At 60.6% G+C, this 55,842-nt stretch carries 52 protein-coding genes (1 of these 52 only partly in view); 24 read left to right on the top strand and 28 right to left on the bottom strand.

Going from position 1 to position 55,842, the window contains the following annotated elements:
• Together PMI26_RS21360 and PMI26_RS21365 are read left to right on the top strand one after the other, a co-directional pair.
• Positions 1-699, top strand: the 3' portion of a protein-coding gene (locus PMI26_RS21360; protein WP_033047631.1) for a mechanosensitive ion channel family protein. 597 nt of this gene lie to the left of the window's left edge; only the last 699 of its 1,296 coding nucleotides appear in the window; its start codon lies off the left edge, out of view; its stop codon occupies positions 697-699.
• Between the two features lie 98 nt (positions 700-797).
• Positions 798-1,823 (top strand): acyltransferase family protein, encoded by a 1,026-nt coding sequence (locus tag PMI26_RS21365; RefSeq protein ID WP_007972487.1) that lies wholly within the window; start codon positions 798-800, stop codon positions 1,821-1,823.
• A gap of 55 nt (positions 1,824-1,878) precedes the next feature.
• On the opposite strand, the gene PMI26_RS21370 is transcribed toward PMI26_RS21365, so the two are convergent.
• The 3 genes from PMI26_RS21370 to PMI26_RS21380 form a co-directional block, all read right to left on the bottom strand.
• Complete coding sequence (locus PMI26_RS21370) at positions 1,879-2,763, bottom strand: carboxylate/amino acid/amine transporter (protein WP_007972485.1); 885 nt, start codon at positions 2,761-2,763, stop codon at positions 1,879-1,881.
• A gap of 345 nt (positions 2,764-3,108) precedes the next feature.
• Positions 3,109-3,708 carry an FMN-dependent NADH-azoreductase gene (locus PMI26_RS21375; protein WP_007972483.1) on the bottom strand — a complete coding sequence of 200 codons (600 nt, stop codon included), beginning with the start codon at positions 3,706-3,708 and terminating at the stop codon, positions 3,109-3,111.
• A 229-nt stretch (positions 3,709-3,937) separates the two neighbouring features.
• A complete protein-coding gene (locus PMI26_RS21380) occupies positions 3,938-4,252 on the bottom strand; it encodes a hypothetical protein (protein ID WP_007972481.1) in 315 nt (104 codons plus the stop codon).
• Positions 4,253-4,301: 49 nt separating this feature from the next.
• Between PMI26_RS21380 and PMI26_RS21385 the strand changes: the two genes are divergently transcribed.
• The 5 genes from PMI26_RS21385 (at position 4,302) to aqpZ (ending at position 9,527) form a co-directional block, all read left to right on the top strand.
• Positions 4,302-5,225: a LysR family transcriptional regulator gene (locus PMI26_RS21385; protein ID WP_007972479.1), complete on the top strand. Its 924-nt coding sequence runs from the start codon at positions 4,302-4,304 to the stop codon at positions 5,223-5,225.
• A gap of 14 nt (positions 5,226-5,239) precedes the next feature.
• Entirely contained in the window at positions 5,240-6,043 is an 804-nt protein-coding gene (locus PMI26_RS21390; RefSeq protein ID WP_007972476.1) for an alpha/beta fold hydrolase, read from the top strand.
• 3 nt (positions 6,044-6,046) lie between these two features.
• Positions 6,047-6,604 carry a peptidylprolyl isomerase A gene (locus PMI26_RS21395; protein ID WP_007972474.1) on the top strand — a complete coding sequence of 186 codons (558 nt, stop codon included), beginning with the start codon at positions 6,047-6,049 and terminating at the stop codon, positions 6,602-6,604.
• Positions 6,605-6,698: 94 nt separating this feature from the next.
• The gene (locus PMI26_RS21400; protein WP_007972472.1) at positions 6,699-8,531 is read left to right on the top strand and encodes an ABC transporter ATP-binding protein; all 1,833 of its coding nucleotides are present in this window, start codon (positions 6,699-6,701) and stop codon (positions 8,529-8,531) included.
• A 297-nt stretch (positions 8,532-8,828) separates the two neighbouring features.
• Entirely contained in the window at positions 8,829-9,527 is a 699-nt protein-coding gene (gene aqpZ, locus PMI26_RS21405; RefSeq protein WP_007972470.1) for an aquaporin Z, read from the top strand.
• Between the two features lie 18 nt (positions 9,528-9,545).
• Here the strand turns inward: aqpZ and PMI26_RS21410 are convergent, their stop codons facing one another.
• Positions 9,546-10,670, bottom strand: coding sequence for a GNAT family N-acetyltransferase (locus PMI26_RS21410; RefSeq protein WP_007972468.1), 1,125 nt, complete (start codon positions 10,668-10,670; stop codon positions 9,546-9,548).
• A 280-nt stretch (positions 10,671-10,950) separates the two neighbouring features.
• Between PMI26_RS21410 and PMI26_RS21415 the strand changes: the two genes are divergently transcribed.
• Positions 10,951-12,282 carry a putative porin gene (locus tag PMI26_RS21415; protein WP_007972467.1) on the top strand — a complete coding sequence of 444 codons (1,332 nt, stop codon included), beginning with the start codon at positions 10,951-10,953 and terminating at the stop codon, positions 12,280-12,282.
• 249 nt (positions 12,283-12,531) lie between these two features.
• On the opposite strand, the gene PMI26_RS21420 is transcribed toward PMI26_RS21415, so the two are convergent.
• From PMI26_RS21420 to aceK, 3 genes are all read right to left on the bottom strand, one after another.
• A complete protein-coding gene (locus tag PMI26_RS21420) occupies positions 12,532-13,653 on the bottom strand; it encodes a beta-ketoacyl-ACP synthase III (RefSeq protein WP_007972465.1) in 1,122 nt (373 codons plus the stop codon).
• A 337-nt stretch (positions 13,654-13,990) separates the two neighbouring features.
• Entirely contained in the window at positions 13,991-17,902 is a 3,912-nt protein-coding gene (hrpA, locus tag PMI26_RS21425) for an ATP-dependent RNA helicase HrpA (protein WP_007972463.1), read from the bottom strand.
• A 188-nt stretch (positions 17,903-18,090) separates the two neighbouring features.
• A complete protein-coding gene (aceK, locus tag PMI26_RS21430) occupies positions 18,091-19,809 on the bottom strand; it encodes a bifunctional isocitrate dehydrogenase kinase/phosphatase (RefSeq protein WP_007972462.1) in 1,719 nt (572 codons plus the stop codon).
• A 181-nt stretch (positions 19,810-19,990) separates the two neighbouring features.
• Between aceK and PMI26_RS21435 the strand changes: the two genes are divergently transcribed.
• Complete coding sequence (locus PMI26_RS21435; RefSeq protein ID WP_007972461.1) at positions 19,991-20,899, top strand: DMT family transporter; 909 nt, start codon at positions 19,991-19,993, stop codon at positions 20,897-20,899.
• 111 nt (positions 20,900-21,010) lie between these two features.
• Here PMI26_RS21435 and PMI26_RS21440 read toward each other — a convergent pair whose 3' ends face one another.
• From PMI26_RS21440 to PMI26_RS21465, 6 genes are all read right to left on the bottom strand, one after another.
• Positions 21,011-22,591, bottom strand: coding sequence for an aldehyde dehydrogenase (NADP(+)) (locus PMI26_RS21440; protein ID WP_007972460.1), 1,581 nt, complete (start codon positions 22,589-22,591; stop codon positions 21,011-21,013).
• 34 nt (positions 22,592-22,625) lie between these two features.
• Positions 22,626-23,621 carry an AraD1 family protein gene (araD1, locus tag PMI26_RS21445; protein ID WP_007972459.1) on the bottom strand — a complete coding sequence of 332 codons (996 nt, stop codon included), beginning with the start codon at positions 23,619-23,621 and terminating at the stop codon, positions 22,626-22,628.
• A 53-nt stretch (positions 23,622-23,674) separates the two neighbouring features.
• Complete coding sequence (locus PMI26_RS21450; RefSeq protein ID WP_007972458.1) at positions 23,675-24,850, bottom strand: L-rhamnonate dehydratase; 1,176 nt, start codon at positions 24,848-24,850, stop codon at positions 23,675-23,677.
• A gap of 329 nt (positions 24,851-25,179) precedes the next feature.
• A complete protein-coding gene (locus tag PMI26_RS21455) occupies positions 25,180-26,184 on the bottom strand; it encodes a 4-hydroxythreonine-4-phosphate dehydrogenase PdxA (RefSeq protein WP_007972457.1) in 1,005 nt (334 codons plus the stop codon).
• Positions 26,181-27,140 carry an amidohydrolase family protein gene (locus PMI26_RS21460; protein WP_007972455.1) on the bottom strand — a complete coding sequence of 320 codons (960 nt, stop codon included), beginning with the start codon at positions 27,138-27,140 and terminating at the stop codon, positions 26,181-26,183. Before PMI26_RS21460 ends, PMI26_RS21455 begins: the two co-directional genes overlap by 4 nt.
• Positions 27,133-28,473, bottom strand: a complete 1,341-nt coding sequence (locus tag PMI26_RS21465) for an MFS transporter (RefSeq protein WP_007972453.1) — start codon at positions 28,471-28,473, stop codon at positions 27,133-27,135. The genes PMI26_RS21460 and PMI26_RS21465 overlap by 8 nt, the downstream gene beginning before the upstream one ends.
• A 435-nt stretch (positions 28,474-28,908) precedes the next feature.
• Here PMI26_RS21465 and PMI26_RS21470 point away from each other — a divergent pair, with 435 nt between their 5' ends.
• The 4 genes from PMI26_RS21470 to PMI26_RS21485 all read left to right on the top strand — a co-directional run bounded on the left by PMI26_RS21470 (position 28,909) and on the right by PMI26_RS21485 (position 33,050).
• Positions 28,909-29,925, top strand: coding sequence for a Bug family tripartite tricarboxylate transporter substrate binding protein (locus tag PMI26_RS21470; protein WP_007972451.1), 1,017 nt, complete (start codon positions 28,909-28,911; stop codon positions 29,923-29,925).
• Between the two features lie 53 nt (positions 29,926-29,978).
• Entirely contained in the window at positions 29,979-30,512 is a 534-nt protein-coding gene (locus tag PMI26_RS21475; protein ID WP_007972449.1) for a tripartite tricarboxylate transporter TctB family protein, read from the top strand.
• Complete coding sequence (locus PMI26_RS21480) at positions 30,509-32,038, top strand: tripartite tricarboxylate transporter permease (RefSeq protein ID WP_007972447.1); 1,530 nt, start codon at positions 30,509-30,511, stop codon at positions 32,036-32,038. Before PMI26_RS21475 ends, PMI26_RS21480 begins: the two co-directional genes overlap by 4 nt.
• Positions 32,039-32,108: 70 nt before the next feature.
• The gene (locus PMI26_RS21485) at positions 32,109-33,050 is read left to right on the top strand and encodes a LysR family transcriptional regulator (protein WP_007972445.1); all 942 of its coding nucleotides are present in this window, start codon (positions 32,109-32,111) and stop codon (positions 33,048-33,050) included.
• A gap of 70 nt (positions 33,051-33,120) precedes the next feature.
• Here PMI26_RS21485 and PMI26_RS21490 read toward each other — a convergent pair whose 3' ends face one another.
• From PMI26_RS21490 to cysK, 3 genes are all read right to left on the bottom strand, one after another.
• Positions 33,121-33,984, bottom strand: coding sequence for a DMT family transporter (locus PMI26_RS21490; RefSeq protein WP_007972443.1), 864 nt, complete (start codon positions 33,982-33,984; stop codon positions 33,121-33,123).
• 374 nt (positions 33,985-34,358) lie between these two features.
• Complete coding sequence (locus PMI26_RS21495) at positions 34,359-35,297, bottom strand: aspartyl/asparaginyl beta-hydroxylase domain-containing protein (protein ID WP_007972441.1); 939 nt, start codon at positions 35,295-35,297, stop codon at positions 34,359-34,361.
• A 220-nt stretch (positions 35,298-35,517) separates the two neighbouring features.
• A complete protein-coding gene (gene cysK / locus PMI26_RS21500) occupies positions 35,518-36,492 on the bottom strand; it encodes a cysteine synthase A (protein WP_007972439.1) in 975 nt (324 codons plus the stop codon).
• Between the two features lie 130 nt (positions 36,493-36,622).
• Here cysK and PMI26_RS21505 point away from each other — a divergent pair, with 130 nt between their 5' ends.
• Positions 36,623-37,696 carry a DUF748 domain-containing protein gene (locus tag PMI26_RS21505; protein WP_007972438.1) on the top strand — a complete coding sequence of 358 codons (1,074 nt, stop codon included), beginning with the start codon at positions 36,623-36,625 and terminating at the stop codon, positions 37,694-37,696.
• Here the strand turns inward: PMI26_RS21505 and PMI26_RS21510 are convergent.
• Complete coding sequence (locus tag PMI26_RS21510) at positions 37,693-38,193, bottom strand: DUF2442 domain-containing protein (RefSeq protein WP_007972435.1); 501 nt, start codon at positions 38,191-38,193, stop codon at positions 37,693-37,695. The genes PMI26_RS21505 and PMI26_RS21510 overlap by 4 nt on opposite strands.
• Positions 38,181-38,411 (bottom strand): DUF4160 domain-containing protein, encoded by a 231-nt coding sequence (locus PMI26_RS21515; protein ID WP_033047627.1) that lies wholly within the window; start codon positions 38,409-38,411, stop codon positions 38,181-38,183. Before PMI26_RS21515 ends, PMI26_RS21510 begins: the two co-directional genes overlap by 13 nt.
• A 207-nt stretch (positions 38,412-38,618) precedes the next feature.
• Between PMI26_RS21515 and PMI26_RS21520 the strand changes: the two genes are divergently transcribed.
• Together PMI26_RS21520 and PMI26_RS21525 are read left to right on the top strand one after the other, a co-directional pair.
• Positions 38,619-39,464, top strand: coding sequence for an AAA family ATPase (locus PMI26_RS21520; protein WP_007972431.1), 846 nt, complete (start codon positions 38,619-38,621; stop codon positions 39,462-39,464).
• Positions 39,465-39,476: 12 nt separating this feature from the next.
• Complete coding sequence (locus PMI26_RS21525; RefSeq protein WP_007972429.1) at positions 39,477-40,655, top strand: vWA domain-containing protein; 1,179 nt, start codon at positions 39,477-39,479, stop codon at positions 40,653-40,655.
• A 117-nt stretch (positions 40,656-40,772) separates the two neighbouring features.
• Here the strand turns inward: PMI26_RS21525 and PMI26_RS21530 are convergent, their stop codons facing one another.
• The 4 genes from PMI26_RS21530 to PMI26_RS21545 form a co-directional block, all read right to left on the bottom strand.
• The gene (locus tag PMI26_RS21530) at positions 40,773-41,699 is read right to left on the bottom strand and encodes a biotin-dependent carboxyltransferase family protein (protein WP_007972427.1); all 927 of its coding nucleotides are present in this window, start codon (positions 41,697-41,699) and stop codon (positions 40,773-40,775) included.
• Positions 41,696-42,400 (bottom strand): 5-oxoprolinase subunit B family protein, encoded by a 705-nt coding sequence (locus PMI26_RS21535; protein ID WP_007972425.1) that lies wholly within the window; start codon positions 42,398-42,400, stop codon positions 41,696-41,698. The genes PMI26_RS21530 and PMI26_RS21535 overlap by 4 nt, the downstream gene beginning before the upstream one ends.
• Entirely contained in the window at positions 42,397-43,149 is a 753-nt protein-coding gene (locus tag PMI26_RS21540) for a 5-oxoprolinase subunit PxpA (protein ID WP_007972424.1), read from the bottom strand. Before PMI26_RS21540 ends, PMI26_RS21535 begins: the two co-directional genes overlap by 4 nt.
• A gap of 72 nt (positions 43,150-43,221) precedes the next feature.
• Positions 43,222-44,508 carry an MFS transporter gene (locus PMI26_RS21545; RefSeq protein WP_007972423.1) on the bottom strand — a complete coding sequence of 429 codons (1,287 nt, stop codon included), beginning with the start codon at positions 44,506-44,508 and terminating at the stop codon, positions 43,222-43,224.
• A gap of 146 nt (positions 44,509-44,654) precedes the next feature.
• On the opposite strand from PMI26_RS21545, the gene PMI26_RS21550 reads away from it, so the two are divergent.
• Entirely contained in the window at positions 44,655-45,569 is a 915-nt protein-coding gene (locus tag PMI26_RS21550; protein ID WP_007972422.1) for a LysR family transcriptional regulator, read from the top strand.
• A 155-nt stretch (positions 45,570-45,724) separates the two neighbouring features.
• Here PMI26_RS21550 and PMI26_RS21555 read toward each other — a convergent pair whose 3' ends face one another.
• From PMI26_RS21555 to PMI26_RS21565, 3 genes are read right to left on the bottom strand one after another with little or no spacing between them, the layout of a single operon-like run.
• The gene (locus tag PMI26_RS21555; RefSeq protein WP_007972421.1) at positions 45,725-46,267 is read right to left on the bottom strand and encodes a DUF2937 family protein; all 543 of its coding nucleotides are present in this window, start codon (positions 46,265-46,267) and stop codon (positions 45,725-45,727) included.
• Positions 46,268-46,278: 11 nt separating this feature from the next.
• Positions 46,279-47,055 carry a class II glutamine amidotransferase gene (locus PMI26_RS21560; RefSeq protein ID WP_007972420.1) on the bottom strand — a complete coding sequence of 259 codons (777 nt, stop codon included), beginning with the start codon at positions 47,053-47,055 and terminating at the stop codon, positions 46,279-46,281.
• A 32-nt stretch (positions 47,056-47,087) separates the two neighbouring features.
• Entirely contained in the window at positions 47,088-47,585 is a 498-nt protein-coding gene (locus PMI26_RS21565) for a hypothetical protein (protein ID WP_007972419.1), read from the bottom strand.
• A 214-nt stretch (positions 47,586-47,799) separates the two neighbouring features.
• Between PMI26_RS21565 and PMI26_RS21570 the strand changes: the two genes are divergently transcribed.
• Positions 47,800-49,854 carry a S9 family peptidase gene (locus tag PMI26_RS21570; RefSeq protein WP_007972418.1) on the top strand — a complete coding sequence of 685 codons (2,055 nt, stop codon included), beginning with the start codon at positions 47,800-47,802 and terminating at the stop codon, positions 49,852-49,854.
• 214 nt (positions 49,855-50,068) lie between these two features.
• Positions 50,069-50,542, top strand: coding sequence for a cyclic nucleotide-binding domain-containing protein (locus PMI26_RS21575; RefSeq protein WP_007972417.1), 474 nt, complete (start codon positions 50,069-50,071; stop codon positions 50,540-50,542).
• Here the strand turns inward: PMI26_RS21575 and PMI26_RS21580 are convergent.
• Positions 50,539-50,829: a hypothetical protein gene (locus PMI26_RS21580; RefSeq protein WP_007972415.1), complete on the bottom strand. Its 291-nt coding sequence runs from the start codon at positions 50,827-50,829 to the stop codon at positions 50,539-50,541. The two genes, PMI26_RS21575 and PMI26_RS21580, sit on opposite strands and share 4 nt — an antisense overlap.
• 95 nt (positions 50,830-50,924) lie before the next feature.
• Between PMI26_RS21580 and PMI26_RS21585 the strand changes: the two genes are divergently transcribed.
• From PMI26_RS21585 to PMI26_RS21600, 4 genes are all read left to right on the top strand, one after another.
• Positions 50,925-51,611 carry a spermidine synthase gene (locus PMI26_RS21585; protein WP_007972413.1) on the top strand — a complete coding sequence of 229 codons (687 nt, stop codon included), beginning with the start codon at positions 50,925-50,927 and terminating at the stop codon, positions 51,609-51,611.
• Between the two features lie 50 nt (positions 51,612-51,661).
• Positions 51,662-52,033: a YajD family HNH nuclease gene (locus PMI26_RS21590; protein ID WP_007898702.1), complete on the top strand. Its 372-nt coding sequence runs from the start codon at positions 51,662-51,664 to the stop codon at positions 52,031-52,033.
• Between the two features lie 192 nt (positions 52,034-52,225).
• Positions 52,226-52,696 (top strand): RNA methyltransferase, encoded by a 471-nt coding sequence (locus PMI26_RS21595; protein WP_007993783.1) that lies wholly within the window; start codon positions 52,226-52,228, stop codon positions 52,694-52,696.
• Positions 52,697-52,776: 80 nt separating this feature from the next.
• Complete coding sequence (locus tag PMI26_RS21600) at positions 52,777-53,154, top strand: YgaP family membrane protein (protein ID WP_007972408.1); 378 nt, start codon at positions 52,777-52,779, stop codon at positions 53,152-53,154.
• A 128-nt stretch (positions 53,155-53,282) separates the two neighbouring features.
• Here the strand turns inward: PMI26_RS21600 and PMI26_RS21605 are convergent, their stop codons facing one another.
• Together PMI26_RS21605 and PMI26_RS21610 are read right to left on the bottom strand one after the other, a co-directional pair.
• Positions 53,283-54,512 carry a hypothetical protein gene (locus PMI26_RS21605; RefSeq protein WP_007972406.1) on the bottom strand — a complete coding sequence of 410 codons (1,230 nt, stop codon included), beginning with the start codon at positions 54,510-54,512 and terminating at the stop codon, positions 53,283-53,285.
• A 35-nt stretch (positions 54,513-54,547) separates the two neighbouring features.
• A complete protein-coding gene (locus PMI26_RS21610) occupies positions 54,548-54,997 on the bottom strand; it encodes a YcgN family cysteine cluster protein (protein ID WP_007972404.1) in 450 nt (149 codons plus the stop codon).
• Positions 54,998-55,161: 164 nt separating this feature from the next.
• Between PMI26_RS21610 and PMI26_RS21615 the strand changes: the two genes are divergently transcribed.
• Positions 55,162-55,755: a nitroreductase family protein gene (locus PMI26_RS21615; protein WP_007972403.1), complete on the top strand. Its 594-nt coding sequence runs from the start codon at positions 55,162-55,164 to the stop codon at positions 55,753-55,755.
• Positions 55,756-55,842 lie beyond the last annotated feature (87 nt).

Genomic DNA, 55,842 nt, shown 5'->3' with positions numbered 1-55,842 from the left:
ACCAGCAACGACATGCTGCGGGTCGGCGACTGGATCGAAATGCCCCAGGTGGGCGCCGACGGCGATGTGGTGGACATCACCTTGCACACGGTCAAGGTGCAGAACTTCGACAAGACCATCGTCTCGATTCCGACCTGGCGCCTGATGTCCGAGTCGTTCAAGAACTGGCGCGGCATGCAGGCTTCCGGTGGCCGCCGGATCAAGCGCAGCCTGTTCATCGACGCCAGCGGCGTGCGCTTCCTGCGCGACGACGAGGAGCAGAAGCTGTCCCAGGTGCACTTGCTCACCGACTACATGAGCCGCAAGCAGGCCGAACTCAAGGCCTGGAACGAGGCCCAGGGCAACGTCGCGGCCATGTCGGCCAACCGCCGGCGGATGACCAACATCGGCACTTTGCGCGCCTATGCGCTGGCCTACCTGAAGAGTCATCCGGGGATCCAGCCGAACATGACCTGCATGGTCCGCCAGATGCAGACCACCGCCCAGGGCATTCCACTGGAAATCTACTGCTTTACCCGCACCACGGCGTGGGCCGACTACGAGCGGATCCAGGGGGATATTTTCGACTACCTGCTGGCAGTGCTGCCGGAGTTCGGGCTGAGCCTGTATCAGCAGCCGAGCGGGACGGATTTGCGTGCAGGGATATTGCCGGCAGTGCTGGGCGCGAGCCATCTACCCGAACTGAAAAAGACCCTATGAAATGCTGCACCCGCCACGCGCAACCTGCCCATCAGCAAACGTAGGCGACACCAAGGCTAAATCGGTATAGTTGATCCCTTTGGTAGATGCATCGAACAATGCTCAATTCCATTCAAACATTACGCGCGCTCGCTGCATGGATAGTGGTCTTCCACCATTACATGCAGTTAGTCCATAACTTTCAACTAACCGATACAGTGTCCGTTTCGATGCAACGGTATGGAGCCATCGGCGTCGATTTGTTTTTTGTCATCAGTGGCTTTGTGATTTACCTTTCCGCCACCGGCAAAAAAATCTCCCCTGCAACATTCATCCGCCATCGATTAGCAAGAATTGCCCCCGCATATTGGATGTTTACCTGTATCACTGCAGTGACATTGATTTTTTTACCCGGCTCGATACCTCTGACACTCTATGAGCCTGTATTCCTGCTGAAAAGCCTGTTTTTTATCCCCGCACAGAACCCATCCGGAATCGGTTTTTATCCACTGATGACGGTTGGCTGGACACTCAACTATGAGATGGTGTTTTACGCCGTCTTTCTGGCCAGCCTGTTTTCCCCTGAGAAGTTCAGAGTACCCACGATCATTCTTGGCATTTTCCTGCTATACAAGGCGTTGCCGAGCCTTGGCGGCGGCTTTGTTTTCTACCACAACCCCATTGTGTTTGAATTTACATTCGGAATAATCATTGCGTACGCGTACCAAATAAAACTTGTACAACGTATCCCCTTGGCTCCAGCACTGATAATGGCTATAGCCGCCCTCGGAGTTATTATCCACTATGGTCAGACGGTTCACTCACCATGGAAATCGGGACTACCTTGCGCTGCCATTTTACTTGCTGCGCTATCTCAAGAACGCTTTTTCTCTAGAATCGAACTAATCAATAAACTGGGCGATTGGTCATACTCGACCTACCTGTGTCATGTACTGGTAATGTCCTACATGATAAAAATCCAACAAGCTCTAAACCTCAGCCACCTCACCACGCTGGCAATGATTCTTGGGCTGATTGCTGCAATATCTGCATTGAGTTTCAACCTCATTGAAAAACCGATATCCAGACGGGTCAAGATACGCGAGAAACGCGCATGCGCTGTTCCAACAAGCCCCCCCCAATAAAATGACAACACCTGAAGCGCTGATTGACCTTCAGGTGTTGACCCTCCGGAAGCGGTCAGTGCATCTCGGTATCCTTGCGCAGTAACATAGCAGGTCGCACGCCCAACCGACTGATCCACACCGCCAGCAAAATCACCGAACCGCCGAGCAACAATCGCCCCAGTTCTTCATGCTGGTTCCAGATCAGCAGATTGATCAGCAAACCCACGGGCACATGCAGGTTGTTCATCACTGCCAGGGTCCCGCCATTCACCATGCACGCGCCCTTGTTCCACCAATACAACCCCAGCGCAGTGGAGACCAGGCCGAGGAACAGCAGCACGCCCCATTGCAACGGTGCTTCGGGCAGGAAGTTCTGTTTGCCAAACAGCAGGAACGCCGGCAACGCCACCGCCAGTGCGCCGAGGTAGAAGTAGCCGAAGCGTCGGTAATGCGGCAGATCGCTCGGGTGGCGGGCGACCAGGTGTTTGTAGAGCACCTGCCCGGCGGCGTAGGTGAAGTTGGCCAGTTGCAGCAGCAGGAAACCCATGAAGAAATCCGGGTTGATCCGGTCAAAGCGAATCACCGCCGCCCCCGCTACCGCCACCAGTGCCGCGACCAGGGCCCAGGGATTGAAGCGACGATTGAGTGCATCTTCGATCAGGGTCACGTGCAGCGGCGTGAGGATGGTGAACAGCAGCACTTCCGGCACCGTCAGTACGCGAAAGCTCAGGTACAGACAGACGTAGGTCACGCCGAACTGCAAGGCGCCGATCAGCAGCATGCCGCGCATGAACGCCGGCTCCACCGAGCGCCAGCGGGTCAGCGGGATGAACACCAGCCCTGCCAGGAGCACACGCACCAGCACCGCGAAGTAACTGTCGACATGACCGGCCAGGTATTCGCCGATCAAACTGAAGGAAAACGCCTGGATCAGCGTGACAAAAAGTAGATAGCCCATGCTCGCCTCGTTTTGAATGGCGGCGACGATAGCGGGTTTTGCTACTGATCGCGAACACCCAAACCATACAAAAATCCATTGTGGGAGCGAGCTTGCTCGCGATAGCGGTGGATCAGTCAACATCATTGTCGACTGACACTCAGTCATCGCGAGCAAGCTCGCTCCCACAGGTTTTTTAGGTGCTTGTTAAATCCCGGGCAAAAAAAAGCCCGATCTCGCTAAAGCGTTCAATCGGGCCAGAGCACTCAGGAGCAACAAGTGCGAAGGGAGGTTCGATGCGCGTACAGGCTTGAAGGGGTGCGCCAGGTCACTAGACCATCCAGCGATTATCTGGCGATTAACCGATCAGGCCACTTGAGCAAGCCTGGCGTTCGCCTGGTTCAGGCCTTTCTCCTGGAAGTCACCGCCCAGGTTCATGCCTTCGGCGTGGATGAACGTCACGTCGTGGATGCCGATGAAGCCCATGACCTGACGCAGGTACGGTTCCTGGTGATCGGCGGTGCTGCCGGCATAGATGCCGCCACGAGCCGTCAACACATAGGCGCGCTTGCCTGTGAGTAGGCCTTGCGGGCCGGTTTCGGTGTATTTGAAGGTCACACCGGCACGCAGCACGTGGTCGAGCCAGGCTTTCAGGGTGCTGGGGATCGCAAAGTTGTACATGGGTGCGGCCATGACCAGTACATCGGCGGCGAGCAATTCATCGGTCAACTGGTTGGAGCGTTCCAGGGACACCTGTTCGATGTCGCTGCGCTGCTCGGCGGGTTTCATCCAGCCACCCAGCAGGTTGATATCCAGATGCGGCACCGGATTGACCGCCAGGTCCCGGACAGTGATCTGGTCATTCGGGTGAGCGGCTTTCCACTGGCTGATGAAGGTCTGGGTCAGTTGACGGGAAACCGAGTCTTGCTGACGGGCACTGCTTTCGATGATCAGAACGCGGGACATGGGATGTAGCCTCCATCTGAGAATGCTGTAGGTCGATGGAGTGAAGGTTAAACAGAGTCGAATCGATGAAAAAGCGCAAATAACTGCTATAACCCATCAATAAATTCGTTTATAAGCTCAACATACCCTGTGGGAGCGGGCTTGCTCGCGAAGGCGCCGAGTCAGGCAAATAATATTTCGAATGACAAAACGCTTTCGCGAGCAAGCCCGCTCCCACAGAAGATCGAGGTCATTTCGGGGTGCAGCTCAGCTCGATGCGCAGCTTGATGATGTTGCGGCTGAATTTGGCGGTGGCATTTTTGTGCTTGCCGGCCGGGACGTCGATCTTGCGGGTACGCGGGGCTTCCGGGCCATTGATGAACACAGCCTTGCAGCTTGCATCGACGTCGCCGTAGTTGGCCACCTGGATGGAGCCGATGTCGCTATCCGTGTCGTAGGTCTGGTAATCGATCTTCATGCCGTTGAGGTCTTTCTTCACATCGATCGGGTAAGCCATCGCCGTCAGCGGCAGCAGCGCCAGCAGTACACAACAGATTTTTTTCATTCAGCAGCCTCCAGTAAGGGTTGCCAGCTTAGGACAAGAGGAGCTCAACATGAAAGCGCCCCGCGTAACCCTTGATCAATGGCGAACGCTGCAAGCCGTGGTCGATCACGGTGGTTTCGCCCAGGCCGCCGAGGCGCTGCATCGCTCGCAATCATCGGTCAGCTACACCGTGGCACGCATGCAGGATCAACTCGGCGTGCCGTTGCTGCGCATCGACGGACGCAAGGCCGTGCTGACCGAAGCCGGCGGCGTGCTGTTGCGCCGCTCCCGGCAACTGGTGAAACAGGCCAGCCAACTCGAAGACCTGGCCCACCACATGGAACAGGGCTGGGAGGCCGAGGTGCGCCTGGTGGTCGATGCCGCTTACCCAAGCGCCCGCCTCGTCCGCGCCTTGACCGCGTTCATGCCGCAAAGCCGTGGCTGCCGGGTGCGCCTGCGTGAGGAAGTGCTGTCGGGCGTGGAGGAAGTCCTGCTCGAAGGCGTGGCCGACCTGGCCATCACCGGCTTCAGTATTCCCGGTTACCTGGGCGCGGAGTTGAGCGACGTCGAGTTCGTTGCGGTCGCCCACCCCGAGCATCCCCTGCACCGCCTCAACCGCGAACTGAGCTTCCAGGACCTGGAAAGCCAGATGCAAGTGGTGATCCGCGACTCGGGCCGCCAGCAACCACGGGACGTCGGCTGGCTCGGGGCCGAACAACGCTGGACCGTCGGCAGCCTGGCCACCGCCGCGACCTTCGTCAGCAGCGGCCTGGGTTTTGCCTGGTTGCCCCGGCACCTGATCGAACGGGAACTCAAGGAAGGTACGCTCAAGCTGCTACCGTTGGATCAGGGCGGTAGCCGCAACCCGAGCTTTTACCTGTATTCGAACAAGGACAAACCGCTGGGACCGGCCACGCAGATTCTCATCGAACTGCTGCGCACCTTTGACACCGCACCACTGGACGCCCCGTTCGCCGCCCCCGAACAAGCCTGACACGGAGTGTATGCATGGCCTATTTCGAACACGAAGGTTGCAACCTGCACTATGAGGAATATGGTCACGGCACGCCGCTGCTGCTGGTCCACGGCCTCGGTTCCAGCACCCTGGACTGGGAAAAGCAGATCCCGACACTGGCCACCCGCTACCGGGTGATCGTCCCGGATGTACGCGGTCACGGCCGTTCGGACAAACCCCGGGAGCGCTACAGCATTGCCGGTTTCAGCGCCGACCTGATCGCACTGATCGAGCACCTCAATCTCGGCCCGACCCACTATGTCGGTTTGTCCATGGGCGGCATGATCGGCTTCCAGCTGGGTGTGGACCAGCCGAAACTGCTCAAGAGCCTGTGCATCGTCAACAGCGCGCCAGAGGTCAAACTGCGCAGCCGCGACGATTACTGGCAGTGGTTCAAGCGCTGGAGCCTGATGCACGCACTCAGCCTGCGCACCATCGGCAAGGCATTGGGCAGCAAGTTGTTCCCGAAGCCCGAGCAGGCCGACTTGCGACAAAAAATGGCCGAACGCTGGGCAAAAAACGACAAACATGCTTATCTCGCCAGCTTCAATGCCATTGTTGGCTGGGGGGTCCAGGAACGACTTTCCAAGGTCACCTGTCCAACCCTCATCGTCAGTGCCGACCGCGACTACACACCGGTGGCGCTGAAGGAAAACTACGTAAAACTGCTGCCCGATGCGCGGCTGGTGGTGATCGCCGATTCACGCCACGCCACGCCGCTGGACCAGCCGGAACACTTCAACCAAACGCTGCTGGAGTTTCTGGCCGCAGTCGACACCACCACTCAGGATCACTGACCCATGCTGAAAAAAATCGCCCTCGCCGCTGGCACCGTCCTGTTTGCCGCCAACCTGATGGCCGCAACGCCCGCCAAGGCGCCGCACGTTTTGCTGGAAACCACCAACGGCCAGATCGAAATCGAACTGGATCCGGTCAAGGCGCCGATCAGTACCAAGAACTTCCTTGAGTACGTCGACAGCGGCTTCTACAACAACACGATTTTCCACCGCGTGATCCCAGGTTTCATGGTTCAGGGCGGTGGTTTCACCCAGGCCATGCAGCAAAAAGACACCAAGGCGCCGATCAAGAACGAGCACAACAACGGTTTGGTCAACGTTCGTGGCACCTTGTCCATGGCCCGTACCTCGGTGCCTGACTCGGCCACCAGCCAGTTCTTCATCAACGTCAAGGACAACGACTTCCTTGACCAGGGTGACGGCTACGCGGTGTTCGGCAAAGTGGTCAAAGGCATGGACGTGGTCGACATCATCGTCAATTCGCCAACCACCGTTCGTAGCGGCATGAAAGACGTGCCGGCCGACCCGGTGTTCATCAAGTCGGCCAAGCGCATCGACTGAGACTAAGCTGGACAAGGATGTCCGAGCCGTTGCCGGTGTTTGCCGGCAACGCTCAAAACGTTAAAAGGAGAGCCCGCTCGCGGGCGAACGACCCATGCTTTATCACCGCTTTGAAAAACTGATCGACGTTTTCCGTGAAGCACCGACGGCGTCCCCGCCGGATCGTGTATTCCCTTTTTATACCTACTACCTCAAGCAGGTCTGGCCGAGCTTCGCCGCCCTGTTGATCGTCGGCCTGATTGGTGCATTGATCGAGGTGGCGCTGTTCAGCTACCTGAGCCGTATCATCGACCTGGCCCAAGGCACGCCGAACGCCAACCTGTTTCGCGAGCACGCCCTCGAACTGACCTGGATGGTGGTGGTGGCGCTGGTATTGCGCCCCATATTCGTGGGCCTGCATGACCTGTTGGTGCACCAGACCCTGAGCCCCAGCATGACCAGCATGATCCGCTGGCAGAACCACAGTTATGTGCTCAAGCAGAGCCTGAATTTCTTCCAGAACGACTTCGCCGGGCGCATCGCCCAGCGCATCATGCAAACCGGCAACTCGCTGCGTGATTCCGCCGTGCAAGCGGTGGATGCGTTGTGGCATGTGCTGATCTACGCCATCAGTTCGCTGGTGTTGTTCGCCGAAGCCGACTGGCGCCTGATGATCCCGCTGCTGACGTGGATCTTCGCCTTCATCGGCGCCCTCTGGTACTTCGTGCCACGGGTCAAGGATCGCTCGGTGGTGGCGTCCGATGCGCGCTCCAAACTCATGGGGCGCATTGTCGACGGCTACACCAACATCACCACCCTGAAGCTGTTCGCCCACACCAACTTCGAGCAGCAATACGCCCGCGAAGCGATCAAGGAACAGACCGAAAAAGCCCAACTGGCCGGCCGCGTAGTCACCAGCATGGACGTGGTCATCACCAGCATGAACGGCCTGCTGATCGTCTGCACCACCGGACTGGCCCTGTGGCTGTGGACGCAGTCGCTGATCAGCGTCGGGGCCATCGCCCTGGCCACCGGCCTGGTGATCCGCATCGTCAACATGTCCGGCTGGATCATGTGGGTGGTGACCGGCATCTTCGAAAACATCGGCATGGTGCAGGACGGCCTGCAGACCATCTCGCAACCGGTCTCCGTTACCGACCGCGACCAGGCCAAACCCCTGGCGGTGGCCCGTGGCGAAGTGCGTTTCGAGCAGGTGGACTTCCACTACGGCAAGCAGAGCGGGATCATCGGCGGCCTCAACCTGACCATCAAGGCTGGCGAGAAAATCGGCCTGATCGGCCCGTCCGGCGCGGGCAAATCGACCTTGGTGAACCTGCTGCTGCGCCTGTACGACGTCGAAGGCGGACGCATCCTGATCGACGGCCAGAACATCGCCGACGTCAGCCAGGAAAGCCTGCGCGAGCGCATCGGCATGATCACCCAGGACACCTCGCTGCTGCACCGCTCGATCCGTGACAACCTGCTGTACGGCAAATCCGACGCCAACGACGCCCAACTCTGGGAAGCGGTGCACAAGGCCCGGGCTGACGGTTTCATTCCTGCACTGTCGGACGCCGAAGGCCGCACCGGTTTCGATGCCCATGTCGGTGAGCGCGGGGTGAAGCTTTCCGGCGGCCAGCGCCAGCGCATCGCCATTGCACGTGTGCTGCTCAAGGACGCGCCGATCCTGATCATGGACGAAGCCACCTCGGCGCTGGATTCGGAAGTCGAAGCGGCGATCCAGGAAAGTCTCGAAACCCTGATGCAGGGCAAGACCGTGATCGCCATCGCTCACCGGCTCTCGACCATCGCCCGGATGGACCGGCTGGTGGTGCTGGAAAACGGCAAGATCGCCGAAACCGGAACCCACGCCGAGTTGCTCGCCCATGGCGGCTTGTATGCGCGGCTGTGGCAACACCAGACCGGTGGGTTTGTCGGGATCGATTGAGTCCCGGAACAACACACCCCCTGTGGGAGCGAGCTTGCTCGCGATGACGGAGTGTCAGTCGACAGAAATGGCGTCTGATCCACCGCTATCGCGAGCAAGCTCGCTCCCACAGGGATAAGCGTCATACCGAAGGTCGAAAAAACCGCCAGACCCCGTCAACAACGGGGCCTGGCGGTTTTTTGTGCCTGCTGGAATTCTGAAAAAACCGTGCTGTACTCACTGCAACGTTCTGGAGGTGGTTCTGCAGTCCATCGGCTGGAGGCTCAAGGCAGCATAATCTCGAAAGGGCACTCTCTTATGTCTCTGTTAAAACGTTCGGCGACTGAGTTGGTAGGTACGTTCTGGCTGGTATTGGGTGGTTGCGGCAGTGCTGTGTTGGCCGCGGCTTTTCCAGAGGTGGGGATCGGCTTGCTCGGGGTGTCTTTCGCATTTGGCCTGACCGTACTGACGATGGCCTTCGCCATCGGCCATATTTCCGGCTGTCATCTCAATCCTGCGGTATCCCTCGGCCTGGTGGTGGGTGGGCGGTTTCCGGCCAGTGAATTGCCGGCCTACATCATTGCCCAGGTCATTGGCGGCGTGATTGCAGCCGCCCTGCTGTACTTCATTGCCAGCGGCAAACCCGGTTTCGAACTGGCAGGAGGGCTTGCATCCAACGGCTACGGCGAACACTCGCCTGGCGGCTATTCGATGGCGGCAGGGTTTGTCTGTGAACTGGTGATGACCGCGATGTTCATCCTGATCATTCTCGGCGCCACCGATAAGCGTGCACCGGCAGGACTGGCGCCGATTGCCATCGGCCTGGGGCTGACGCTGATCCACCTGATCTCGATCCCGGTCACCAACACCTCGGTCAACCCGGCGCGCAGCACCGGCCCGGCGCTGATCGTCGGCGGCTGGGCGATTCAACAACTGTGGATGTTCTGGGTCGCCCCCCTGCTCGGCGCAGTGGTCGGCGGCGTGCTGTATCGCTGGCTGGGCAAGGAAGACAACTGACCCGCCATAGCGTGAAGATCAGCCTTGTCGATAAGGCAAGGCTGACTTCGCATCCTCAGCATAAGCCAACACCCCCAGCCGCTCCTGCTCCAGAAAGTCTTTCACCGCCGCCTTCAACCCCGGATGCCGCAGGTAGTGCCAGGAATGGGTAATGACGGGCTCGAATCCACGAATCAGTTTGTGCTCGCCTTGCGCACCGGCATCGAAACGCTGGAAACCATTGGCGATGGCGTAGTCCATCCCCTGGTAGAAACAGGTCTCGAAATGCAGGCGATCGAACTCCGCCAGGCATCCCCAGTAACGGCCATAAAAGCTGTCGCCCCCCACCAGGCTGAACGCCATCGCCACCGGCCTTGACCCCTGCCTGGCCAGCACCACGCGAATCGACTCCGGCATGCGTTCGGCCAACAGACTGAAAAACTCCCGCGTCAGATACGGCCTTTGCCGGCGCACCGCGTAGGTATTGGCGTAGCAGGCATAGACGAAGTCCCATTGCGCCTGACTTAGCTCCCGCCCCTCCAGCCATTCGAACTCGAAGCCCTGCCCGGCCACCTGTTCGCGCTCCTTGCGCATCTGTTTGCGCTTGCGCGAACTGAGCACGTCGAGGAAGTCCTGGAAATCCCGGTAACCGCGGTTCTGCCAGTGATACTGACAGCCAACGCGCTGCAACCAGCCAGGCTGCTCGCTCAATGCCGCATCGGTGAATGGATCGGTGAAGTTGATGTGGGCGCTGGAAAGCCCTTCGAGTTCAAGATAGCCCGGCAGGCTTTTCAACAGTTCGAAACCGTCTTCGACCGTGGCCGCTAACAGTCGCGGCCCGGTCACAGGACTGAACGGCACCGCGCTCAACAATTTGGGGTAGTAATCGATGCCGGCGCGTTCGCAGGCATCGGCCCAGGCGTGATCGAACACGTACTCGCCATAGGAATGCCACTTGCGATAACCGGGCAGCGCGGCGATCAAGCGATCACCTTCAACGTGCAGCAGATGCTCGGGCTGCCAGCCGGAATGGGGGCCGACACTGCCGCTGTCTTCCAGTGCGCTCAAAAAAGCGTGACGCAGAAAAGGCTGACTCTCCGGCACCATTGCATCCCAGGTCTGCGGGGCGATTTCTGACAGTTTTTGCAGGCGTTGCAACGGCATCACCATCCTCACTCTTCATGGCGTGAAAGCCCCGCGAGTATCGCCTATCGCTCCACATTGCACACGGGCAAAGCGACGACAGTGCTCTAACTCAATGGTTCACGGCGGCTTTGTATCGTCACGGACATGACATCACATTGCCACTGCTCTGTAATAAACCATCGCGATACTGGCGCCTGTTTTTAGAGCGCCGGGTTATACCCGGCCACAGTTTTCCGCCCCTTACGGTCGGTTGTGCCCCGGATGGCTCTGTCATCCCCTCTCATCTTCGGAGATTGATATGCGTCTTGCTTCCACGAAAACTGCGGCGGCCTTGTGCGGTGGCCTGTTGCTGGCCATGAGTGTTCCGGCCAGTGCCGCAGTCGACGCCAAACTGCTCGACATGCTCAAGGCTAACGGCTCGATCACTAACGCGCAGTACAGCGAACTGCAAGCCGAGCTGGCCAGGGATCAGAAAGAACAGCAGATTGCCCGTCAGGCTCAGCAAGAGACCAACGAGCAAATCGCGGCCACCGCGAAGAAAACCGACACACTGAGCGCCTTCGACCAAAAACTGGCCTGGGCTGCCAAGACCCAGTTCAAGGGCGACGTGCGCTTCCGTCAGGAAAACGTCCACAACGATGGCGTGCCAAACAACAAGGACCAGGATCGTCAGCGCATTCGTGCACGCCTGGGTGCCTACAGCGAAATCAACCCGCAGGTCGACACCGGTATCCGTATCGCAACCGGTAGCAACGACGACGCTCGCTCGACCAACCAGGACCTGAACAACTACTTCGACAAGAAGCAGATCTGGCTGGACCAGGGTTACATCGACTACCACCCGGACGCGATCAAGAACCTGCACCTGGTTGGCGGCAAGATGCCGCAACAATGGGTGAGCATGGGCGACATCATCTGGGATAGCGACATCAACCCGGAAGGCCTGGCCGTCACCTACAAATACCCGTTGAGCGGCAGCACCGAACTGTTCGGTAGCGCCGGTCACTACACCCTCAAGGACAACGTCGACGGCGAAGGCGTGCAGTTCAAGCACGACCTGCGTCTATACGCCGGCCAGTTGGGTGCGCGCTTCGGCATCACCGACAGCATGAAAATGACCTTGGGCGGCAGTCTCTACGCCTACGACAACGACGACAGCAGCGCCTGCCCTACCTCGGGTACCGTTACTGCGCCATGCGCACTGGCGGTCAACGGCAACAGCCCGGGCGAACGGTTCAAACTGTACGAAGGCTTTGGTCAGCTGGACTTCAGCAACCTGCCGGTTCCGCTGTCGATCTACGGTCAGTACGTCAACAACACCGATGCCAGCAACGACCAGGACACTGGCTGGCTGGCCGGTGTGAAGTCCAAGCTCTACGGCTTCAACGTGGACTACAACTACCGCGACGTGCAGCGTAACGCTGTGGTGGGTGCCTTCACCGACTCCGACTTCGCCAACGGCTTCACCGGTTCGCGCGGCAGCAAGCTGAAAGTGAGCTACGACCTGGACAAGAACTTTGCCCTGGGCGCGACCTACTACATGGCGACCTCGGACCAGACCAACGCCAACATCAACAAGAAGGATTCGGACATCAACACCCTGCAACTGGATGCCGAAGCCAAGTTCTGATTCACCCGCTACACGACTCGGGCAAGGAAGCCCGAGCCCCTTTTACAGCCTGGCGTTGATGTATCGGTCCCCATCATCCTCCGATGCATCAACGCGAGACTGTTTTTTCTCCCGCAATATCCGCCAACCTCCCGCAAAAAAAGATCGCAGCCTTCGGCAGCTCCTACAGGGTTGGGTTTCAACGTGATATCACGGTGAATCCGGTCCTGTAGGAGCTGCCGCAGGCTGCGATCTTTTCAAGCCACAGACTCAGCGCTTGCGCAGCAACACGCTACCAATGGAGTAACCGGCGCCGAACGAGCTGAGCACGGCCAGCGAACCGGCGGGCAGATCGTCCTGGTTCTTGTGGAACGCAATCACGGAACCGGCGGAACTGGTGTTGGCGTAGGTGTCGAGAATCACCGGGGCTTCCTGTTCGGTCGCATCGCGGCCCAGCAGTTTCTTGACGATCAGGTGGTTCATGCTGAGGTTGGCCTGGTGCAGCCAGAAGCGCTTCACGTCGCTGATGTTGAGCTGGTTCTCTTGCAGATGCTCAGCGATCAGTTCGGCCACCATCGGGCAGACTTCCTTGAACACCTTGCGGCCTTCCTGCACGAACAGTTTGTCCTTGGCACCGATGCCCTCTTCCGCCGCGCGGTTGAGGAAGCCGAAGTTGTTGCGGATGTTGTTGGAGAACTTGGTCAGCAGCTTGGTGCTGACGATGTCGAACTGATGCTTGGACGTCGCCAGGTCGGCACGCTCGATGATCACCGCGGTGGCGGCATCGCCGAAGATGAAGTGGCTGTCGCGGTCACGGAAGTTCAGGTGGCCGGTGCAGACTTCCGGGTTGACCATCAGGACCGCGCGGGCCTGGCCCAGTTGCACGCTGTTGGCGGCGGTCTGGATACCGAAAGTCGCCGAGGAGCACGCCACGTTCATGTCGAAACCGAAACCCTGGATGCCCAGCGCTTCCTGGACTTCGATGGCAATGGCCGGGTAGGCACGTTGCAGGTTGGAGCAGGCGACGATCACGCCGTCGATGTCCGCTGCGGTCTTGCCGGCACGCTGCAGGGCTTGTTCGGCCGCGCCGATGGCCATCTGGCACAGCACCGACCACTCGTCGTTGGAACGCTCCGGCAGACGCGGGGCCATGCGTTGCGGATCGAGAATGCCGTCCTTGTCCATGACAAAGCGGCTCTTGATGCCGGAGGCTTTTTCGATGAATGCGGCGCTGGACTCGGTCAATGCCTGCACTTCACCGCGTGCGATGGCATCGGCGTTGTCGGCGTTGAATTGCGCGACGTAAGTATTGAAAGACTGAACCAGCTCTTCATTGGAAATGCTGTTGGCCGGGGTGTACAGGCCGGTGCCACTGATGACGACGTTATGCATGGTCGTGTCTCTAATCTGTTCAGGCAGAAAGCATTGGCACCGTCGTACCAATACACAAAGGGTCTATTCCCGTCCGGGGACGCAAACCTGGCATCGCTTTATTCCGACCTGCCCGCGACCGTGAAGGCTCAAAACCGCGGGGCCGGCATTTATAGGCGCGAAGTTTGCCATAAACAGTGGGTTTTGGCGCCTTTTTGCTGGATGAACCCTACCTGCGGGCCATGCAAAACTGTGGGAGCGAGCTTGCTCGCGATTGCGGCCTGACAGGCAACATAGATGTTGAATGTGATGCCCCCATCGCGAGCAAGCTCTCACAGGTATTGCACTGGCCTCGGGTCTACGGCTCGACTTGCGACCACTGCTTGCTCAGGCGCTTGTCGGAGATCGGCACCTTGGTCCCCAATTGCTGGGCAAACAGCGAAACCCGGTACTCCTCCAGCCACCAGCGATATAACTCCAGCTGCGGATCGCGCTTGCCTTCCTGGGCGTGTTTATTGGCGCGGGTCTGGTATTGCGTCCACAGGCCGCTCAATTCGCCGCTCCAGACCCGGTCGCGCTGCACCTGGGCAGCGATTTTTTCGAAGCGCTGCTCAATGGCCTTGAGGTAACGCGGCAACTCCTTGAGCCACTGCATCGGTGTTTCCCGGACAAACCCCGGATAGACCAGGTGGCTGAGCTGCTGCTTGATGTCGTTCAGGGCCACGGCCTGCGCCAGGTCGATCTTGCCCTTGAAGCGTTTTTGCAGACCATGCCAGAGCTTGAGGATTTCCAGGGTCAGCTTCGCCACACGCTCGGCGTGCTCGGTCCAGGCGCCACGCTTGCGTTCGGCCAGCGACGCCAATCCGGCGCCATCGCGTGGCAGCGGGTCTTCGCCATCGAGAATGCAGCTGTCGAGGCTGGCCAGCAGAATGTCTTCCACCAGCGCATCGACACGCCCCATGTCGCGGTACAGCAGGCCCAGTTCGGTCAGGCCCGGCAACTTGCCACGGAGGAATTTTGCCGACTCGGCCAGTTGCTGCATCAGCAGGCGTTGCAGGGCACGGCGATGCTGGAACTCGGCTTCGGCCGGGGTCGAGAAACGCCCTTCCTTGACCGTGCCGGCTTCTTCCACCAGTGCCGGATAGACCGTCATCGACAGTCCGGCGATCTTCTGCTGGGTTTTCTCGGCCACGGCGGCGAAGACTTTCGGCTCCACCGGCTGCTGGCTCTTCGCGGTTTGCGGCACCGCCAATGCGGCCTGGCTGGCCTCGGCGAAACGCGCCGTCAACTCGGCCAGATCACGTCCTTCACCGAGGAACTTGCCCTGGCCGTCGACGATCTCCAGGTTCATCCGCAGATGGCTTTCAACCTGCTGTGCCGCCTCGGCCCAGGCTTCGTCGCTGACCCGCGCTCCGGTCATGCGCAGCAGCTCGCGACCCAAGGCCTGGGGCAACGAGCCTTCGGCAAAGGTCATGCGCTGCAAGGCAGCCTTGACGAAGTCCGGCACCGGCACGAAATTCTTGCGCAGGGCCTTGGGCAGGTTGCGCACCAGGGCAATGCACTTGGCTTCGATGACACCCGGCACCAGCCAGTCCAGGCGCTCCGGCGGCAGCATCGGCAACAGCGGTGCCGGCACGCGCAGGGTTACGCCGTCCCGTGGATGGTTCGGTTCGAAGTGGTAGCTGAGGGCCAACTCCAGATCGCCGATGTGCAGCGTATCCGGGTAATGCTGTGCGGTGACCTCGCTGGCTTCACGGGCCAGCACGTCTTCTTCGCGCATGATGAGCAGCTGCGGATCTTTCTGACTGTTGATCCGGTACCAGCTGTCGAAGGTCGCGGTCTGATGAATCTCCGCCGGCAGGCGCGCGTCGTAGAAGGCGTACAGGGTTTCTTCATCCGCCAGGATGTCGCGACGGCGGGCCTTGGCTTCCAATTCGTCGAGTTGTTCCAGCAACTGTTTGTTGGCGGTCAAACACTTGGCCTTGGACTGAATCTCGCCACGCACCAGCGCTTCGCGGATAAACAATTCGCGCGAAACCACCGGGTCCACCGGGCCGTAATGCACCGGCCGCCGGCCGACCACGATCAACCCGAACAGGGTGATCTGCTCGAACGCAACCACCTGGCCGCGCTTCTTCTCCCAATGGGGTTCGAAGTGGTTTTTCTTGATCAGGTGCCCGGCGAGCGGTTCGATCCAGTCGGCGTCGATCTTCGCCACCATGCGCGCGTAGAGCTTGGTGGTTTCCACCAGTTCGGCGGTCATCAGCCACTGCGGACGCTTCTTGCCGATGCCCGACGACGGGTGAATCCAGAACCGCCGCTGACGCGCGCCGAGGTAATCGCCCTCTTCGGTTTTCTGGCCGATCTGGCTGAGCAACCCCACCAGCACCGCTTTGTGCAGTTTCGGGTAATCCGCCGGCTCTTTATTGAGGCTCAGCTGCATGTCGCGGCAGATCAGGCTCAATTGGCGATGGGAGTCGCGCCATTCCCGCAGGCGCAGGTAATTCAGGAAATTCTTGCGGCACCAGTTGCGCAGCGGGTTGGCGGTCAGCGCCTGGCGTTGCTCTTCGAATCCGCGCCACAGGTTGACCAGACCGGCGAAGTCCGAGTCGGCGTCTTTCCACTGGGCATGGGCCTGATCCGCCGCTTGCTGACGCTCCGGCGGTCGCTCGCGCGGGTCCTGGATCGACATGGCGCTGGCGACGATCAGCACTTCCTGCAAGCTGCCGAGCTTCGCCGCTTCCAGCAACATGCGCCCCATGCGCGGGTCCACCGGCAGTCGTGCCAATTGGCGACCGAGCGGGGTCAACTGGCTGTTGCGATCCACCGCCGAGAGTTCCTGCAGCAGGTTGTAACCGTCGCTGATGGCCTTGCCATCCGGCGGCTCGATGAACGGGAACGCGCTGACCTCGCCAAGGCGCAGGTGCAACATCTGCAAAATGACCGCCGCGAGGTTGGTCCGCAGGATTTCCGGATCGGTAAATTCCGGGCGACCGAGGAAATCCTCTTCACTGTACAGGCGCACGCAGATGCCCGGCTCGACCCGTCCGCAACGGCCCTTGCGCTGGTTGGCGCTGGCCTGGGAAACGGCTTCGATCGGCAGGCGCTGGACCTTGGCCCGGTAGCTGTAGCGGCTGATGCGCGCGGTGCCGCTGTCGATCACGTAGCGGATGCCCGGCACGGTCAGCGAGGTTTCCGCGACGTTGGTCGCCAGTACCACGCGTCGCCCCGGGTGCGACTGGAAAATCCGCTGCTGCTCGGCCGGCGACAGGCGCGCGTACAACGGCAGGATTTCGGTGTGCTTGAGCTGGGCCTTGCGCAGCATGTCGGCGGCGTCGCGAATCTCGCGCTCACCCGGCAGGAATACCAGCACGTCACCGGGACTGCGGCGCTCACTGCGCTCATAAGCGGCGATTTCGTCGAGGGTGGCGAGAATCGCCTGATCCACCGTCAGGTCGTCCTCGACGCGGTTACCCTCTTCGTCCTGCTCCAGGGTCAGCGGGCGATACCAGGTGTCCACCGGAAAAGTACGGCCGGACACCTCGACAATCGGTGCATCGTCGAAGTGTTTGGAGAAACGCTCCAGGTCGATGGTCGCCGAGGTAATGATGACCTTCAGGTCCGGGCGGCGCGGCAGCAGGGTTTTCAGGTAGCCGAGCAGGAAGTCGATGTTGAGGCTGCGTTCGTGGGCTTCGTCGACGATGATCGTGTCGTAGCGTTCCAGGTAGCGGTCGTTCTGGGTTTCCGCCAGCAGGATGCCGTCGGTCATCAGCTTGATCAGGGTGTTGGAATCGCTCTGGTCCTCGAAGCGCACCTGATAGCCGACCAGTGCGCCCAACGGTGTGCCCAACTCTTCGGCGACCCGGCTGGCCACGCTGCGCGCCGCGATCCGCCGTGGCTGGGTGTGGCCGATCAAGCCATGCTGGCCGCGACCGATCTCCAGGCAGATCTTCGGTAACTGGGTGGTTTTACCCGAGCCGGTCTCACCGGCGATGATCAGCACCTGATGCTTTTCCAGCGCCTTCTTGATTTCGTCGCGCTTGGCGGCAATCGGCAAACTGTCGTCGTAACGAATCACCGGCAGGCTGGCGCGGCGCGCCAGCACCTGCTCACAGGACGCCTGCATGCGCGCCACCCACTGGCCCAGCTTGGCCTCGTCGGGTTTCTTGCGCAGCTCAAGCAACTGCCGCCGCAGCCGGTGGCGGTCGGCGAGCATGGCGTGATCGAGGTTTTTCAGCAGTTTGTCGATGGAGGGCGATTCGTCGGTCATCGGGTACGCAATTCAGTCGTCTAGTGGCGCAGGGTGGCGATTGTCGCAGATTTTACGACCGCTGCGCGGCCGATCGCGAGCAAGCTCGCTCCCACATGGGATCTATAGCGACCACAAAATCGGGGCACGCCACGGTCAAATGTGGGAGCGAGCTTGCTCGCGATCGATTGCGAAGCAATCGCAGAGAACTACTCGTTATCGAGGCCCTTGCGCCGATACGGAAACACATCAATCACCTTCCCCGCCCGAATCGCCTCCTGCAGGCTTTTCCAGTAATCGGCGTTGTACAGCTCACCATGCAACTGATCGAACAACTTGCGCTGCCCCGAATCGGCAAACAGGAACGGCGGAAACTCTTCCGGGAACACATCCAGCGGCCCGATCGAGTACCAGGGTTCGGACGCCATCTCGTCTTCCGGCGTGCGCGGTTGTGGGATGTGGCGGAAGTTGGCCTCGGTGAGAAAGCAGATTTCGTCGTAGTCGTAGAACACCACCCGGCCGTGACGGGTGACGCCAAAGTTCTTCAGCAGCATGTCACCGGGAAAGATGTTGGCCGCCGCCAGTTGCTTGATCGCCAGGCCGTAATCTTCCAGGGCTTCGCGCACCTGCGCTTCGTTGGCATTTTCCAGGTACAGGTTAAGCGGGGTCATGCGCCGCTCAGTCCAGCAGTGACGGATCAGCACCGTGTCGCCTTCCACCGACACCGTGGAGGGTGCGACGTCCAGCAATTCCTCCAGGCACGCCGGGTCGAACTTGCTCAGCGGGAAACGGAAGTCGGCGAATTCCTGGGTATCGGCCATGCGCCCGACCCGGTCGACGCTTTTCACCAGGCGGTACTTTTCGATCACCGTGGCGCGGTCGACGTTTTTCGATGGCGAGAAACGGTCCTTGATGATTTTGAACACGGTGTTGAACCCCGGCAGGGTGAACACGCTCATGACCATGCCGCGCACACCGGGGGCCATGATGAACTGGTCGTCGGTATTGGCCAGGTGATTGATCAGCGCCCGGTAGAACTCCGACTTGCCGTGCTTGTAGAAGCCGATCGAGGTGTACAGCTCGGCGATGTGCTTGCCCGGCAGGATGCGCCGCAGGAAGCCGATGAATTCCGCCGGCACCGGCACATCCACCATGAAATACGAGCGGGTGAAGGAGAAAATGATCGACACGTCCGCTTCGTCGGTGATCAGCGCATCGATCTGAATACCGCGACCTTCCAGGTGCAGCAAGGGAATTGCCAGCGGCCATTGCTCGTCGGCGGTGTAGATGCGCCCCACCAGGTACGCACCTTTATTGCGGTACAGCACTGAGGAAAACAGCTCGACGCTCAGCTCCGGGTCCTTGCACACCCAGTCCGGCAGGTTCTCGCGCAGTTGCGCTTCGAGGCGTTTCAGATCACCGGACAGGTCGGCGTAATCCTCGCTGAAGCGGTAGTCGGCGAAGATGCTGGCGAGCATCGCCGACAATTGGCCTTGCGGCTTGTAGGTGCGGGTTTGCGCGGCCCTTGCCCGGCGCAGACTCGGCCGGGTGGTGTGGATGAACATGCAGCCGTCGCTGATCAGGTCATGGCTGAACAATCCGCAGAAGATCGAGTTGTACCAGGTCTCGGACAATTCATCGTCGAAGCGCAGGTCGATCAGGCTGATGTAGGCACTTTTCACCAGTGGCCAGCAGCTGACGTCCAGGGTGTCGGCGTCAAACGCGGTGCGCAGTCGCTCCACCGTTTCACTGACTTTATCTTCGTACAGATTGATCCGCGCTGCCGACGCCGATTGCGTCTCTTGCCACCGGGCCTGTTCGAAGCGGGCCCGGGCACCGTCGGTGATCTGCCGGAAATGCTCGCGGTAATCGTCAAAGCCATCGAGGATCAAACGGGCGATGTCGGCGGCTGGCCATTGCTGCGGCATGGTGAGACCTCTACGGGAATTCGGGAGGCTTGAGCTTAGCCAGTGAACCGGGTGCAGGAGAAGCGTAATTTTCCAGGCGCCGCGTCATCGACACCCTGAAGAGTTCAATGCCCGGTTTTCGGTTGCCATCGATCACGCACTCAGCAACACTTTCGCCCCTTCATCATGGAAGGACCGCGCTGTGAACCCCGTCGATATTTTCCGTTTACTGTCCCTGGCGGCCATTTGGGGTGCGAGTTTTCTGTTCATGCGCATCATCGCCCCGGTGATCGGCTCCCTGCCCACCGCGTTTTTCCGCGTATCGATTGCCGCCGTCGGGTTGCTGGTGATTCTTGGCCTGATGCGCATCAGCTGGGATTTCAAGGGCAAACTCAAGACCGTGATGCTGCTCGGGGTGATCAATTCCGGCATCCCGGCGACCCTGTACTCCGTTGCCGCGCAGGTGCTGCCTGCCGGTTATTCGTCGATTTTCAATGCCACAACCCCCTTGATGGGCGTGCTGATCGGTGGCCTGTTTTTCCAAGAAAGGCTCACTGGCGCCAAGCTCGGCGGCGTGTTCCTGGGGTTGTTCGGCGTGGGCGTGCTGACCCGTGCCGGTCCGGTGGCGTTCGATATGGCACTGCTGATGGGTGCCGTCGCCTGCCTGCTCGCCACCACGTGCTACGGATTTGCCGGATTCCTCGCCCGCCGCTGGCTCGATCAGGCCGGCGGTCTCGATAGTCGCTTGTCGGCACTGGGCAGCATGCTCGGCGCGACCTTGTTCCTGCTGCCGCTGTTCGGCTACAGCGTGATCAGCCAGCCACCGGTGAGCTGGGGCGGCTGGAGTGTGTGGCTGTCGTTGCTGGGCTTGGGGCTGGGCTGCACGGCGTTTGCCTACATTATTTACTTCCGGCTGCTGAGTTCGATCGGCCCGGTGAAATCGATGACCACGACCTTCCTGATCCCGTTGTTTGGCGTGTTGTGGGGGGCGCTGTTTCTCGATGAGCCGCTGTCGATGGCGCATATCTATGGTGGGGTTTTGATTGCAGTGGCGTTGTGGCTGGTGTTGAAACCGGCTGCGGTGAAACCGGGCTTGGTGGCTGAGCGGTAGAATTGTTGCGTTGCCGATGACGCCTTCGCGGGCAAGCCCGCTCCCACAGGGTTTGCGCGGTCCTTGTGGGAGCGGGCTTGCTCGCGAAGGCGATAGACCAGACACCAACAATCACAAAGCCGAAACACTCACCTCCCCATCCACCAACCGCCGAATCCCCAGCGGATTGCCGTTCTGCAACGCCTCGGGCAGCAGCGCATCCGGATAATTCTGGAAGCACACCGGCCGCAGGAAACGATCGATCGCCAGGGTGCCGACCGAAGTGCCCCGCGAGTCGGATGTCGCCGGATACGGCCCGCCATGCACCATCGACTCGCAGACTTCGACCCCGGTCGGATAGCCATTGAGCAGGATCCGCCCGACCTTCTCTTGCAACAGTTCCGCCAGCCAGCGGTACTCCAGCAGTTCGTCGGCCTCGCCAATCAAGGTCGCGGTCAGTTGCCCGCGCAAGCCCTGCAATGCTGCCGCCAACTGCGCCCGATCCTCGACCTCGATGACGATGGTGGTGGGCCCGAACACTTCCTCCTGCAGCAATTGATCGCCCTTGAGCAACAGGCTGGCATCGGCCTTGAACACCTGCGGCTGCGCCTGATTGCCCTGTTGCGGCCGGCCCGCCAGATGGCTCAGGCCCGGATGTTCGTGCAGTTCGCCAAGGCCCCGGTTGTAGCTGGCCAGCGTGCCGGCATTGAGCATGGTTTGCGCCGGCTGCTGGTTCATGTGGGCGCAGAAAGCCTCAAGAAAAGCACTGAACTGCGGCGAGCGCACACCAATGACCAAGCCCGGATTGGTGCAGAACTGGCCACAGCCCAGGGTCACCGAACCTGCCAATTGCGCCGCGATCTGCTCACCGCGCTCCGCGAGGGCTTGCGGCAGCAGGAACACCGGATTGATGCTCGACATCTCGGCGAACACCGGGATCGGCTGTGGCCGGTTTGCGGCCATGTGGCTCAGGGCATTGCCGCCCTTGAGTGAACCGGTGAAGCCCACCGCCTGAATCGCCGGATGTTTGACCAGCCATTCGCCGACACCACCGCCGTAGATCATGTTGAACACACCGACCGGCATCTCGGTTTTTTCCGCGGCACGGATGATCGCGTCAGCCACCCATTGTGCGGTTGCCATGTGCCCGCTGTGGGCCTTGAACACCACCGGGCAACCGGCGGCCAGTGCCGAGGCGGTATCGCCACCGGCGGTGGAAAAGGCCAGCGGGAAGTTGCTCGCACCGAACACCGCCACCGGCCCCAGGGCGATGCGGTACTGACGCAGATCCGGACGCGGCAGCGGCTGGCGATCCGGCAGGGCTCGGTCGATGCGCGCACCATAGAAGTCGCCGCGACGCAGCACCTTGGCGAACAGGCGCAACTGGCCGCTGGTGCGGCCACGCTCACCTTGGATACGCCCGGCCGGCAACGCTGTCTCGCGACACACGGTGGCGACGAACTCATCGCCCAACGCGTCGATTTCATCGGCGATGGCGTCGAGGAACCGCGCGCGTTTTTCCGCACTCAGGTGGCGGAAGGTCGGGTATGCCGCAGCCGCCGCCTTGGCAGCGGCATCCACTTCGGCTTCGCTGGCCTGGAAGAAGGTGCCGGGCAGCGGCTCGCCGGTGGTGGCGTCTAGGCTTTGCAGCTGCAACGTACCATTGGCACTGCGGCGACCGCCGATGTAGTTGTGTCCAGGAAACAGGTTCATGTGGATTCCTTGATCGATTGCAGACCTACGGGGGTCAGAGTGTGCGTACCTGACCGATAGCCAGCGGCTGGGCGCTCTCGCCGATGCCGTTGACCAAAGGCGCACCGAACTCATCGAGACTGATCTGGAAACTGTCCCCCGGCTGGGTCTTCACACCGTCGGCAAACGACAGCGTGGCGGTACCGAAGTAGTGCACGTGAACATCGCCGGGACGCAAAAACTGCGCGTACTTGAAGTGATGAAATTCGAGATTGGCCAGGCTGTGGCACATGTTGTCTTCGCCGCTGAGAAACTCTTTTTCCCAGATCGTCTGGCCGTTGCGCGTGATGCGGCTGGTGCCGACCAGATGTCTGGGCAACTCACCGACGCGCAACTCCGGGCCAAAGGAGCAGCAACGCAGCTTCGAATGAGCGAGATACAGGTAGTTGCGCCGCTCCATGACGTGGTCGGAGAACTCGTTACCCAGCGCGTAACCGACACGGTACGGCTGGCCGTCGTCGCCGATCACATACAGGCCGGTCAGTTCCGGCTCCTCACCGGCGTCCTCGGCAAACGGCGGCACCGGGAAATCCGCTCCGGGACGCACGACGATGCTGCCGTCGCCCTTGTAGAACCACTCCGGTTGCGCGCCGACCTGCTCCGCCGCCGGTTTACCGCCCTCCAAACCCCACTTGAACATGCGCATTGTGTCGGTCATGCCGGCTTCGACTTCACCATCGTGCTGGTGCATTTTGTCCCGCGTCGCGGCGCTGCCCAGATGGGTCAGGCCCGTGCCGCTGATCAGGCAATGGGCCGGGTCTTCGTGGTCCAGCGGTGGCAGGACCTTGCGCTGCTGCAACAGCTGCGCGTAATCCGGACCGGGGTCGCTGCCGCGCCGGGCGATTTCTTCCTGCAGGCTGCGCTGGGCACGGATGGCGGCCAGGGCCAGTTCACGGGTACTGCGGGTATCGCGCAGTACCTGGACGCGAGCGCCCTCAACCACGCCAACCTGGCGTTGCCCGTCGGTGTTTTCAAACTGAATCAGGCGCATGTCGGCCCTCCGAAAAGTCGTGATGGGCGCCGCGAAAGAGCGGCGCCGGACGGTCACTCGATGATGTTGAAATCGCTCAGGTACTCATCGGAGATTTCCAGGCCCAGGCCCGGCTTGTTGTCATCCAGCTGGATGTAGCCGTTGACCGGTTGCGGCTCGCCCTTGAACACGTAGTAGAAGAGCTCGTTGCCGACTTCGACGTCGAACACCGGGAAGAACTCGGCCATCGGCGAAGCCGTGGTGGACATGGTCAGGTGGTAGTTGTGCATCTGCCCGGCATGCGGGATGACCGGCACCGACCAGGCCTCGGCCATGGCGTTGATCTTGCGCGCGGCGGTGATGCCGCCGACGCGGTTGGTGTCGTACTGGATCACGTCGACGGCGCGGCGTTCCAGCAGGTCCTTGAAGCCGTAGGAGGTGAACTCATGCTCGCCGCCGGAGATCGGCATGATCCCCATCTTCTTCAGCTCGATGTAGCCTTCGATGTCGTCGGCGATCACCGGTTCTTCGAGCCAGCGCGGCTCGAACTCGGCCAGTTTCGGCAACATGCGCCGGGCATACTCGAGGGTCCAGCCCATGTAGCATTCGAGCATGATGTCGACGTCGGGGCCGGCCAGCTCACGCAGGGCGCGCACTTGTTCGATGTTGCGGCGCATGCCCGCCGGACCGTCCTTCGGGCCATAGCCGAAACGCATCTTCAGCGCGGTGAAACCCTGGTTCAGATAGCCTTGGGCCTCTTCGAGGAACAGGTCGAGGTTGTCGTTGGCGTAGAGCTTGGAGGCGTAGGTCCAGATCTTTTCCTTGGTGCGCCCGCCGAGTAACTTGAACACCGGCTTGTTCACCGCTTTGCCCATGATGTCCCAGATCGCGATGTCGATGGCCGAGATCGCCGCCATGCCGATGCCCTTGCGCCCCCAGGCGTGGCTCTGGCGGTACATTTTCTGCCAGATGTATTCGTTGTCGAACGGGTCTTCGCCGATGGCGATCGGCGCCAGGTAGGTGTCGATGATTTCCTTGGCCACGCGCGGCGCCAGGGCACAGTTACCGATGCCGACGAGGCCGGTGTCGGTCTCGACTTCCACCACCAGCCAGCCGTGGAAGCGGAACGAGCCCATGGCGTCGCCGCGCTCGAACAGGATGTCGCTGGCGTTGGTGCAGAAGTGCGCCTGAGGTGGCACGACTTTGCCTTTCCACTCGAAAACGCGGGTACGGATCGCTTTGATTTTCATGAATAGAGTTTCCTTGCGCTGCCGGCTTCTTGTCATTGTGAGTCGCTGCGCAATGCCACTCGGGTGGCGGTCTTGCGCATTCGATGGAGCGACTTTAGCCAGCGGCCAAGGGCTGCGGATAATCACTTATGCGTATCCGGCGATAACCTGGAGTGATAGGAGAACCAACCAAGTGAGCAGTTCGGGTTATCAGCCAAACACAAAACAAAAGTGAGAGCGGGCTTGCTCGCGAATGCGGAGGGTCAGTCGACGTAGTTGTCGTCTGACCCTCCGCATTCGCGAGCAAGCCCGCTCCCACAGGGGATTGTTGCCGTTTTAGAAATCCGGGATCAGTGGCGGTTGCGCCCCATCCGGCACGCGATCTCGAACGCCTGGCGGATCGCGCCGACGTTCGCCTTGCCCTGCCCCGCAATGTCGAACGCGGTGCCATGGGCCGGGGTGGTGATCGGGATCGGCAGTCCGCCCTGCACCGTGACGCCACGGGAGAAGCCCATCAACTTGATCGCGATCTGCCCCTGGTCGTGGTACATGGTCACCACCGCGTCGAAGGCACTGGCATCGCCCTGGACCTTGAGGAAGATCGTGTCGGCCGGATAAGGGCCGTCCGCCGCGATCCCCAGTGCCTGTGCCGAACGCACCGCCGGGCCGATGATGTCCAGTTCCTCGCGACCGAACGAACCGTTATCACCGTTATGCGGATTCAGCCCGCAGACGCCGATGCGCGGCTTTTCCAGCCCGTTGCGCTTGAGCGCGGTGTCGATCAGTTGAATCGCTTCGACCACCCGTTGCTGGCTGAGCAGGCCCGGCACATCGGCCAGGGCCACATGGGAGGTCACCCGCGAAGTCCAGAGATTGTCGAGTACGTTGAATTCGCAGAACGGTCCATGGAAATCCAGCAGCTCGGCGAACCAGTGCAGCTCATCGCTGTGGGCCATGCCGGCCATGTGCAGTGAAGTCTTGTTCAATGGCCCGAACAACACTGCGTCGGTGATGCCCGCTTCGGTCAGGCGCAGGGCTTTTTCCAGGGTGTCGAGGCTGTAGCGGCCACCGATGACGCTGGCCTCGCTACGCGCAAACTCACCGATAGTGTCGCCGCGAAAGTCATAGAACAGCGGCGTGTCATCGACAAATGCCAGTTGCTCCAGAGACTCGACGCGACGATAGGGAAATTCCATCCCGGCAATGCGCATGCCGCGACGCATTTCCGCTTCGTCGGCGATCAGGATCACATTGGCCTGGGCACGCACTTCAGGCTCGCCCAGCAGGCGCGCAATCAGCTCAGGGCCGATGCCCGCCGGGTCGCCGAGGACCATTGCGATGGTGGATTTGCTCATGCTTCACTCCTCAAGGGTTCAGGCTGCGCCCGCTCATTGGCGCAAGGCTCACAGCGATAGACCCGCTGCGCGTTGCTGTAGAAAAGTCGTTCCTGATCGGCTGTCGGCAGATCGGCGACGATGGATTTGAAACCGCTATAGATGTCGTCGAACGAGCCGCACAGGCTGTCCACGGGGAAGTTGCTGGCGAACATCGCCCGGTGGCTGCCGAACATGGCGATCACCTCGCGCACGATCCAGGCGTTGTCCTTGGCGCGCCAGCGCTGGCCGCCCTGCCCCAGGCCGGAAATCTTCACCTGCACGTTCGGCCACTGCGTCAGCCGCGCCATCGCCAGACGCCAGCCCGCCAGGCCTTCGGCACTGCGGTCATTGGGCAAACCGGCGTGGTTGAGAATCAGCGTGATGCCGGGAAAATCCCGGGCCAGGCGTTCGGCCTCGTGCAGGTTCCACCAGGGCGTCTGCAAGTCGAAATGCAGCCCCAGCCCTTCAAGCGCGGCATAACTGCGGCGCCAGTGTTCGTCACTCATCAGGCTGCGCATGTGCCCCACCTGCGTCGGCGCGATCGGGCCACCGGGTTTGTGGCGCACGCTGCGCACATGCTTGAAACGCGCCTGCTCGGTGAGCACATCGATAGCGTCCGGATGATCGAGCCAGGCTTGCGCCACGACTGCATTGGGTACGCCGTAGCGGGCGGCCAGTTGCTCGATGAAACGGGTTTCGCCAATCGGGTCCTGGGGGTTCCACTCAGTCTCGACATACACCGTTTGCACGACGTTATGGGAACCTGCATCGGCGAAGTAATCCTCGGGGAAATAGCGGCGCTTGATCGCGCTGTAGTCTCCGTAGCGAAAAGGTATGTTGGCCTCGGGGGCAAGCCATGGGTGGTCGTTGACGGTCGGGTCCCAGAAGTGATGATGGGCGTCGATGATCGGGCCGTTCCACAACGCATTAGTCATGACGCACCTCGTCGAGGCTGATGAACAAGGTCGCGAGCACGAAGACTGCCGAGCACGCCGCGAAGAACCCGAGCACCGGGGCGAAACCACCGGCCGCTTGCAGAATCACGCCCACCAGGATCGGCACGGCGATGCCGCCGGTACTGCCGGCCATGTTCATCACGCCGCCGATCAAACCGACCCGCGCCGGCGCCGCCAGCAGCGCCGGGAAGCTCCAGTAGAGGCTGCCCCACATCAGGAAGAACGCGGTCATGGCCAACAGCGCCACCGCCGCAAAAGGATGGCTCAAGGTCGGCAGCAACAGGAATGCGCCGAGGGCCACCAGCCCGGAAAACGCCAGCAGGCTCTTGACCGCCACCGCGCGACTCACGCCTTTGCGAATCAAGCCATCACAGAGGAAACCCCCGGTCAACGAACCGAGTGCACCGCAGACAAAAATCACGAAGGTCGCCGCACCAATCCCCTTGATATCGAAACCCCGGGCCTGGGCCAGATAACTCGGGCCCCAGGTCAGCAGACCGAAATACACCATCGCCCAACTCGCCCGGCCGATCAGCAAACCGCTGAGCGAGCGTGGCGCAATACCCAACCCCTTGACCGGCGCCCGGGCCGCTTCGGCGGCGGGCGTTGCGCGGCCGACGTTGATTTTCTCGAGCTCCGCCGCATTTACTTGAGGGTGACCGGCCGGGTCATCACGCAGATAACGCCGCGCCAGCCAGGCCAGCACCAGGGTGGCGATACCGGCGATCACGAAGGCCAGGCGCCAGGAGTCCAGCGAGGCAATCAGCCAGGCAATGATCAACCCGCCAAGGGCCACGCCCAACGGGCTGCCGCTGTCCATCAACACCGCGCCGCGACTGCGCTCGCTCGGGGCCAGCCACAGGGAAATCAGCTTGCCGCCCGACGGGAACAGCGGTGCTTCGGCGGCGCCCAGTGCAACCCGGGCAAACAACAACGACAAGCCGCCCGTGGCGAACGCCGCCAGCACCTGAAACGTGCCCCACAACCCGGTGGACCAACTGATGACCCGGTGCGGGCCGAAGCGGTCGATCAGCCAGCCGCCGGGAATCTGCAACAGTGCGTAGGCCCAGAAAAAGCTGCTGAGGATCAGCCCTTGCAGGCTCGGCGACAGGGAAAACTCATGGGCGATGGTCGGCATCGCAATGGACAGCGACACCCGGTCGATCAGGTTGACCATGGTCAGCGCGAAGATGATCGCGAAGATCCGCCAGCGCACGCTGCTGGCTTTGGCGGTGCCGGCCAGCGGCCTGGTCGCTTCGTTGGGCTGGGCAACTGCGCCGGGCAGATGCAGGGAAGCACTGGGACGAACCATGGTGCATGCCTCGTTTATTATTTTTGTGGAGATGCAGACTTGATAAGCACTATCGAAGGCTTGCTGATAACCGTCTAATCAAAACTTGAAATCAGGCGATAGCCTCGGGTTATGTCATGCCCTGCTTTCAACGACCTTTCAACGTTGCCACGCATTCTTTTCTGTAGGAGCGAGCCTGCTCGCGATGGTCTTCAACGAAAACACGTGCTTCCTGAATTAACGCGGTGCCCTTGAGTCCATCGCGAGCAAGCTTGCTCCTACAGTAGTCAGCAGTCAGCAGTTTGCCGATCTATAACCCCAGGCTATCGGTGTATGTATTGTTTTGACTAGACGCCGTGCCCGCACCTTCACACACTCGGGCCAGGCTTGCGGCTTTACCGCGCAAACAAGCCGCTCATAACAATTACAAGAACATGAATACGAGGCTCTTCCATCATGCGAAATGCATTCGTCCGTCGTACTTCCCGTCTGTTTCTTGGCTGCGCACTGATCGCCGCCGGTACCCTTCCCGCTCTCGCCAACGCCGCCTGGCAACCGGACAAGAACGTCGAAATCGTCGTAGCCGGCGGTCCCGGTGGCGGTACCGACCAGCTCGGTCGCCTGATCCAGTCGATCATCACCACGCACAAGCTGCTCGACGTGAACACCATCGTCCTCAACAAGGGCGGTGGCAACGGCGCCGAAGCCTTCCTCGACCTGAAAATGAGCAAGGGCGATGCCGACAAACTGGTGATCGGCACCAACAACATCTACCTGTTGCCGCTGGTGTCCAAGCTCGGTTACGAATGGCAGGAACTGACCCCGATTGCCGCCGTGGCCGAGGATGACTTCATTCTCTGGAGCTACAAGGGTGCGCCGTGGAAGGACGCTAAAAGCTTCTACGAAGCGGTCAAAGCCGACCCGTCGAACCTGCGCATGGGCGGCAGCCAGTCCAAGGACGTCGACCAGACCCTGACCCTGCTGCTGAACCAGACCAACAACAGCAAACTGGTGTACATCCCGTTCAAGAGCGGCAGCGAAGCCGCGACGCAACTGGCCGGCAAGCACATCGCTGCCAACGTCAACAATCCAAGCGAGAGCATCAGCCAATGGCGTGGCGATCAGGTCGAGCCGCTCTGCGTGTTCAGTAAGGAGCGCATGGGCTATACCGACAAAGTCGCCGGCGACAAATCCTGGGCCGACGTCCCGACCTGTCACGAACAAGGCCTGGGCATCGATCAGTACCGCTTCCCGCGCACCGTGTTCATGCCCGGCGACGTCACCGCCGAGCAGCGTGCGTTCTATGTCGAGTTGATGCGCAAAGTCACCCAGACCGATGAGTTCAAGGCTTACGTGAAGCAGAACGCTCTGGTGCCAACCTTCCTCGAGGGCGAGCCGCTGACCGCCTACATCGAAAAAGACACCGCCCGCGTCACGCCGGTGTTCAAAGAGGCCGGCTGGCTGAAAAACTGAGCTGCTCACGGCCGCCCGCCCTGCGTACGGCCGTCACCTCTGGAGGTGCTTTCATGTCCCATTCTTCGGATTCACCAGCGCTGGTCGGTACACGCTGGGTCGAACTCGGCCTGGCACTCTTCACCACGCTGATCGGCGCGGTGGTGATGTTCGGCAGTGTCGAACAGGGTATCGGCTGGGGTGATGCCGGCCCCGAGCCGGGTTACTTTCCCTTCTACATCGGCCTGATGTTGAGCGCCGCCAGTGTGGCCAACGGCGTGTTGACCCTGGTGCGCTGGCAAGCCCTGGGCATCTCATTCGTCAGCCGCAGTGCGTTCAGGCAAGTGCTGTCGGTGTTCGTGCCCATTGCGCTATTCGTCGGTGCGATGCCGTTCACCGGCATCTACGTCGCTTCGGCCTGCTTCATTGCCTGGTTCATGTGGCGTGACAAGGTCCGCGCCAAGCCTTACGGCAAATGGATGATCGGCAGCGTGTCCCTGGGCGCGGTGCTGGCCAGTTACCTGATTTTCGCGCTGTGGTTCAAAGTGCCGCTGGATGCCGGCCCAATGGGCGACTGGATTGCCCTGGCCGGGAGACATTTCAAATGAGCGAGTTCGATTCCCTGCTGCAAGGCATGAACCTGATCCTCACGCCGGGCCATATCGGCCTGATGGTGATCGGCGTGCTGCTGGGCATTCTGGTCGGCGTACTGCCCGGTCTCGGTGCCCCCAACGGCGTGGCGTTGCTGTTGCCGCTGACGTTCACCATGTCGCCGGTGTCGGCGATCATCCTGCTGTCGTGCATGTACTGGGGCGCGCTGTTCGGCGGCTCGATCACCTCGATCCTGTTCAACATCCCGGGTGAGCCCTCATCGGTGGCAACCACCTTCGACGGTTACCCCATGGCCCGCGAAGGCCGCGCCGCCGAAGCCCTGACCGCCGCGTTCAGTTCGGCCTTGCTGGGTGCGTTGGCCGGCGTGTTGTTGCTGACGTTCCTGTCGACCAAAATTGCCGCATTCGCCATGTCCTTCAGTTCACCGGAGTTCTTCGCGGTGTACCTGTTGGCGTTCTGCACCTTCATCGGCATGAGCAAGAACCCGCCGCTGAAAACCGTGGTGGCGATGATGATCGGTTTCGCCATGGCCGCCGTCGGCATGGACACCGTGTCCGGCAACCTGCGCCTGACCTTCGACCAGCCGATCCTGATGACCGGCATCAGCTTTGAAGTGGCGGTGATCGGCCTGTTCGGCATCGGCGAAATCCTCTGCACCGTGGAAGAGGGACTGGTGTTCCGCGGCGAGCATGCGCGGATCACCCCGATGGTGATCCTGCGCACCTGGGCCAAATTGCCGCGTTACTGGTGGACGATTGTGCGCAGCACCCTGGTCGGCTGCTGGATGGGCATCACCCCTGGCGGACCGACTGCCGCGTCGTTCATGAGCTACAGCCTGGCGCGGCGTTTCTCGAAAAACCGCGACAACTTCGGCAAGGGCGAAATCGAAGGGGTGATCGCCCCGGAAACCGCTGACCACGCGGCCGGCACCAGTGCCCTGCTGCCGATGCTGACCCTGGGCATTCCCGGCTCGGCGACTGCGGCGGTGATGCTCGGTGGCCTGATGATCTGGGGTTTGCACCCGGGGCCGACGCTGTTCGTCGAGCAACACGATTTTGTCTGGGGCCTGATCGCCAGCATGTACCTGGGCAACGTGGTGAGCCTGATCGTGGTGCTGGCCACTGTGCCGCTGTTCGCTTCGATCCTGCGCATCCCGTTCTCGATCATCGCGCCGATCATCATCATGGTCTGCGCCATCGGTGCCTACTCGGTGCACAACTCGTTCTTCGACGTGGTGCTGATGCTGGGCTTCGGTGCGTTGGGTTATCTGTTCAAGAAACTCGGCTACCCGATTGCGCCGCTGGTGTTGGCGGCAGTGCTGGGCGACAAGGCAGAAGATGCGTTCCGTCAGTCGATGCTGTTCTCCGATGGGCACCTGGGGATTTTCTGGTCCAACCCCTTGGTCGGCAGCTTGACCACGGCGGCGCTGCTGATGCTGTTCTGGCCGCTGATTTCCAAAGCGCTGCAAACCCTGATCGGCCTGCGCAAACCCCAGGTCGCCAAACCAAAATCGGTGCTGTGACACGCCAAAGCTGGCAACGCCTGGCATTTGTTGTCAGGCTTGCCGCAGGACTTTTTTGCGAGCACGGCCCATGACCCGAATTCCTGCTGCCAACGTAATCCACAGCCGACTGCGTCTGCGCCAACTGCGGCTGATGCTGGCGTTGCAGGAATTCGGCTCGTTGCGTCGCGCCGCCGACCACATCGGCATGACCCAACCGGCCGCGACCAAAATGCTGCATGAAGCCGAGGACCTGTTGGGCGTCGAGCTGTTCGAACGCCTGCCCCGGGGCATGCGCTCTACCCCGTTCGGGGAAACGGTCATTTATTACGCACGCATGGTGTTCGCCGAACTCAGCGGCATGCGTGAAGAGTTGGTCGCCCTCGAGTCCGGCAACCTTGGCCGGGTCGCGGTCGGGGCCATTCCGGCACTGGCTTCAGGGCTGCTGACGCGCACCATCGCCACCTTGAAACAAAGCCATCCACGCTTGTCGATGAGCATCCAGGTCGACACCAGCGACGTGCTGGTGCAGGCGCTGTTGCAAGATCAGCTGGATATCGTGTTGGGGCGGATTCCCGCCGGTGCCCGGGCAGAGGAGTTGCTGTTCGACAGCCTTGGCGAGGAAGCGCTGTGCGTGATTTCCGGCGCACAGAATCCACTGGCCAAAGCCACGCAGTTGAGCTGGGCCGAATTGCAGAACATGACCTGGGTACTGCAACAGCAGCCCAGCCCGATGCGCGCGATCATCAATCAGGTCTTCCACAACGCGCGGGTCGACATCCCGAGCAGCATCGTCGAAACCACGTCGATCATGACTTTGCTGTCGTTGATTCAGCAGACCGACATGCTCGGCGTCACGCCGGTGTCGGTGGTCGAGGACTATCCCGGTCGGGATCTGCTGGCGGTGTTGCCGATCAAGTTCGAGGCGCGGCTGCCACCGTACGGGTTGATCACCCGGCGTCATCGCATTCAATCGTCGGCGATGCAGGCGTTTATGAATTCGGTGCGGGCCGAGCATGCGCTGAGCAAATGACAGGCAAAAGATCGCAGCCTGCGGCAGCGCCTACAGGTACGGCTGCGATCTTTTGGTTTTCTTGCCCGGCCTACGCTGTTTTACGGAACACAAACACCAGCCCGACGATGATCAACAGCATGCCGAACAGGCTCAACAGCGCCAGGCGGTTGCCGAAGACCAGATAGTCCATCACCGCCGTCACCGCCGGCACCAGGTAAAACAGACTGGTGACGTTCACCAGGTTGCCCCGGGCGATCAAGCGGTACAGTAACAGCGTCGCCAGCACCGACACCACCAGCCCCATCCATAGCACCGGCAGGATGAAACCGCTGCTGTGTTCGAAGTGAAACGGCTGGAAAGGTACGAAAATCCCGCACAACAGCAGCCCGGCGAGGTACTGCACCGGCAGCGTGCCGAGAGGATTTTCAGTGATGCGTTTCTGCATGATCGAACCGAACGTCATGCTCACCAGCGCCAGCAGACCGAAGAGCATCCCGGCCAGCGACATCCCGGCCAGACCGATGCCCTGGTAAACCACCATGATCAGACCGGCCAGCCCAAGCGCCAGACCGAACATCCGGCTGGCTGATCGTTGACGCTCCATGATCACCACCGTAAGGATCGGCTGCACGCCCATGATGGTCGCCATCACCCCGGGTGTGACTTTCAGGTCCAGGGCCAGCAGATAGAAAATCTGATAGCCCCCCAACAACACCACGCCGGTGGCCATCGCATACAGCATCGGCTTGCCGCCCTTGGGCAACTTCAGCTTGAACAACGGCACCAGCAACACCAGCCCGCATAGGGCGATGACGAAACGAAACATCAGGAAGGCGAAGGGTGACGCGTGGGCCAGCCCCCATTTGGAGAAGATCGCCCCGCTGCTCCACAGCAGCACGAACAGGCTCGTGGACGCCGCCGCGAGCGCGGATTTTTTCGAAAGGACAAACATGAATACCACCTGTAGTCAGGCAAAAAGCCAACTCAGCAAAAGCTGAAATCCAGTAGTTTTTTCAGGCGGGCGGGGGAACAGCAGAAGACAGCTGATCAGCCCGAAATGCCGACGCCTGGCGGTGATACGACTGCGCACACCGGCGTGCTACTGACAGGTGGGGGGTAATGACTGATCTGCCCGGGCTGCTGATTCCCGCACGGCACGACGCCAGCGTTGACCGCTGAATCGACTACCGCGTTGAGGAGGGATGCAGGCATTGGGCTGATCTTTGCTCGAGGGATAAGAAAGTGAGTCCGAAACTCACCGTGCGCCGACTATAACCAGCGTTCGACATGGATTGCAACGTGTTGGTCAAAAGGCCGTATCCGGCCTCAACCAAACAACCAATACCCCAACAACGTCAGCACCGCCACTGCCAGCACCGGGCGCAGTACACGGTAAGCCTTGGGATTGCGCCGCTTCCATTGCTTGACCACACCACTGAATCTATCGCTGGAGTTCTTGCTCCAGGCGTAGGCCTTGTTGATCCCGCCCACACGTTCGTCATCCAGGTTCTGAGGCGCGGTGGCGCGCCCCAGCCAGGCGCTGATACTGCGATTGATGCGGGTCATGAAGCGATTGCTCAACGGACGTTCGATATCGCAGAACAGGATCACCCGGGTCTTTTGCGTTTCATTCTTGACCCAGTGCACGTAGGTCTCGTCGAACATCACGTCTTCACCATCGCGCCAGGCGTAAACCTGACCGTCGACAAAGATGCGGCAATCATCGGAATTGGGGGTGGACAGCCCCAGGTGATAACGCAGGGAGCCGCCAAACGGGTCGCGATGCGGGTTGAGGTGGCTGCCGCCCGGCAGCAGCGCAAACATCGCGCCTTTGACGTTGGGAATGCTGCTGACCAATTCCACGGTTCTCGGGCACAGGACTTCGGCAGAAGGCAGCGGTTTGTCATACCACTTGAGATAGAAACGCTTCCAGCCCTTCTTGAAGAACGAGCCAAAACCGGCGTCGTTGTTCTTTTCCGCCGCACGAATGTACCCCTCGTCGAACAAGTGCATCGCTTCGTCGCGGATCACTTCCCAGTTGTCCTTGAGCACATCCAGTTCGGGAAACTTGCTGCGATCCAGATACGGTTTGGAAGGCACACCGGAAAACAGGTACATCAAGGCGTTATAGGGTGCGAACAGTGCCGAATGGTTAACGAATTGGCGCAAAACCGGCAGACGCGCCTTACCGCGTAAGTGCACATACAGGGTGCTGCCGAGAAACAGCAACAACAACGAGGCTTTCGCGGCAAACGAAAAGGTCATCAACAACTCCTTTGAAGATAAGCGACTTTGCACCAGGTCCATTGCCCGACGAGGCTTGCGGCATGATAAACACTGCCGATCCGGTAAAAAACCTGCACTTTTCAACATTCAATGTTAACGAATGTGCAACAAAGCATTTCTTAACATGTGGCACCTGAACGGCGGCTGATGTGAATCCCTCATCAACCGCCGCCAGCCACGATCCGCCATTGTTTGGTGCTTACTGCTGATTCTCCTGTTCGGTAAACAGATCACTGAACAACATGCTCGACAGATAACGTTCACCGGAATCCGGCAGGATCACGACGATGGTCTTGCCCTGCATTTCCGGGGTTTCCGCCAATCTGACGGCCACTGCCATGGCCGCGCCGCATGAGATCCCGCACAGAATTCCTTCTTCCTGCATCAAGCGCAGGGCCATGGCCTTGGACTCTTCGTCACTGACCAGTTCTACCCGGTCGACGATCGACAAATCGAGGTTCTTCGGCACAAAACCGGCACCAATGCCCTGGATCTTGTGCGGGCTCGGTTTGATTTCTTCACCGGCCAGGGCCTGGGTTATCACCGGCGACACCGCCGGCTCCACCGCCACCGAGAGAATAGGTTTGCCCTGGGTATTCTTGATATACCGTGAAACCCCGGTGATGGTTCCACCGGTTCCGACGCCCGCCACCAGCACGTCGACGGCGCCGTCGGTATCGTTCCAGATTTCCGGGCCGGTGGTTTTTTCGTGAATGGCCGGGTTGGCCGGGTTGTCGAATTGCGCCGGCATGAAGAAGTTCGACGGGTCGCTGGCAACAATTTCACCGGCTTTTTCGATAGCGCCCTTCATGCCTTTGGCCGGTTCGGTCAACACCAGCTCTGCGCCCAGTGCCTTGAGTACCTTGCGACGTTCGATGCTCATGGACGCCGGCATGGTCAGCATCAGTTTGTAGCCACGGGCGGCGGCCACGAACGCCAGGCCGATGCCGGTATTGCCGGAGGTGGGTTCGACGATGGTCATGCCTGGCTTGAGTTTGCCGCTGCTCTCGGCATCCCAGATCATGTTCGCGCCGATCCGGCACTTGACCGAGTAACCGGGGTTGCGCCCTTCGATCTTGGCCAGAATGGTCACACCACGCGGCGCAATGCGATTGATCTGCACCAGCGGCGTGTTGCCGATGGAGTGGGCGTTGTCAGCAAAAATGCGGCTCATGGCTGGGTCCTTAACGACAGCATTGAAATAGGGCATCAAGGTAAGCCCTCTTGCCCGCAGGCGTCCAGTCGGGTCGAACGTCCGCCTGTCAGTGCAGTCAATGGCTATAGATCGCCAGAGATTTGCCACCATGAAACGTCGATATAGCTGGCCCCTGTGGACCCTCATCGGCCTCGTTGTACTGCTGATAACGCTGCACATCGCCTTGCCCTATCTGGTGCGCGATTACCTGAATGAGAGGCTGGCGGACATGGGCGACTATCGGGGCCAGATCACCGACGTGGACCTGGCCCTGTGGCGCGGGGCCTACAAGATCAACGGACTGAAAATCGTCAAGGTCGATGGCAAGGTTCCGGTGCCTTTCGTCAACGCGCCATTGATCGACCTCTCGGTGAGTTGGCACTCACTGTGGCACGACCACGCAGTGGTGGCCGAAGTGCAGTTCATCACGCCCGAGGTCAACTTCGTCGACGGGGCCAACAAGCGAAACTCCCAGACCGGCCAGGGCACCGACTGGCGTGCCCAATTAGGCAAGCTGCTGCCCATTACCCTGAACGAAGTGCGGATCAACGACGGCAAGATCAGTTTTCGCAACTTCAACTCCAAACCACCGGTGAACATGAATGCCACAAAGGTGGATGCCCGTATTTTCAACCTGACCAACGTGGTCGACACCAAAGGCAAACGCGACGCACGTTTTGAAGGTAAAGCCTTGCTGCTGGGGCATGCACCACTGGAAACCTCGGCCACTTTCGATCCCTTGAGCGATTTCGAAGACTTCGAGTTTCGCTTGCGCACCACGGATATCGAACTCAAGCGCCTGAACGACTTCGCCGCGGCCTACGGCAAGTTCGACTTCAATGCCGGCCATGGCGACGTGGTGATCGAAGCCCAGGCCAACAAGGGCCGACTGAGCGGCTATATCAAGCCGCTGATGCGCGATGTTGACGTGTTCAACTGGCAGCAGGACGTGGAAAACAAGGACAAAGGGCTGTTCCGCTCGATATGGGAAGCCCTCGTCGGTGGAACCGAGACGGTCCTGAAAAACCAGGGCAAAAACCAGTTTGCGACACGGGTCGAACTCAAGGGCAATGTGCATCAGCAGGATGTCAGCGCATTCCAGGCTTTTTTACAGATTTTACGCAACGGTTTCATCCAGGCATTCAATGCGCGGTATGAACGGCCCAAGCCGGATGCAGGTTAATTTTTGCGCGTGACGCTGTACCGGCCAGTGTCTTCTGCCGCGCGGGGCGAATTCGATTGCCGTTGAAGGAAATCCCAACCCAGGCAAGCCAGGGCCAAAGATCGGGGCACCGCTTCGCGACCACTGCTGTATCGGCTGATACTGCGGCTACTGACCCCCAACGCTTGAGCCGCCTGATTGAGCGATAACCCGGTGCGAGCACGCCAATCGATAAAGATTCGGGTGTTTTCGTCGGCTGCATTCTGCGCCAGGGCATCCAGGTAGAGAGTGTCTGCACCGATCTGGATATCCAGCTCAGGCCATTCGACACTCCAGCCATCGTCACCCAACGCTGCATGATCAAAAGCCTCTCCCTGCAAAGGTTGCAGGCCCGGATAGACCTGCAGGTCGCGGCTCAAATCGAGCAGCAGTTGCTGGCCATCGATAAACGTCAGCGCCAATCGGTAATCCGGCAATGCTTGCACTGCTGATAACCTTGGTCGTTTCATGGGTAACATCGTTTCCAATCCTCCAGCAATTGCACCTGATGGGCCCTGACCCACTCCAGCGCTTCCTTGATGATCAGCGGCGGCGCTTTGCCCACCATCACTTCGACAGTTTCCAGGCTCAGCATGACGTCCAGCCCGCCACCCGTCAGATGAACGTGGGGTGGTGGATGATCCTTTTCGCGCAACTGAATGCGATACGTATCTCGAAATCGGTATTTAGTAGACATGCCCGGCAAGCTATCGCCAAAATGGCGATATCTCAATACTGGCCAGCCGCCGAGACTGAGTCAAGATGTGACGCTCCATTCAGAGACTGAATAAGCCGTCTGCGTTCACAGTCGGCCGGGCGGCGCGTTATAGTCGGGGCTGACCCTTTTATTGCGCCCCCCCGCCCTGCCTCGTTCAGGTCGGCGTTACCGTTCGAGGATTAGCAGATGAAGTTCGAAGGCACCCAGGCCTACGTCGCCACCGATGACCTGAAGCTGGCGGTCAACGCCGCCATCACCCTGGAGCGGCCGTTGCTGGTCAAGGGCGAACCGGGCACCGGCAAGACCATGCTCGCCGAGCAACTGGCCGAATCCTTTGGCGCCAAGCTGATCACCTGGCACATCAAGTCCACCACCAAGGCTCACCAGGGCCTGTACGAGTACGATGCGGTCAGCCGCCTGCGCGACTCGCAACTGGGCAACGAAAAAGTCCACGACGTTCGTAACTACCTGAAAAAGGGCAAGCTCTGGGAAGCCTTCGAATCCGACGAGCGGGTCATCCTGCTGATCGACGAAATCGACAAGGCCGACATCGAATTCCCCAACGACCTGCTGCAAGAACTCGACAAGATGGAGTTCTACGTTTACGAGATCGACGAGACCATCAAGGCGAAAAAGCGTCCGATCATCATCATTACCTCCAACAACGAAAAGGAACTGCCGGACGCCTTCCTGCGCCGCTGCTTCTTCCACTACATCGCGTTCCCCGACCGCACCACCCTGCAAAAGATCGTTGACGTGCACTACCCGGACATCAAGAAAGACCTGGTCAGCGAAGCGCTGGACGTGTTCTTCGACGTGCGCAAGGTGCCGGGCCTGAAGAAGAAGCCATCGACCTCCGAGCTGGTGGACTGGCTGAAGCTGCTGATGGCCGACAACATCGGCGAAGCGGTGCTGCGCGAGCGCGATCCGACCAAGGCCATCCCGCCGCTGGCCGGCGCCCTGGTGAAGAACGAACAGGACGTGCAATTGCTTGAGCGTCTGGCGTTCATGAGCCGTCGCGGCACCCGCTAAGAGGCTGATGCCATGCTGCTCAACCTGTTCAATGAAATGCGCGCAGCCAAGGTGCCGGTTTCGGTACGCGAGCTGCTGGACCTGATCAACGCGCTGAAACAGCGCGTGACCTTCGCCGACATGGACGAGTTCTACTACCTGTCCCGGGCGATCCTGGTGAAGGACGAAAAGCATTTCGACAAGTTCGACCGGGCGTTCGGTGCCTACTTCAATGGCCTGGAAAAGCTCGACGACCATCTTCAGGCGCTGATCCCCGAAGACTGGCTGCGCAAGGAATTCGAACGCTCGCTGACCGACGAAGAACGGGCGGCGATCCAGTCCCTCGGCGGCCTGGACAAACTGATCGAAGAGTTCAAGAAACGCCTCGAGGAACAGAAGGAACGCCATGCCGGCGGTAATAAATGGATCGGTACCGGCGGCACCAGCCCGTTCGGTTCCGGCGGTTTCAACCCGGAAGGCATTCGGGTCGGCGATGCCGGCAAGCGCCAGGGCAAGGCGGCCAAGGTCTGGGACCAGCGCGAATACAAAAACCTCGACGATTCGGTGGAATTGGGCACGCGCAACATCAAGGTCGCCCTGCGCCGCCTGCGCAAGTTCGCCCGTCAGGGCGCGGCGGAAGAGCTGGACATCGATGGCACCATCGACCACACAGCCAAGGATGCCGGCCTGCTGAACATCCAGATGCGGCCGGAGCGGCGCAACACCGTCAAGCTGTTGCTGCTGTTCGACATCGGCGGCTCGATGGACGCCCATGTGAAGATTTGCGAGGAATTGTTCTCGGCCTGCAAGACCGAGTTCAAGCACCTTGAGTACTTCTACTTCCACAACTTCATTTATGAATCGGTGTGGAAGAACAACATGCGCCGCACCTCCGAGCGCACTTCGACCATGGACCTGCTGCACAAGTACGGCGCCGACTACAAAGTGATCTTCATCGGCGACGCCGCCATGGCGCCCTATGAAATCACCCAGCCGGGCGGCAGTGTCGAGCACTGGAACGAAGAAGCCGGTTACGTGTGGATGCAGCGGTTCAAGGAAAAGTACAAGAAACTCATCTGGATCAACCCGTATCCGAAGGACACCTGGAGCTATACCTCGTCGACCAATATTGTGCGGGACTTGATCGATGACCAGATGTATCCGTTGACCCTTCGTGGGCTGGAGGAAGGGATGCGGTTTCTTTCCAAGTAGAAATCCGTCGCCTGTGAAGGCCTCTTCGCGAGCAAGCCCGCTCCCACATTGGTTTTGTGCACGACACAGATCAAATGTGGGAGCGGGCTTGCTCCGGGCGGCGATCCGACGAAGCTTTTAGCGGCGTGTGAAGCGCTGCAAATACTCGACATGCTCACGATGCGCCACTTCCTGCACCACCGGCCTCAACCGCACCTGCGCCCCCGGCAGGCACTGCGCCAGCCGCGCCAGCGCCAACGGCGTCAACGCCCCAAGACGCGGATATCCACCAATGGTCTGCCGATCATTGAGCAACACAATCGGCTGCCCGTCGGGCGGCACCTGCACGGCACCCAACGGAATACCCTCGGAAATCATCGGTTTGCCCTGGTACTGCAATGCCGTACCGAGCAGGCGAATACCCATCCGGTCGGCACGGCTGTCGAGGTGCCATGCGCTGTTGAATGCGTCGAACAGGCTCTGCCCACTGAACTCGCCGATCTGTGCTCCGAGGACCAGGTCCAACGGCGCATCAAGGTTCAGGTCCGGTCGTTGGTCTGCGCTCAATTCGCGCAGCAACATCACCGGGTTGCCCGAATAGCTCAAGCTCGCCCCTTTATCCAGCGCTCGGCCCATGCCGTCCAGCCCGCCGAGTTCCTCCCGGACCACCGTCGCGCTACTGCCCAGCACTTTCGGCGCATCAAACCCGCCCGGCGCCGCCAGATAAGCCCGGGCTCCGAGCAGCGGCTGAGTGAATTGCAAACGCTGGCCTTTGTGCAACCTGAAACTGCGCCACGGGGTCAAAACCTCGCCGTCCACCCGCGCGCCAAGATCCGCTCCGGCCAAGGCCAGCACGCAGTCTTGCTCAGCAACGACGGTGAATCCGCCGAGGGTGATTTCGATCACCGGTGCAGCCAGTCCGTTGCCCAATAGCCAGTTGGCCCAGGACATCGAACGCCAATCGGCCGCTCCGCCCTGCGTCACGCCCAGATGCCGCACGCCGAATCGACCGGCATCCTGCAGCAGGCACAGCGGCGTACTCGCTTCAATCATCAGACGGCTCATGCCTGGGCCTCCAGAGGCGTATCGTCACCCCCCAGGTTAATGAACTCGGCATGGCCGACCGCTTCGAAGCGTACGGTGTCACCGGGCTGCATCAGGCTGTAGCCGTCACGATTGCGGTCGAACAATCTGGCCGGCGTGCGGCCGATCAGGTTCCAGCCGCCCGGCGACACCACCGGGTAAGCCGCCGTTTGCCGCTCGGCGATGCCGACACTGCCGGCCGCGACTTTCTTGCGTGGCGTGTTCAGACGCGGCGCAGCGAGCACTTCTTCCACCAGCCCCATGAAGGCGAAACCCGGTGCAAAACCCAGGGCGAACACCTGGTATTCACGCCCACTGTGGCGACGGATCACCTCCTCCACCGCCAATCCGCTGCGCTGCGACAACAGCGTCAATTCCGGGCCGACACTCAAGTCGTACCACACCGGCAACACATGACAGGTACCGCGAGTACGCGCATTGGGCGACAGATCGATCAGTGCCTGGGCGATCAGTTCCCGTGCCTGGCTCGGGCTCAATGCCGTCAGGTCGTAATGCACCATCAATGTGGTGTAGGACGGCACCAGATCGATCAGGTGCCCGGCAAATGCCATGCGCAGACTTTCATTGGCCGCGAGCATCCACGGCATGTTGCTTTCGGCAATTTCATCGAACAGGCGCACCATCAGGCAATCCAGCGCCACCACTTCCACCCGCAGCTTCATGACGCACTCTGCCGGTTCAAGGCTTCACGGATGCGTTGCACGGCAGCGACCGAACTGGCGTTGTCGCCGTGCACGCAGAGGGTGTTGGCCTGCAAATGCAGGGCGCTGCCGTCGCTGGCGGTGAGCTGATCGCCACGAGCAATGGTCAGCGCCTGTTCGATGATTGTTTCCGGGTCGTGATGCACCGCGCCCGGCAGTTGTCGCGAGACCAGCCTGCCGGCGCTGTCGTAAGCACGATCGGCAAAAGCCTCGAACCACAGCGTCACGCCGTATTCATCACCCATTTGTTGGGCAGCGCTGTTGTCGCGGGTCGCCATCAGCATCAATGGCAGCGTGCGGTCGTAGGACGCCACCGCTTGCAAAACGGCGCGCAGCTGCGCCGGGTTGGCCATCATGTCGTTGTACATCGCACCATGGGGTTTGACGTAGCTGACCCGGCCGCCCTGGGCCCGGCAGATGCCGTCGAGGGCGCCGATCTGGTAATGCAGGATGTCTTGCAGCTCCTGGGTGGTATAGGCCATGGAGCGGCGGCCGAAGCCCACCAGATCCTGATAGGCCGGATGCGCGCCGATTTGCACACCGTGGCTGAGGGCCAGGCTGACGGTCTTGCGCATGATGCTCGGGTCGCCGGCGTGAAAACCGCAGGCGATGTTGGCGCAATCGATGAAGGGCATGATTTCGGCGTCCAGACCCATGGTCCAGCTGCCGAAACTCTCGCCGATGTCGCAGTTCAATAGCAGGCGGCTCACACTGAACACTCCTGTAGTTTTATTCTTTTCAGCTGCGGGACATACCTATAAGACAGTCCCGCAGGTTATCAGTTACTGGGCGTCGAGTTGCTTGCCACGGGTTTCCGGCAGGCTCAGGGCCGCGAGAATCACCACACCGTAGGAAACCGCCGCGAAGGCACCGATGCCCACGCTCAGCGGTACGGTCTGGCTGAGCAGGCCGATCAGCAGCGGGAACAACGCCGCCAGCGCGCGGCCGATGTTGTAGCAAAACCCCTGGCCCGAACCGCGAATGCGCGTGGGGAACAATTCGGTCAGGAATGCGCCCATGCCACTGAAAATCCCTGAGGCGAAGAAGCCCAGCGGAAAGCCCAGCCACAGCATCACGCCGTTGCTGACCGGCATTTGCGTGTACAGCAAGACAATGGTGAACGAACCGACGGCGAACAGGATGAAGTTCTTCTTGCGTCCGAGGATGTCGGTCAAATAGGCGCTGATGACATACCCCACGTAGGAACCGACGATCACCATCGCCAGATAACCACTGGTATTGAGTACACTCAAACCGCGTTCGTTTTTCAGGAACGTCGGTAGCCAGGACGTGATGGCGTAGTAGCCGCCCAATGCGCCGGTGGTCAGCAACGAAGCGCGAATCGTGGTGAACAGCATGCCGGGGGCGAAGATCTCGTAGAACTTCGACGGGTTGCTTGGCTCCTGCCGGGCTTTGGCTTGGCGATAGATTTCCGGGTCCTTGACCAGACGGCGGACAAAAATCACAAAAATCGCCGGCACGATGCCAAGGATGAACAGCGCACGCCAGGCATCTTCCGGTGGCAATACCGAGAACAACAGCGCATACAGGATCGCCGTCAGCCCCCAACCCAGCGCCCAGCCGGATTGCACCATGCCCACAGCCTTGCCGCGGTCCTTGGCGCGGATCACTTCGCCGATCAGCACGGCGCCGGCCGTCCACTCGCCGCCGAAACCGAAGCCCATCAGGGTCCGTGCAATCAGCAGTTGCTCGTAGCTCTGGGCGAAACCGCAGAGGAAGGTGAAGAAGGCAAACCACAACACGGTCAGTTGCAGGGTGCGCACACGCCCGATGCGGTCGGAGAGAATCCCTGCGACCCAGCCACCGATGGCCGAAGCGATCAGGGTGCTGGTGTGAATCAGCCCGGCCTGGCCGGTGGTGATGCCCCACATGGCAATCAGGGTCGGCACCACGAAGCTGAGCATCTGGGTGTCCATGCCGTCCAGGCCATAGCCGATCTTGCAGCTCCAGAAGGTGCGGCGTTCCTGCTGATTGATGTTGCGATACCAGTCGAAAGGTCCCGGGCGAGCCGTGGCTTTCGCGATGACGGGGGTGTCGGGCGCACTCATGGCAAATCTCCGCGCTTATTTTATTGGTATTGTTCTGAGCCCCGACGACGCCTATCGTGGGAACCGGATGCGCCGATTTTTGGACGCGCGCCCCTGCGGCGTCCAACTAATAAAAACCCGCCTTAGACATAAGAAATCTTTATCCCATGAACCTGAAGTTTCTCGAGACCTTTGTCTGGGTTGCCCGACTCAAGAGTTTCCGCCTGACCGCCGACAAGCTCTTCACCACTCAGGCTTCGATTTCCAGCCGGATTGCGGTGCTTGAAGGCGAGCTCGGGGTGAAGCTGTTTCTGCGTGATTCGCGCGGCGTAAGCCTGACGCCCGAAGGCCTCAAAGTGCTCGATTACGCCGAGCAGATGCTGGACACCATGCAGGCACTCAAGCAGTCGATCGAGACCCGCTCAAGCAAGGCCGGACGGGTACGCATCGGCGTGATGGACACGGTGATCCATACCTGGCTCAGCCCGTTGGTGGCGCAGATGACCGATCACTACCCGCTGGTGGAAATCGAGCTGGTGGCCGATACCTCGCTCAACCTCTGCGATCAGCTGCAAAAAGGCTTTCTCGACGTGATCCTGCAAACCGACCTGCTGCGCCAGGAAAGCGTGCGCAGCCTGGAACTGGCCAGCCACCCCATGGGCTGGATCGTCGCCAGCAATTCGATTTACAACCGCGATTACTCGGGCATCGCTGACCTGGCGGGCGAGCGGATCATCACCTATTCGAAAAACTCCCATCCGCACCAGGAAGTGCTGGCCCTGATGCAGGCCAATGGCGTGATGGCGCCGCGACTGAACTGCGTGAACTCGGTGTCGGCGATTACCCGGCTGCTGCGCGACGGATTTGGCATTGGCGCGTTGCCGCCAGTGCTGGTAGCCGAGGAACTGGCGCGGGGGGAGTTGACCTTGCTGGACATCGATCAGCGACCACCCGACTTGCAGGTGGTGGTGTCGTGGCGGGTGGGTGTGGAGTGGGTCGAGGAGATTGTGGCGTTGTGTCAGCAGGTGCTGGAGGGGTATGCGCAGAAGGTGGGAGAGCGCTACATCGTCCTCTCCAGTTGATGGCATCCTGTGGCGAGGGGGCTTGCCCCCGTTGGGTTGCGAAGCAGCCCCAATACCCATCAACCAAATCATTCAGGTAAACCGCGGCTACCAATTCTACGACTGCTGCGCAGCCGAGCGGGGGCAAGCCCCCTCGCCACAGGAACCGCACGCTGTTACAACCCGCGCAAATCCCGCTCTTCGATCGGCCGGCTCTGGCGTAGGCGTTTGCCGCCCAGCACCACCCAGTCGATCAGCCGGAACAGGCACTCGATCCCGAACGACAACAGCAAGGCGCCGCTCATGCCCCAGATCATCGCTTCGGGCGTCAACAGGATCTGGTAGCTGTAGCCGTTCCAGGTTTCCTTGCGGATGTCCGGATCGGCGGCCAGCACCACTTGCAGGAAGCGGATGTACCACGGCCCCTGCATCGCCTGGAACTGTTTATCCAGCGCCAGTTGACGGGTCAGCAGGTTGCTCAGGCTGTCGGCGTCGCTGCGAAAGATCGGGTCCTCGCTGGCGCGGTAATGCGCGACCAGCGCCTGCATGTCGCCCTTGAAGAACTGGTTGGCGGTGTTCTGGAAGCCGCTCAACCCGGCTTGCGCCTCGATCAGATGGGCTTCGACCCGCTTGGCGTAATCGTTGATGAACCCCGGCACCTGGACACCGATCAACAAGCCCGCCGCAAACAACACCAGCCGTAAATAACTGAGCAACATGCAAGGAGTCCTTATTCGGTCGTGCCCTGGCTGACGCATTCGCCGCGTCGCCACAGGCTCCATTGACCCGGTTCGTAGCGGGTCCAGGTTTCGTTTTCGGTCAAAGGTTCGGTGGCGATGACGGTGACCACATCGTTGGGTGTGGTTTCGGCCTGAAAGTCGACGATCACGTCGACATCTTTCAGGCGCGCCGGGCCAAAGGGTGCACGACGGGTGATCTGCGCCAGCTTGGTCGAGCAATAGCAGAACAGCCAGTCGCCATCACTGAGCAGGCAGTTGAACACACCTTTGCTGCGGTACTCGGCGCAAGCAGCCACCAGATCCGGCAGCAACGCTTCGACCTCGACCGGCTCGGGGAAGGCCGCACGCACACGGTTGAGCAAATCGCAGAATGCCGCTTCGCTGTCGGTATCGCCCACGGGGCGGTAGAAACTGGCCGTTGGCTGAAAATCCGCCAATTGGCCGTTATGGGCGAAACACCAGTTGCGCCCCCACAGCTCGCGGACGAACGGATGGGTGTTGGACAGGCAGACTTTGCCGACGTTGGCCTGGCGGATGTGCCCGATCACCACTTCACTCTTGATCGGATAACGCTGCACCAGGTTGGCGACTTCAGACTCGCAGCTGGCCGCCGGGTCCTGGAACAGCCGCAGCCCACGGCCTTCATAGAAGGCAATGCCCCAGCCATCGCGATGCGGGCCGGTGCGGCCGCCGCGCTGCATCAGCCCGGTAAAGCTGAACACGATATCGGTCGGGACATTGGCGCTCATGCCCAATAACTCACACATGTTCGGACTCTCGCTCAATCGCAGGGGCAAGGTTACAGACGGGGTTCGACTCGCATCCGCTGAGGATTGCTCGGCACGGGAGGACGACCGTAACGATCATCGCCGGCACCGCCAAACGGTTGATCATCCTCAGGCTCTTCGGCACGGACGGCGGCTTTGGTGGCAGCCTCACGCTCCTTGCGGGCGTTGGCGGCGCGCTCGATGGGGAAACGGATCGCCACCAGCACCAAATAGAGGCCGAATGCGATCATGCCGTACATGAACAGATCGGAAATCGCCCGCCAGGCGTTGTTGCCGACCTTGAACAGCAGGTCGAGCGCGGTAATGGCGACGGCCGGTGCGACTTTATCCTTGACCGGGTCGATGATGGTCGGGCTGAACAGCAGCACGACCATCGCCAGCCGCAATGGCTCACGCAGCCAACGCCACATCCAGCGGGTCAAGCGCATCCACACCAACAGGCAGCCCAAAGCGGCAAAGGCGTAGAGGCCCCAAGCGATCAGATAGTCGTTCTCGGTCATGGTGTCCATGGCAAGGCAGGCAAAGAGGCGCTTATGATAACGGCTTTTCGCCCGTCAGGCTGCATCAATGCCTGACAGTTAGTGCAGTCCATGTGGGAGCGGGCTTGCTCGCGAAGGCGGTGGGTCAGTTGCTATCAATGTTGAATGACAAACTGCCTTCGCGAGCAAGCCCGCTCCCACAGGTTGCCAAGCCCCTATTTCGTACACTGTTCGAGAACCCTTCATGCCCCTATCCGCCAACACTTGCGACGCTCCGATTGCCCACAAGGCTGATGGCGCCGATCCGTATGCCTGGCTGCAAGAGCGCGACACCGCTGCAGTGCTCGACTATCTGAAAGCCGAAAACAGCTATCAGGAGGCGCAAACCGCCGACCAGGCCGGGCTGCGCGAGACCCTGTTCGAAGAGATCAAGGGGCGAATTCTCGAGACCGACCTGTCCCTGCCCTCGCCCTGGGGACCGTATCTGTACTACACCCGCACCACCGCAGGCGATGAGTATGCCCGGCATTACCGCTGCCCCCGTCCGGCCGATGACAGCCTGACCCTCGACGAAAGCCGCGAACAACTGTTGCTGGACCCCAACGAACTGGCCAACGGCGGCTTCTTTTCCCTGGGTGCGTTCAGCATCAGCCCGGATCATCAGCGCCTGGCCTACAGCATCGACTCCAGTGGCGACGAGATTTACACGCTGTTCGTGAAGGAATTGTCCGACGGCCGCGTCAGCGAGCTGGAGTTCCAGGACTGTGACGGCAGCATGACCTGGGCCAACGACAGCCTGACGCTGTTCTTTGGCGAACTGGACGACACCCATCGCCCACACAAGCTGTATCGCTATCGACTGGACGGTACGGCGGCCGAAGAAGTGTTCCATGAGCCAGACGGTCGCTTCTTCATGCATTGCTACCGTTCAAGCTCCGAGCAGCAACTGCTGCTGTCTGTGGGCAGCAAGACCACCAGCGAAGTCTGGGTCCTCGATGCCTCCCGGCCTCAGCATGCGTTTACCTGCCTGGCGCCACGGGTTGAGGATCATGAGTACGACGTGGATCACGGCGCACTCGACGGACAATGGACCTGGTTCATCCGCACCAACCGCGACGGCATCAATTTCGCCTTGTACACGGCCGTCGATACCGGCGCCGCGCCCACCGAAGCCGACTGGCAGAACCTGATCCCCCATAGCGACACGGTGATGATCGACGGCATCAGCCTGAACACCGGGGCCATGACCCTCAGCCTGCGGCTCGGCGGTTTGCCGGTCATTGAAGTTCACCCGCAAGGCTTGGCGCCTTATCGCGTGCAACTGCCGGATGCGGCCTACAGCCTGCACGTGCAAAACAGTCTGGAGTTCGAAAGCGAGCGGATTCGCCTGCGCTACGAAGCGTTGAACCGTCCGGCGCAAATCCGCCAGCTCGAACTGGCGACCGGCGAACAGAAAGTCCTCAAGCAAACCCCGGTGCTCGGCCCGTTCGACGCCGACGCCTACATCAGCCAGCGCCTGTGGGCCACGGCGCCGGACGGCACGCAAGTGCCCATCAGCCTGGTGATCAAACGCACAGACCTCGGCAAACCGGTGCCGCTGTACCTCTACGGTTATGGCGCCTATGGCGAAAGCCTCGACCCATGGTTTTCCCATGCGCGCCTGAGCCTGCTGGATCGCGGCATGGCGTTTGCCATTGCCCACGTACGAGGCGGCGGCGAACTGGGGGAAGCCTGGTATCGCGGCGGCAAGCAGGAGCACAAGCACAACACCTTCAGCGACTTTATCGCCTGCGCCGAACACCTGATCGCCCAAGGCTTCACCACTGCACCGCAGTTGGCGATCAGCGGCGGCAGCGCTGGCGGCTTGCTGATCGGCGCAGTGCTCAATCAACGGCCGCAGCTGTTTGGCGCCGCCATCGCCGAAGTGCCGTTCGTCGACGTCCTCAACACCATGCTCGACCCTGACCTGCCATTGACCGTGACGGAATACGACGAGTGGGGTAACCCTGAAGAGCCGGACGTTTATGATCGGATCAAGGCCTACGCACCGTACGAAAACGTCACTGCGCAAGCATATCCGGCGACCCTGGTGATCGCCGGTTACAACGACAGCCGCGTACAGTACTGGGAAGCGGCCAAGTGGGTGGCGAAACTGCGCGCGACCAAGACCGACAGCAATCCGCTACTGCTCAAGACTGAACTGGGTGCCGGGCATGGCGGGATGAGCGGTCGATATCAGGGATTGCGTGACGTAGCGCTCGAATATGCATTTTTGTTCAAGGTGTTGGCCATTGCCTGAGGAACCTGGCGCGGTGTGCCAGTCTTAATTGCGCACACCGACAGCCGATACAACCCGTACCCCTTGTGGGAGCGAGCTTGCTCGCGATGGCGTCAGCACAATCAACATTAGCGTTGCCTGTGAAGCCGCAATCGCGAGCAAGCTCGCTCCCACAGGGGATTTGCGGTGAATTCAAATTCGAGTCAGCAACATTCACAACAAAGACCGTGACGACATGTCTGAATCAACCTTTCTGAACAACGAAATTCGCGACTGGCTGATGGATTGCGGCCTGTTCAATCAACTGTTGCCGGCGGACTTCGTCGCGGCCTCAGGCTACTTCAGTATCAGCACCATTGCCCAGGGCGAGGAGATCTTCCAGGAGGGCGATGCCGGCAGCTTCATGTGTATCATCCATACCGGTCAGGTGGCGGTGCAGAAAACCACCGCTGACGGGCAACGAGTCACCATCGCCACGTTGCGCAGCGGCCGCTCGTTCGGGGAAATGGCCGTGCTCGACGGCGAACGGCGCTCGGCCAGTTGCGTGGCCGCCAGCAACTGCCAGTTGCTCAACCTGGGCAAGGACTCGCTGGAAAAGATGCTCAACGATGCACCGAAAATCGCCGCCAAGATCATCCGTGCCCTCGCCGTCTCCCTGTCCAAACGCCTGCGCATGGCCGACGGTCAATTGCTGTCGCAGCAGGTCTAGCCACCCGGTGATTTGACTTTCGGCGGGTTCGGTTCGATTCCCGGCACAGGCTGATCCTTGGTTGGCGGGCTGGGCATTTCAATCGGCACCAACGGCGGCCCGCTACTGCCGGGGCCGACTTTCGGCAACGGCGCCGGGCTGATTTGCGGATAAGGCGTGGGTGTGGCGGTGCCGGGCGAACCGGGTATCGGCGCGGGGCTGACGGGAATAGGTTGCAACTGTTGGGCCTGCGCTGCAGTTATCGAGAGCGCGGCCAGGGCAATGACCGTTAGAATGGTGCGCTTCATCAATGGCTCCGTTGGCCTTGTCGTCATGAACAGGCTACTCCCAACTGCGTCTGTTTGCCCTCTCGAGTTCTGCCAATTTTCTTCAAGTGAGCCCCATGAAACGTTTCGTTCTGCTGGACACGACCCCCATTCCTGAAAACGGCGGTGCCCTGTGCCTGTTCGAATATGGCGAGGATTTCGTCATCAAGATCCAGGGTGGCGACGGCGGACAATTGATGAACACGCGCATGCACGGCTCCGAAGATGCCCTGGCCGAGATCCCCTGCCGCAAAGTCGCTGGTCGACCGAATTCACGGGTGCTGATCGGTGGCCTGGGCATGGGATTCACCCTCGCCTCAGCGCTCAAGCATCTGGGCAAGACCGCCGAAGTGGTGGTCGCCGAGCTGGTCCCCGGTGTGGTTGAGTGGAACCGTGGGCCGCTGGGCGAAAAGGCCGGCAACCCGCTGCTCGACCCGCGCACGGTGATTCGCATGGAAGACGTGGCCAAGGTCCTGCAAGCCGAACCCCAGGGCTTCGATGCCATCATGCTCGATGTCGACAACGGCCCCGAAGGCCTGACCCAGAAGGCCAACAGCTGGCTGTACTCCGCCGCCGGCCTGAACGCCTGCGCCAGGGCCATGCGCCCCAAAGGTGTGCTGGCGGTCTGGTCGGCCAGCGCCGATCGGCAATTTTCCGACAAACTGAAGAAAGCCGGCTTCAAGGCCGAGGAAGTACAGGTCTTCGCCCACGGCAACAAGGGCACCCGCCACACCATCTGGATTGCCGAGAAGCTCAAGGGCTAGGCTAAACTTCACCCTATAACCGTCATCAGTCTTTCTACAAAGGTGAACCCATGAGTTCGTCCACCCCGACCAACACTTCGAAGCTGGATCGCATCCTCGCCGACAACCAGCGCGACAAGGAAATGGGCTACCGCGACAAGGCCCTGAAGATGTACCCGCACGTCTGTGGCCGCTGCGCCCGTGAGTTCTCCGGCAAGCGCCTGAGCGAACTGACCGTGCACCACCGTGACCACAACCACGACAACAACCCGCAGGACGGCTCGAACTGGGAGCTGTTGTGCCTGTATTGCCACGATAACGAACACTCGCGTTATACCGACCAGCAGTATTTCGACGAAGGCTCGCTGAGCACGCCGAAAATCGCCAAGGCCACGCATAACCCGTTTGCGGCGTTGGCTGGGTTGATGAAAAAAGAAGATTGAAAATCTTCAGTGCCTGAACTGGCCTCTTCGCGGGTAAGCCCGCTCCCACATTGGTTTTGTGTACGACGCAGATCAAATGTGGGAGTGGGCTTGCTCGCGAAGGCGGCCTCAGCTACACCGCCAATCTCCGAACTGACCACTGCCGCCCAATCCCCGTATAATCGCGCTTTTTTCCCGAAAGGCACCCCGCTCGTGGCAGACAAACGGTACAGCTGCATTGGTTTGTATAACCCCAAGTCACCGGAGAACGTCGGTTCGGTGATGCGCGCCGCTGGCTGTTATGGCGTGGCGTCGGTGTTCTACACCGGCAAGCGCTATGAGCGCGCCGCCGACTTCGTCACCGATACCAAGCGCGTGCACTACGACATCCCGCTGATCGGCATCGATGACCTGAAGAAAATCCTGCCGCTCAATTGTGTACCCGTCGCCGTGGAACTGGTTGAGGGTGCCCGCCCTCTACCGGAATACACCCACCCGGATCGCGCGCTCTACATCTTCGGCCCGGAAGACGGCTCGCTGGATAAGGAGATTCGCGACTGGTGCGAAGACGTGGTCTACATTCCGACCACCGGTTGCATGAACCTGGCCGCCACGGTCAACGTCGTGCTCTACGACCGCATGTCCAAGGGGCTCAATACCCGCTCCGGACCAAAATTCCGCTGAATCGCCGCACATCCGATTGAACGAGCTGCCCGCCCCGGCGGTCAGCTTGACTATCGATCACTGAAGCCTGGAGACAGACCATGAGCGAACTCAAACGCGTCGAGCGTATCGAATCCACCCCCTTCCAGAGCCCTTCCGAGCAGAACGTGCAAGGCTGGGAACGCATCGGCTCCCTGGCAGGCGGCGTGGTGATGGTGGGCAAGGGCCTGCGTCGTGGCGGGATCTTCGGCCTGATCCAGGTGGCCATCGGCGGCGTCGCCCTGGCGCGCGGCATTACCGGCCACAGTTCGGCGAAAAGCCTGCTGGAAAAAAGCCGTCAAGACATGGACAACGTGCGGGCGAAAATCCAGCGGGCCGGTGAGGAGCTGAGCCAGTTGAAGGCCAATGCCGAGGCGGCGACCAAAACTGCCACCGTGACCGGCAATGATTCCTTGAAGTCGCCGAAAGCCGGGGTTTGATCCGGATCGTTCGGCGGGGCTGTTGGCCCTATCGCGAGCAAGCTCGCTCCCACAGGATTATGTGGCGTGCACAACATTTGTGTTCACCCCCAATCATTGTGGGAGCGAGCTTGCTCGCGATGACGGACTCACTGAATCAACTCGGTACTGAGCACTTTTGAAGACCCACCGATCACGCTCTCGCTGAGCTGAACAAACGCCTGGGTATCGATATCCCCCAGCCGCATCGCCCCGCGCAACACATCATCCAGCGAACGCTTGTTGTGGGTTTTCAGGCGAATCTCCTGGTCCAGCTCCTGCAGCAACACCACCGCCCTGGCCACCTGCACCGGGTTAACCCGATCACTGCGCAGCGTGGTGACTTTCTGGCTGGTCCTGACCAGTTTACCGTGCAGGCTCTCGTAGCGTTCATCGCTCATGCCGCCGGCCCGGCGCACCAGCTCGATGGCGTAATACTCGGCAAAGCCTTCGCCGATCCAGTCACTGCGCTTTGTACCATTGATCCGTCCGAACACCTGGGCCAACTCGCGGACCAGAGCGCTGGTGCCGCTTTCACTGACCAATGGCAGGTGACTGTTGAGGTAGATCGACTCGTGCGCCGACCGGCTGCCACGCCACATCGGATCATTGGCCCCGACGATCAGCAGTTTGCCCGGGTGTCGCGGGTACAGCGCCTGCACTTGCGGCCAGACGAAGGTCAGCAGCGTCAGCATATCCATACGCCGCATACCCTGCCCCAGCGGCGAGGCGACGGTGACTTCAGTCTCGCCCAGACGGGTACGGCGGCTGCCAAGCTGGCCGGCGAGCATCCAGCCTGTGGGCCGGTCGAACAGTCTGGAGGGGTTATCGATACGGAACCTGTTCTGGCCAATCCGTGGCCACGCGGTTTCAACGCTTTTCCAGCCACCGGGCAGCTCGAATTGAAGGCGTGAAACCAGCTCGACGTCATCCTGTTGATCGAGCCTGGCAGCCGGCACCAGATCGTCGCCGCGCATCAATGCCCAGTTTGGCGTCATGCGCGTGTCAAAGCTGCCGTTCTTGCGCTCGTGGTTGATATTCACCCGGTAGGTCAGGCTGGCCTTGTCGGCCGCTGGACGCCAGACACCCCGCGTCGCTTTGCCAGGGGTCAGTTGCCATTGGCCGTCGGCCTTGAAATCGCTGTAGTGGCTGCCATCGCCAAGGTCGAAATCCAGGCTGCGTACCGCCGAGCCTTGGGCGAGCGTCAGGCGCACTTCAGCCTGATCGCTCTGCGGCAACAGGCGCACGTGATAATCCAGATCGACTTTGTTCGCTGCCCATACAGGCGCACTCACGACCAGTAATCCAACGCCCCACGCCTGCCGCCATCCCACAGCCATACACACTCCTTCGTGAAAGGTTGAGCCTCTGGCAGTCAGCCGGCGCGGAAAATCAGGTGATCTTCCCAGTCGTCTTCCGGCACGCTGCCTTCGGCGAGCATGCGCCCGGACTGAGAAATCCGCTCGTGATGCACGGCATCGCGATCACCGCACACCAGGTGATGCCACAACGGCAGGTCCTTGCCTTCGCTGACCAGGCGATAGCCGCACGTCGGCGGCAGCCATTTGAATTCGTCGGCCTTGCCCGGCGTGAGCTGGATACAGTCCGGCACAGTGGCACGACGGTTAGGATAATCCGTGCACTGGCAAGTTTTCAGGTCCAGCAGTTTGCAGGCGATGCGCGTGTAATAGACGCTGTTGTCGTCTTCGTCTTCAAGCTTTTGCAGACAGCACAATCCACAGCCGTCGCACAGCGACTCCCATTCCTCCTGATCGAGTTGATCGAGGGTCTTGCGTATCCAGAACGGTTCTACTTTGGCGGCCATGGTTCGAGCATCGACATCAGGTGGTGAAAAGGCCGCCAGTCTAGTGCCCGAAGCCCCATGGGCCAAGCATTGGCGACTGTCGGTAGAACGGGCTTGTCAGTTTCTGCGCTGCCAAGTAGGGTTTTTCGTCGCTCCCACTTTCAAACGTAGCAAGGAATCTCTTGATGAGTGCCAACCCACGCGTTGCCGATTACACCATTGACCCTCAGTTCACCGATCGCTGGTCGCCCCGCGCCTTCACGGGCGAAGCCATTGCCGAGGAAACCCTGCTGAGCTTCTTCGAAGCCGCGCGCTGGGCACCCTCGGCCTACAACTCGCAACCCTGGCGCTTCCTTTACGCACGTCGCGACACGCCGAACTGGGAGCGCTACCTGGGACTGCTGAACGAATTCAACCGCAGCTGGGCGCAACATGCTTCGGCCCTGGTGATCGTGATTTCGAAAACCACCTTCACCGCACCAGGCGCCACCGAAGAGACCCCGGCCCTGTGGCACACCTTCGACACCGGTTCCGCCTGGGGCCACCTGGCCCTGCAAGCGAGCCTGAGCGGCTGGCACACCCACGGCATGGCGGGCTTCGACCAGGAACTGACCCGCAAGGAGCTGAACATTCCCGAAGGCTACGCCCTGCACGCCGCCGTCGCGGTGGGCAAGCTGGGGGACAAGGCCAGCCTGGCGGAATACCTGCAGGCCCGTGAAGTACCAAGCCCGCGCCGTCCGTTGAGCGAGCTGGCAGCTGAAGGCGACTTCACTCTCTAAGCCACACCGAAAAACCAATGTGGGAGCGGGCTTGCTCGCGAATGCGGTGTGTCAGTCACTGTAATTGTCGACTGACACACCGCATTC

Origin of the sequence: Pseudomonas sp. GM33, assembly GCF_000282295.1 — a bacterium.
GTDB lineage: Bacteria > Pseudomonadota > Gammaproteobacteria > Pseudomonadales > Pseudomonadaceae > Aquipseudomonas > Aquipseudomonas laurylsulfatiphila.
The sequence above is the reverse complement of the archived record's forward strand: the minus strand, read 5'-3'. Positions and strand labels throughout refer to the sequence as shown.

Excerpts from the sequence above, each read along its gene's own strand:
- PMI26_RS21365 (WP_007972487.1), top strand. The coding sequence starts at position 798 with ATGCTCAATTCCATTCAAACATTACGCGCGCTCGCTGCATGGATAGTG.
- PMI26_RS21370 (WP_007972485.1), bottom strand. The coding sequence starts at position 2,763 with ATGGGCTATCTACTTTTTGTCACGCTGATCCAGGCGTTTTCCTTCAGT.
- PMI26_RS21375 (WP_007972483.1), bottom strand. The coding sequence starts at position 3,708 with ATGTCCCGCGTTCTGATCATCGAAAGCAGTGCCCGTCAGCAAGACTCG.
- PMI26_RS21380 (WP_007972481.1), bottom strand. The coding sequence starts at position 4,252 with ATGAAAAAAATCTGTTGTGTACTGCTGGCGCTGCTGCCGCTGACGGCG.
- PMI26_RS21385 (WP_007972479.1), top strand. The coding sequence starts at position 4,302 with ATGAAAGCGCCCCGCGTAACCCTTGATCAATGGCGAACGCTGCAAGCC.
- PMI26_RS21390 (WP_007972476.1), top strand. The coding sequence starts at position 5,240 with ATGGCCTATTTCGAACACGAAGGTTGCAACCTGCACTATGAGGAATAT.
- PMI26_RS21395 (WP_007972474.1), top strand. The coding sequence starts at position 6,047 with ATGCTGAAAAAAATCGCCCTCGCCGCTGGCACCGTCCTGTTTGCCGCC.
- PMI26_RS21400 (WP_007972472.1), top strand. The coding sequence starts at position 6,699 with ATGCTTTATCACCGCTTTGAAAAACTGATCGACGTTTTCCGTGAAGCA.
- aqpZ (WP_007972470.1), top strand. The coding sequence starts at position 8,829 with ATGTCTCTGTTAAAACGTTCGGCGACTGAGTTGGTAGGTACGTTCTGG.
- PMI26_RS21410 (WP_007972468.1), bottom strand. The coding sequence starts at position 10,670 with ATGCCGTTGCAACGCCTGCAAAAACTGTCAGAAATCGCCCCGCAGACC.
- PMI26_RS21415 (WP_007972467.1), top strand. The coding sequence starts at position 10,951 with ATGCGTCTTGCTTCCACGAAAACTGCGGCGGCCTTGTGCGGTGGCCTG.
- PMI26_RS21420 (WP_007972465.1), bottom strand. The coding sequence starts at position 13,653 with ATGCATAACGTCGTCATCAGTGGCACCGGCCTGTACACCCCGGCCAAC.
- hrpA (WP_007972463.1), bottom strand. The coding sequence starts at position 17,902 with ATGACCGACGAATCGCCCTCCATCGACAAACTGCTGAAAAACCTCGAT.
- aceK (WP_007972462.1), bottom strand. The coding sequence starts at position 19,809 with ATGCCGCAGCAATGGCCAGCCGCCGACATCGCCCGTTTGATCCTCGAT.
- PMI26_RS21440 (WP_007972460.1), bottom strand. The coding sequence starts at position 22,591 with ATGAACCTGTTTCCTGGACACAACTACATCGGCGGTCGCCGCAGTGCC.
- araD1 (WP_007972459.1), bottom strand. The coding sequence starts at position 23,621 with ATGCGCCTGATTCAGTTTGAAAACACCGACGGGCAACGCCAGGTTGGC.
- PMI26_RS21450 (WP_007972458.1), bottom strand. The coding sequence starts at position 24,850 with ATGAAAATCAAAGCGATCCGTACCCGCGTTTTCGAGTGGAAAGGCAAA.
- PMI26_RS21455 (WP_007972457.1), bottom strand. The coding sequence starts at position 26,184 with ATGAGCAAATCCACCATCGCAATGGTCCTCGGCGACCCGGCGGGCATC.
- PMI26_RS21460 (WP_007972455.1), bottom strand. The coding sequence starts at position 27,140 with ATGACTAATGCGTTGTGGAACGGCCCGATCATCGACGCCCATCATCAC.
- PMI26_RS21465 (WP_007972453.1), bottom strand. The coding sequence starts at position 28,473 with ATGGTTCGTCCCAGTGCTTCCCTGCATCTGCCCGGCGCAGTTGCCCAG.
- PMI26_RS21470 (WP_007972451.1), top strand. The coding sequence starts at position 28,909 with ATGCGAAATGCATTCGTCCGTCGTACTTCCCGTCTGTTTCTTGGCTGC.
- PMI26_RS21475 (WP_007972449.1), top strand. The coding sequence starts at position 29,979 with ATGTCCCATTCTTCGGATTCACCAGCGCTGGTCGGTACACGCTGGGTC.
- PMI26_RS21480 (WP_007972447.1), top strand. The coding sequence starts at position 30,509 with ATGAGCGAGTTCGATTCCCTGCTGCAAGGCATGAACCTGATCCTCACG.
- PMI26_RS21485 (WP_007972445.1), top strand. The coding sequence starts at position 32,109 with ATGACCCGAATTCCTGCTGCCAACGTAATCCACAGCCGACTGCGTCTG.
- PMI26_RS21490 (WP_007972443.1), bottom strand. The coding sequence starts at position 33,984 with ATGTTTGTCCTTTCGAAAAAATCCGCGCTCGCGGCGGCGTCCACGAGC.
- PMI26_RS21495 (WP_007972441.1), bottom strand. The coding sequence starts at position 35,297 with ATGACCTTTTCGTTTGCCGCGAAAGCCTCGTTGTTGTTGCTGTTTCTC.
- cysK (WP_007972439.1), bottom strand. The coding sequence starts at position 36,492 with ATGAGCCGCATTTTTGCTGACAACGCCCACTCCATCGGCAACACGCCG.
- PMI26_RS21505 (WP_007972438.1), top strand. The coding sequence starts at position 36,623 with ATGAAACGTCGATATAGCTGGCCCCTGTGGACCCTCATCGGCCTCGTT.
- PMI26_RS21510 (WP_007972435.1), bottom strand. The coding sequence starts at position 38,193 with ATGTTACCCATGAAACGACCAAGGTTATCAGCAGTGCAAGCATTGCCG.
- PMI26_RS21515 (WP_033047627.1), bottom strand. The coding sequence starts at position 38,411 with ATGTCTACTAAATACCGATTTCGAGATACGTATCGCATTCAGTTGCGC.
- PMI26_RS21520 (WP_007972431.1), top strand. The coding sequence starts at position 38,619 with ATGAAGTTCGAAGGCACCCAGGCCTACGTCGCCACCGATGACCTGAAG.
- PMI26_RS21525 (WP_007972429.1), top strand. The coding sequence starts at position 39,477 with ATGCTGCTCAACCTGTTCAATGAAATGCGCGCAGCCAAGGTGCCGGTT.
- PMI26_RS21530 (WP_007972427.1), bottom strand. The coding sequence starts at position 41,699 with ATGAGCCGTCTGATGATTGAAGCGAGTACGCCGCTGTGCCTGCTGCAG.
- PMI26_RS21535 (WP_007972425.1), bottom strand. The coding sequence starts at position 42,400 with ATGAAGCTGCGGGTGGAAGTGGTGGCGCTGGATTGCCTGATGGTGCGC.
- PMI26_RS21545 (WP_007972423.1), bottom strand. The coding sequence starts at position 44,508 with ATGAGTGCGCCCGACACCCCCGTCATCGCGAAAGCCACGGCTCGCCCG.
- PMI26_RS21550 (WP_007972422.1), top strand. The coding sequence starts at position 44,655 with ATGAACCTGAAGTTTCTCGAGACCTTTGTCTGGGTTGCCCGACTCAAG.
- PMI26_RS21555 (WP_007972421.1), bottom strand. The coding sequence starts at position 46,267 with ATGTTGCTCAGTTATTTACGGCTGGTGTTGTTTGCGGCGGGCTTGTTG.
- PMI26_RS21560 (WP_007972420.1), bottom strand. The coding sequence starts at position 47,055 with ATGTGTGAGTTATTGGGCATGAGCGCCAATGTCCCGACCGATATCGTG.
- PMI26_RS21565 (WP_007972419.1), bottom strand. The coding sequence starts at position 47,585 with ATGGACACCATGACCGAGAACGACTATCTGATCGCTTGGGGCCTCTAC.
- PMI26_RS21570 (WP_007972418.1), top strand. The coding sequence starts at position 47,800 with ATGCCCCTATCCGCCAACACTTGCGACGCTCCGATTGCCCACAAGGCT.
- PMI26_RS21575 (WP_007972417.1), top strand. The coding sequence starts at position 50,069 with ATGTCTGAATCAACCTTTCTGAACAACGAAATTCGCGACTGGCTGATG.
- PMI26_RS21580 (WP_007972415.1), bottom strand. The coding sequence starts at position 50,829 with ATGAAGCGCACCATTCTAACGGTCATTGCCCTGGCCGCGCTCTCGATA.
- PMI26_RS21585 (WP_007972413.1), top strand. The coding sequence starts at position 50,925 with ATGAAACGTTTCGTTCTGCTGGACACGACCCCCATTCCTGAAAACGGC.
- PMI26_RS21590 (WP_007898702.1), top strand. The coding sequence starts at position 51,662 with ATGAGTTCGTCCACCCCGACCAACACTTCGAAGCTGGATCGCATCCTC.
- PMI26_RS21600 (WP_007972408.1), top strand. The coding sequence starts at position 52,777 with ATGAGCGAACTCAAACGCGTCGAGCGTATCGAATCCACCCCCTTCCAG.
- PMI26_RS21605 (WP_007972406.1), bottom strand. The coding sequence starts at position 54,512 with ATGGCTGTGGGATGGCGGCAGGCGTGGGGCGTTGGATTACTGGTCGTG.
- PMI26_RS21610 (WP_007972404.1), bottom strand. The coding sequence starts at position 54,997 with ATGGCCGCCAAAGTAGAACCGTTCTGGATACGCAAGACCCTCGATCAA.
- PMI26_RS21615 (WP_007972403.1), top strand. The coding sequence starts at position 55,162 with ATGAGTGCCAACCCACGCGTTGCCGATTACACCATTGACCCTCAGTTC.